Annotated in this window: 48 protein-coding genes (2 of these 48 cut by a window edge); 23 read left to right on the top strand and 25 right to left on the bottom strand. The window is 60.5% G+C overall.

The features are described from left to right. From MRY17_RS12335 to MRY17_RS12310, 6 genes are all read left to right on the top strand, one after another. A protein-coding gene (locus tag MRY17_RS12335; RefSeq protein ID WP_181284283.1) for a UDP-glucose dehydrogenase family protein crosses the window boundary here: on the top strand, window positions 1-988 show its 3' portion. Its footprint begins 392 nt before the window's first position; only the last 988 of its 1,380 coding nucleotides appear in the window; its start codon lies beyond the left edge, outside the window; the stop codon is at window positions 986-988. 3 nt (window positions 989-991) lie between these two features. After that, on the top strand, window positions 992-2,614 hold the full coding sequence (locus MRY17_RS12330) for an ArnT family glycosyltransferase (protein ID WP_191952788.1): 1,623 nt from the start codon (window positions 992-994) through the stop codon (window positions 2,612-2,614). Between the two features lie 291 nt (window positions 2,615-2,905). Continuing rightward, window positions 2,906-3,082 (top strand): hypothetical protein, encoded by a 177-nt coding sequence (locus MRY17_RS12325; RefSeq protein WP_243353854.1) that lies wholly within the window; start codon window positions 2,906-2,908, stop codon window positions 3,080-3,082. 168 nt (window positions 3,083-3,250) lie between these two features. Then, window positions 3,251-3,958 carry an HPP family protein gene (locus tag MRY17_RS12320; protein WP_243353853.1) on the top strand — a complete coding sequence of 236 codons (708 nt, stop codon included), beginning with the start codon at window positions 3,251-3,253 and terminating at the stop codon, window positions 3,956-3,958. Between the two features lie 131 nt (window positions 3,959-4,089). Then, window positions 4,090-5,193, top strand: coding sequence for an enoyl-CoA hydratase/isomerase family protein (locus MRY17_RS12315; RefSeq protein ID WP_181284279.1), 1,104 nt, complete (start codon window positions 4,090-4,092; stop codon window positions 5,191-5,193). A gap of 3 nt (window positions 5,194-5,196) precedes the next feature. Beyond that, window positions 5,197-6,348, top strand: coding sequence for an acyl-CoA dehydrogenase family protein (locus tag MRY17_RS12310; protein ID WP_243353852.1), 1,152 nt, complete (start codon window positions 5,197-5,199; stop codon window positions 6,346-6,348). A gap of 332 nt (window positions 6,349-6,680) precedes the next feature. On the opposite strand, the gene MRY17_RS12305 is transcribed toward MRY17_RS12310, so the two are convergent. The 5 genes from MRY17_RS12305 to MRY17_RS12285 are packed head-to-tail and all read right to left on the bottom strand — an operon-like array spanning window position 6,681 to window position 12,238. Further along, window positions 6,681-7,454 carry an enoyl-CoA hydratase gene (locus MRY17_RS12305; protein WP_181284277.1) on the bottom strand — a complete coding sequence of 258 codons (774 nt, stop codon included), beginning with the start codon at window positions 7,452-7,454 and terminating at the stop codon, window positions 6,681-6,683. 11 nt (window positions 7,455-7,465) lie between these two features. Then, window positions 7,466-8,593, bottom strand: coding sequence for an acyl-CoA dehydrogenase (locus tag MRY17_RS12300; protein ID WP_243353851.1), 1,128 nt, complete (start codon window positions 8,591-8,593; stop codon window positions 7,466-7,468). A gap of 9 nt (window positions 8,594-8,602) precedes the next feature. Then, a complete protein-coding gene (locus MRY17_RS12295) occupies window positions 8,603-9,787 on the bottom strand; it encodes an acetyl-CoA C-acyltransferase (RefSeq protein WP_243353850.1) in 1,185 nt (394 codons plus the stop codon). A gap of 12 nt (window positions 9,788-9,799) precedes the next feature. After that, window positions 9,800-10,567, bottom strand: coding sequence for an SDR family NAD(P)-dependent oxidoreductase (locus MRY17_RS12290; RefSeq protein WP_243353849.1), 768 nt, complete (start codon window positions 10,565-10,567; stop codon window positions 9,800-9,802). A gap of 21 nt (window positions 10,568-10,588) precedes the next feature. After that, window positions 10,589-12,238, bottom strand: coding sequence for an AMP-binding protein (locus tag MRY17_RS12285; protein ID WP_191955419.1), 1,650 nt, complete (start codon window positions 12,236-12,238; stop codon window positions 10,589-10,591). Between the two features lie 204 nt (window positions 12,239-12,442). Between MRY17_RS12285 and MRY17_RS12280 the strand changes: the two genes are divergently transcribed. The 4 genes from MRY17_RS12280 to MRY17_RS12265 all read left to right on the top strand — a co-directional run bounded on the left by MRY17_RS12280 (window position 12,443) and on the right by MRY17_RS12265 (window position 20,761). Beyond that, window positions 12,443-13,501, top strand: a complete 1,059-nt coding sequence (locus tag MRY17_RS12280; RefSeq protein ID WP_243353848.1) for a HEAT repeat domain-containing protein — start codon at window positions 12,443-12,445, stop codon at window positions 13,499-13,501. Window positions 13,502-13,643: 142 nt separating this feature from the next. Continuing rightward, a complete protein-coding gene (locus MRY17_RS12275; RefSeq protein WP_181284271.1) occupies window positions 13,644-15,146 on the top strand; it encodes an ATPase domain-containing protein in 1,503 nt (500 codons plus the stop codon). After that, complete coding sequence (locus MRY17_RS12270) at window positions 15,143-16,813, top strand: ATP-binding protein (protein ID WP_181284270.1); 1,671 nt, start codon at window positions 15,143-15,145, stop codon at window positions 16,811-16,813. Before MRY17_RS12275 ends, MRY17_RS12270 begins: the two co-directional genes overlap by 4 nt. Before the next feature lie 54 nt (window positions 16,814-16,867). After that, the gene (locus MRY17_RS12265; protein ID WP_243353847.1) at window positions 16,868-20,761 is read left to right on the top strand and encodes a hypothetical protein; all 3,894 of its coding nucleotides are present in this window, start codon (window positions 16,868-16,870) and stop codon (window positions 20,759-20,761) included. Between the two features lie 49 nt (window positions 20,762-20,810). Here the strand turns inward: MRY17_RS12265 and MRY17_RS12260 are convergent, their stop codons facing one another. From MRY17_RS12260 to MRY17_RS12240, 5 genes are all read right to left on the bottom strand, one after another. Continuing rightward, window positions 20,811-21,188, bottom strand: a complete 378-nt coding sequence (locus MRY17_RS12260) for a response regulator (RefSeq protein WP_017528049.1) — start codon at window positions 21,186-21,188, stop codon at window positions 20,811-20,813. Between the two features lie 78 nt (window positions 21,189-21,266). Further along, complete coding sequence (locus tag MRY17_RS12255) at window positions 21,267-22,460, bottom strand: hybrid sensor histidine kinase/response regulator (protein ID WP_181284268.1); 1,194 nt, start codon at window positions 22,458-22,460, stop codon at window positions 21,267-21,269. Further along, on the bottom strand, window positions 22,454-23,053 hold the full coding sequence (locus tag MRY17_RS12250) for a chemotaxis protein CheB (RefSeq protein WP_181284267.1): 600 nt from the start codon (window positions 23,051-23,053) through the stop codon (window positions 22,454-22,456). The genes MRY17_RS12255 and MRY17_RS12250 overlap by 7 nt, the downstream gene beginning before the upstream one ends. Next, complete coding sequence (locus tag MRY17_RS12245) at window positions 23,050-23,880, bottom strand: CheR family methyltransferase (RefSeq protein ID WP_175413325.1); 831 nt, start codon at window positions 23,878-23,880, stop codon at window positions 23,050-23,052. The genes MRY17_RS12250 and MRY17_RS12245 overlap by 4 nt, the downstream gene beginning before the upstream one ends. Beyond that, entirely contained in the window at window positions 23,881-27,384 is a 3,504-nt protein-coding gene (locus MRY17_RS12240; RefSeq protein ID WP_243353846.1) for a response regulator, read from the bottom strand. It lies immediately after the preceding gene. A 235-nt stretch (window positions 27,385-27,619) separates the two neighbouring features. Between MRY17_RS12240 and MRY17_RS12235 the strand changes: the two genes are divergently transcribed. Both MRY17_RS12235 and MRY17_RS12230 read left to right on the top strand, forming a co-directional pair. Beyond that, window positions 27,620-27,979, top strand: a complete 360-nt coding sequence (locus MRY17_RS12235) for a response regulator (RefSeq protein ID WP_181284265.1) — start codon at window positions 27,620-27,622, stop codon at window positions 27,977-27,979. Between the two features lie 110 nt (window positions 27,980-28,089). Then, a complete protein-coding gene (locus MRY17_RS12230) occupies window positions 28,090-29,490 on the top strand; it encodes a DUF1254 domain-containing protein (protein WP_243353845.1) in 1,401 nt (466 codons plus the stop codon). A gap of 71 nt (window positions 29,491-29,561) precedes the next feature. Here the strand turns inward: MRY17_RS12230 and MRY17_RS12225 are convergent, their stop codons facing one another. From MRY17_RS12225 to MRY17_RS12205, 5 genes are all read right to left on the bottom strand, one after another. Then, on the bottom strand, window positions 29,562-30,227 hold the full coding sequence (locus MRY17_RS12225; protein WP_181284263.1) for a DUF3313 domain-containing protein: 666 nt from the start codon (window positions 30,225-30,227) through the stop codon (window positions 29,562-29,564). Between the two features lie 82 nt (window positions 30,228-30,309). Then, entirely contained in the window at window positions 30,310-30,804 is a 495-nt protein-coding gene (locus MRY17_RS12220) for a hypothetical protein (protein ID WP_181284262.1), read from the bottom strand. A gap of 69 nt (window positions 30,805-30,873) precedes the next feature. Further along, window positions 30,874-31,452, bottom strand: coding sequence for an isopentenyl-diphosphate Delta-isomerase (gene idi, locus MRY17_RS12215; RefSeq protein WP_243353844.1), 579 nt, complete (start codon window positions 31,450-31,452; stop codon window positions 30,874-30,876). Between the two features lie 43 nt (window positions 31,453-31,495). Then, the gene (locus MRY17_RS12210; protein ID WP_181284260.1) at window positions 31,496-32,293 is read right to left on the bottom strand and encodes a class I SAM-dependent methyltransferase; all 798 of its coding nucleotides are present in this window, start codon (window positions 32,291-32,293) and stop codon (window positions 31,496-31,498) included. Beyond that, a complete protein-coding gene (locus MRY17_RS12205) occupies window positions 32,290-34,509 on the bottom strand; it encodes a cytochrome P450 (protein WP_243353843.1) in 2,220 nt (739 codons plus the stop codon). Before MRY17_RS12205 ends, MRY17_RS12210 begins: the two co-directional genes overlap by 4 nt. A gap of 276 nt (window positions 34,510-34,785) precedes the next feature. On the opposite strand from MRY17_RS12205, the gene MRY17_RS12200 reads away from it, so the two are divergent. Both MRY17_RS12200 and MRY17_RS12195 read left to right on the top strand, forming a co-directional pair. Beyond that, a complete protein-coding gene (locus MRY17_RS12200) occupies window positions 34,786-35,478 on the top strand; it encodes an aspartate/glutamate racemase family protein (protein ID WP_181284258.1) in 693 nt (230 codons plus the stop codon). Window positions 35,479-35,751: 273 nt separating this feature from the next. Then, window positions 35,752-37,197, top strand: a complete 1,446-nt coding sequence (locus tag MRY17_RS12195; protein ID WP_243353842.1) for an alpha/beta fold hydrolase — start codon at window positions 35,752-35,754, stop codon at window positions 37,195-37,197. Here the strand turns inward: MRY17_RS12195 and MRY17_RS12190 are convergent. After that, window positions 37,182-38,345 (bottom strand): glycerate kinase, encoded by a 1,164-nt coding sequence (locus MRY17_RS12190; protein WP_181284255.1) that lies wholly within the window; start codon window positions 38,343-38,345, stop codon window positions 37,182-37,184. The two genes, MRY17_RS12195 and MRY17_RS12190, sit on opposite strands and share 16 nt — an antisense overlap. Window positions 38,346-38,442: 97 nt before the next feature. Then, window positions 38,443-39,543, bottom strand: coding sequence for a sugar diacid recognition domain-containing protein (locus MRY17_RS12185; protein WP_243353841.1), 1,101 nt, complete (start codon window positions 39,541-39,543; stop codon window positions 38,443-38,445). Window positions 39,544-39,703: 160 nt separating this feature from the next. Here MRY17_RS12185 and MRY17_RS12180 point away from each other — a divergent pair, with 160 nt between their 5' ends. Continuing rightward, entirely contained in the window at window positions 39,704-41,014 is a 1,311-nt protein-coding gene (locus tag MRY17_RS12180) for an MFS transporter (RefSeq protein WP_243353840.1), read from the top strand. A 549-nt stretch (window positions 41,015-41,563) separates the two neighbouring features. Here the strand turns inward: MRY17_RS12180 and MRY17_RS12175 are convergent. Then, complete coding sequence (locus tag MRY17_RS12175; protein ID WP_191952772.1) at window positions 41,564-42,268, bottom strand: SDR family oxidoreductase; 705 nt, start codon at window positions 42,266-42,268, stop codon at window positions 41,564-41,566. A gap of 99 nt (window positions 42,269-42,367) precedes the next feature. Here MRY17_RS12175 and MRY17_RS12170 point away from each other — a divergent pair, with 99 nt between their 5' ends. The 3 genes from MRY17_RS12170 to rarD all read left to right on the top strand — a co-directional run bounded on the left by MRY17_RS12170 (window position 42,368) and on the right by rarD (window position 45,427). After that, window positions 42,368-43,270 (top strand): LysR family transcriptional regulator, encoded by a 903-nt coding sequence (locus MRY17_RS12170; RefSeq protein WP_191952771.1) that lies wholly within the window; start codon window positions 42,368-42,370, stop codon window positions 43,268-43,270. A gap of 81 nt (window positions 43,271-43,351) precedes the next feature. Further along, window positions 43,352-44,362, top strand: a complete 1,011-nt coding sequence (locus MRY17_RS12165; protein ID WP_243353839.1) for an aldo/keto reductase — start codon at window positions 43,352-43,354, stop codon at window positions 44,360-44,362. 183 nt (window positions 44,363-44,545) lie between these two features. Then, the gene (gene rarD / locus MRY17_RS12160) at window positions 44,546-45,427 is read left to right on the top strand and encodes an EamA family transporter RarD (RefSeq protein WP_181283686.1); all 882 of its coding nucleotides are present in this window, start codon (window positions 44,546-44,548) and stop codon (window positions 45,425-45,427) included. A gap of 46 nt (window positions 45,428-45,473) precedes the next feature. Here the strand turns inward: rarD and hppD are convergent, their stop codons facing one another. Next, window positions 45,474-46,550, bottom strand: coding sequence for a 4-hydroxyphenylpyruvate dioxygenase (gene hppD, locus MRY17_RS12155; RefSeq protein ID WP_181283685.1), 1,077 nt, complete (start codon window positions 46,548-46,550; stop codon window positions 45,474-45,476). Between the two features lie 277 nt (window positions 46,551-46,827). After that, complete coding sequence (locus tag MRY17_RS12150) at window positions 46,828-47,748, bottom strand: DMT family transporter (protein ID WP_181283684.1); 921 nt, start codon at window positions 47,746-47,748, stop codon at window positions 46,828-46,830. Window positions 47,749-47,821: 73 nt separating this feature from the next. Here MRY17_RS12150 and MRY17_RS12145 point away from each other — a divergent pair, with 73 nt between their 5' ends. From MRY17_RS12145 to MRY17_RS12135, 3 genes are all read left to right on the top strand, one after another. After that, complete coding sequence (locus tag MRY17_RS12145) at window positions 47,822-48,700, top strand: LysR family transcriptional regulator (RefSeq protein WP_181283683.1); 879 nt, start codon at window positions 47,822-47,824, stop codon at window positions 48,698-48,700. Between the two features lie 104 nt (window positions 48,701-48,804). Further along, complete coding sequence (locus tag MRY17_RS12140) at window positions 48,805-50,346, top strand: EAL domain-containing protein (protein ID WP_243353838.1); 1,542 nt, start codon at window positions 48,805-48,807, stop codon at window positions 50,344-50,346. Between the two features lie 199 nt (window positions 50,347-50,545). Further along, entirely contained in the window at window positions 50,546-50,911 is a 366-nt protein-coding gene (locus tag MRY17_RS12135; protein ID WP_181283681.1) for a histone-like nucleoid-structuring protein, MvaT/MvaU family, read from the top strand. A 102-nt stretch (window positions 50,912-51,013) separates the two neighbouring features. On the opposite strand, the gene MRY17_RS12130 is transcribed toward MRY17_RS12135, so the two are convergent. Further along, entirely contained in the window at window positions 51,014-51,550 is a 537-nt protein-coding gene (locus MRY17_RS12130; RefSeq protein WP_181283691.1) for a DUF4946 domain-containing protein, read from the bottom strand. A gap of 179 nt (window positions 51,551-51,729) precedes the next feature. On the opposite strand from MRY17_RS12130, the gene gloA reads away from it, so the two are divergent. Continuing rightward, window positions 51,730-52,251 (top strand): lactoylglutathione lyase, encoded by a 522-nt coding sequence (gloA, locus tag MRY17_RS12125; protein WP_181283680.1) that lies wholly within the window; start codon window positions 51,730-51,732, stop codon window positions 52,249-52,251. Between the two features lie 105 nt (window positions 52,252-52,356). Here the strand turns inward: gloA and ahpF are convergent, their stop codons facing one another. The 3 genes from ahpF to MRY17_RS12110 form a co-directional block, all read right to left on the bottom strand. After that, window positions 52,357-53,922, bottom strand: coding sequence for an alkyl hydroperoxide reductase subunit F (gene ahpF / locus MRY17_RS12120; RefSeq protein ID WP_181283679.1), 1,566 nt, complete (start codon window positions 53,920-53,922; stop codon window positions 52,357-52,359). A gap of 122 nt (window positions 53,923-54,044) precedes the next feature. After that, window positions 54,045-54,608, bottom strand: coding sequence for an alkyl hydroperoxide reductase subunit C (ahpC, locus tag MRY17_RS12115; RefSeq protein ID WP_003191303.1), 564 nt, complete (start codon window positions 54,606-54,608; stop codon window positions 54,045-54,047). 145 nt (window positions 54,609-54,753) lie between these two features. Continuing rightward, window positions 54,754-55,686: a site-specific integrase gene (locus MRY17_RS12110; protein ID WP_191955406.1), complete on the bottom strand. Its 933-nt coding sequence runs from the start codon at window positions 55,684-55,686 to the stop codon at window positions 54,754-54,756. Between the two features lie 171 nt (window positions 55,687-55,857). On the opposite strand from MRY17_RS12110, the gene MRY17_RS12105 reads away from it, so the two are divergent. Then, window positions 55,858-56,865, top strand: a complete 1,008-nt coding sequence (locus MRY17_RS12105) for a DNA-binding protein (RefSeq protein ID WP_243353837.1) — start codon at window positions 55,858-55,860, stop codon at window positions 56,863-56,865. On the opposite strand, the gene gorA is transcribed toward MRY17_RS12105, so the two are convergent. Next, a protein-coding gene (gene gorA, locus MRY17_RS12100) for a glutathione-disulfide reductase (RefSeq protein ID WP_181283676.1) crosses the window boundary here: on the bottom strand, window positions 56,866-57,671 show its 3' portion. Its footprint extends 553 nt past the window's final position; 806 of the gene's 1,359 nt are visible here — the last part of the coding sequence; its start codon lies off the right edge, out of view; the stop codon is at window positions 56,866-56,868.

Raw genomic sequence — 57,671 nt, 5'->3', positions numbered from 1 at the left:
CGATCACATGCGCAAGAACCTGCGCGCCGCCGGCCGTGAGCTGCAATTCGATATCGTCTCCAACCCGGAATTTCTGAAGGAAGGCTCGGCCGTGGCAGACTGCCGCCGCCCGGACCGCATCATCATCGGCTGCGAGCGCGAAGAGGTGCGCGAGGTGATGCGCGACCTGTACGCGCCGTTCAACCGCAACCATGACCGCATCATTTTCATGGACCTGCGCAGCGCCGAGCTGACCAAGTACGCCGCCAACTGCATGCTCGCCACCAAGATCAGCTTCATCAACCAGATCGCCGAGCTGGCCGAACACCTGGGCGCGGACATCGAAGCCGTGCGCCTGGGGATCGGTGCCGACTCGCGCATCGGCTACCACTTCATTTACCCAGGTTGCGGCTATGGCGGCTCCTGCTTTCCCAAAGACATGCGCGCTCTGATCCACAGCGCCAAGCAGGCCAACTGCTCCAGCGACCTGCTCGAAGCCGTGGAAGCGATCAACCAGCGCCAGAAAGGCAAGCTGTTCGAGCGCATCAACGCGTTCTTCAAGGGTGACCTGCGCGGCAAGACCTTCGCCTTGTGGGGCCTGGCCTTCAAGCCCAATACCGACGACATGCGCGACGCGCCGAGCCGCGTGCTGATGGAAGCGCTCTGGGAGGCCGGCGCCAATGTACGTGCATTCGACCCTGAAGCCATGCAGGAAACCCAGCGCATCTACGGCGACGACCCCAGGTTGATGCTGATGGGCACGCCGGAGTCCACCCTGGGCGGCGCCGATGCGCTGATTGTCTGCACCGAGTGGCAGCAATTCAAGGCGCCGGACTTCGACCTGATCCACCAGCGTCTCAAAACCCCGGTGATCTTTGACGGGCGCAACCTGTACGACGGCGAGCGCCTGACGCGCAAAGGCTTCAAGTACTTCCCGATCGGCCGTGGCGACTCGTGCGACTTGCCGATCCCCCAGCAGAACTGGGTACAACAGGCCAAGGCAGGCTGATACGTGAACAAGGCTCACCCGCCCCTGCTCAACGCCACGATCCGTCTACAGTCACTCGGCTTGGGGCTCCTGGCACTGCTGTTATTCATCGCCGGCAACTGGCACCAGGCAATTATCGGCTTCGACTCGCGCTTTGTGGTGTTTGCCCAGGAGATGCTGCGCCACGGGCCGAGCTTCTTTCCTACCACCTACGGGCAGCCATATGCGGACTACCTGGCCACCTCCACCCTGCTGACCTGGCTGTTGTCCCTGCCATTGGGCCAGGTCACCAGCCTCACCGCCTGGCTGCCCAGCGCCGTCGCTTCGGCTTCAATCGTGGTGCTGGTGTATCGCCTCACCGCGCCCTATTCCCTGCGCTGGGGCCTGCTGAGCATTGCCATGTTGCTGCTCAGCAGCACCTTTATCAGCGAAACCCGCGCCGTCTCTCTGGACCAGATGCTGGCGGCCGTGACCCTGGCGGTGTTTTACCTGGGTTATGCCCGTGATCATTTCTCTGCGGCCAAGCGCCTGCACTGGGTGTTTGCGCTGTTGATGCTCGGCTTTGCGATTCGCGGGCCGATTGGCCTGGTAATCCCTACCGGGGTGCTGTGCAGCTACTACCTGATCAACCGTCAATGGCGCCAGTTGTTCAGCTTCGGGCTGCTCGCACTGGCGCTGCTCGCGGCATGTATCGGCCTGCTGTTGCTGCTGGCCAAGCTCAGCGGTGGCGAAGACTTCATGCATGACGTGATTCGCATGCAGTTCCTGGGACGCATGGATGGCAGTGAAGGCTCCGGCGGCGTGCTGTATTACTTCACCAGCTCCCTGGGCAACTACGCGCTGGCCTACCCGGTAGCGCTTCTGGTGTTGCTGGCCGTTGTGAGCCGCGGCCGCCAAGCGCCGGACCCGGCGTTGAAACTGGTGCTGTACTGCGCGGCGGCGGGCGCGTTGGTCATGCTGGGCTTGTCGGTGCCCCAGGCAAAAAAGGCGCGTTATATCCTGCCGATGCTGCCGATGGCCGCGATCATTGCTGCTTATCCGTTCCAGGTCGCCCAGGGTCGCCTGTTCAGCGGGTTGCGCGGCTTGATGCTGGTGCTGTGGACGCTGTTGCCCGCGCTGTTGATGATCGGCCTGATCGCGGCGCGACGCCGTTACCCGCAGCTGCTGGCCGATCTGGGGCTGATCTTCGGCCTGCTCGCGGTGCTTCAGGGGTTGGCGTTGCTGGCGCTGTTCAAGGCGCGACTGCGTGCGCTCGGCCCGGCATTCGCCGCAGTGGCGGCGGTCTGGATGACTTACATAGCGGTGGTCGAACCGTTGGCGCGCAGCCTTTACGACACCCGCACGTTCACCCTGGCGGCCAGGGAGCAGATCCTGCAACAACCGGCGCCGTTGGTATTGCATGCGTTAGGCAAAGACGCAAAGGCCATCAAGTTCATGGTCAACTTCAATTGCGACAAGGTCCCACTGTTTACCCAGTTGCCCGCCGAGCTCCAGCCTGTCCAGGCGCCGGCCTGGCTGGTGATGAGCCAGGCTGACTTCGAAAGCCTGACTGACCCGCGCTTGCGTTCGCTTACGCCGACGCTTACCGGGGCGTTCGATAAGACCCCGTATGTGTTGCTGCACCTGGAAAAAAACACCTCTCTTTGATCGTGTTCTCAACGAACTCGTAAGAAATAACGCCCACTTATAAAACCGTGGGCGTTTTTCATCAAAATTACCGAGAAAACACCTACAGAGCTTTGCGTAAGGACCGCTGCACTTTGCCTTCCGGCGCCTGGAACCCGACTGTAGACTCGCTTGCCAAGTGTATTAATTATTTACCACCTGCATCGGTGCTGTCTTGAACCGCTGCGGTCAGCGAACCTGCATAACAACAAGGAGGGCAATGTCATGGGAGAGGATGGCTTAGCTGTAGCGGCGCCGAGACTGGATCGTCTGATGGGGCTACGCAATGCTCTGGTGGCGTTGAAGGGACCGCTGGCCGACGAGCCGGGCATGCAGGAGAACCTGCAAAAACGCCTGTTCAACGAAGAGGTCGACAGCCGTGTGCTGGGCAAGATCAGCCTGCCAAGCCATCAGGGCAACGGTCGGATCCCGTTCGGCGACGCGCCTTGAATACATAATTTTTGCATTCAAGCCTCATTAATATGCATTGGCGCCGCTGCGACGTAGTCGGCACACTGCATCTGTTCCTTCCCCCAATCAACGTTGGAACCTTCAAAGGGCTTACCCGGGAAACCAGGCAAGCCTTTTTTTCGCCCCCCGTTTCAGGACCCTTTTTCAATGCTTGCTCGCTGGTTACCTGCCGCCATCAATACCCGTCCCTTTGAATGGAGTCGCGCCGCAATCGGCATGGCCTTGGGCACAATGCTCAGTGTCTGGGTGTGCGCCCAGGTATTTGGCATGGACGTGGCCCTGCACCTGCTGGGCCCGCTGGGCGCGTCGGCGGTGCTGCTGTTCGCCGTGTCGTCGGGAGCACTGGCGCAGCCCTGGTCGATCATGGGCAGTTATCTGTGCGCGGGCATCGTGGCCTTGCTGGTGGCGCGAGTATTGGGACGAACCCTGGGCAGTGCTTGCCTGGCGGCGGGCATGACCGTCGTGCTGATCTGCTGGCTGCGCTGCCTGCATCCACCCGCCGGTGGCCTGGCCATGACGCTGGTATTGGCCGACCCTGCCTCCATCGCCCTCGGCTGGCACGAACTGGCACCGGTCATGCTCGGCGCCGGTGCCCTGCTGACGTGCGCATTGGCTTATAACAACGCCACCCGCACGCGCTATCCCAAGGCGCCTGCCGAACCGGCGCCGGTCGTGATCGGCAGTGCGCCCGTAACCGACCCGGCCATCACGGCAGCAGACCTCAAGCTGGCATTGGCCGATATGGAACAGTTCTTCGACGTCGAGCCCACGGCGCTGGAAGCATTGATTCATACCGCCGAAGGCCATGCGCGACGCCGCAGCATCGGCGAAGTCCTGGCCAGCCGGGTGGTGTAATGCGCGCTGCATAAATGCAACAACGACCTGCATGATTCCGGGTTGTACGCGGCAAATTTGCGCTGGTACGATCACGCGATAGTTCGCCCCCGAACATTTTGATAAAGAACAATAAAAGCAGGGAGTTAGTGATGACTGCTCAGGTGACCTCCGAAGCAAGCCACACCGATATACAGCAGGAAGCTGTACTGAGCGAGGTGCGTAACCATCTGGGTTACCTCACCCTCAACCGTCCCGCCGGTTTGAACGCCATCACCTTGGACATGGTGCGGCGGATGACCACGCAGTTGCAGGCCTGGGTCGATGACCCGATGGTCTATGCCGTGGTGCTGCGCGGTGCCGGCGACAAGGCCTTTTGTGCCGGCGGCGATATCCGTTCCCTGTACGACAGTTTCAAGAGTGGCGACACCCTGCATGAAGACTTCTTCGTAGAGGAATACGCACTCGACCTGGCTCTGCACCGTTACCCCAAACCCGTCCTGGCATTGATGGACGGCTTTGTGCTCGGCGGTGGCATGGGCCTGGTGCAGGGCGCCGACCTGCGCGTGGTGACCGAGCGCAGCCGCCTGGCGATGCCGGAAGTGGCCATCGGGTATTTTCCGGATGTGGGCGGCAGCTACTTTCTGCCGCGCATCCCCGGTGAGCTGGGGATCTATCTTGGCGTCACCGGCGTGCAGATCCGCGCGGCGGACGCCCTGTACTGCGGCCTGGCGGATTGGTACTTGGACAGCACCAAACTGACCGAGCTTGCGCAAAAGCTTGATAGCCTGCAATGGCGCGACTCGCCCCTCAAGGACCTGCAAGGCGTGCTCGCCCGGCTGGCCGTGCAGCAATTGCCCGATCCGCCGCTGGCAGCCTTGCGTCCGGCGATCGACCATTTCTTCGCCTTGCCGGACGTGCCGAGCATCGTCGAGCAACTGCAGCAAGTCACCGTCGCCGACAGCCATGATTGGGGCATGACCACCGCTGACTTGATGCAAACCCGCTCGCCTCTCGCCATGGCGGTGACCCTGCAGATGCTGCGCCGTGGGCGCCATCTGCGCCTGGAGCAGTGCTTCGCCCTGGAACTGCACCTGGACCGCCAGTGGTTTGCACGTGGCGACCTGATCGAAGGGGTTCGCGCCCTGATTATCGATAAGGACAAAAAACCGCAGTGGAACCCGCCATCGGTTCATGCGCTGGACGCCAGCCACGTCGACAGCTTCTTTCGTGACTTCGCGCAGATTGGGAAATAAGCCATGCAAGATCTTGAATATACAGAAGAACAAGTGATGATTCGCGACATGGCACGTGACTTTGCCCGTGGCGAAATAGCCCCCCACGCCCAGGCCTGGGAAAAGGCTGGCTGGATCGACGACGCGCTGGTGACCAAGATGGGCGAGCTGGGCCTGCTCGGTATGGTGGTCCCGGAAGAATGGGGCGGTACCTACGTGGATTACGTGGCGTATGCCCTGGCCGTGGAGGAAATTTCCGCGGGTGACGGTGCCACTGGCGCTTTGATGAGTATCCATAATTCAGTGGGTTGCGGCCCGGTCCTCAACTACGGCACAGAGGCACAGAAGCATGCCTGGCTGGCCGCACTCGCCAGCGGCAAGGCCATCGGCTGCTTCTGTCTGACCGAACCCCAGGCCGGCTCCGAAGCCCACAACTTGCGCACCCGTGCCGAACTGCGCGACGGCCAGTGGGTGATCAACGGTGCCAAGCAGTTTGTCAGCAACGGCAAGCGCGCCCAGTTAGCCATTGTGTTTGCCGTGACCGACCCGGAACTGGGCAAGAAAGGCATATCTGCGTTTCTGGTGCCTACTGACACCCCGGGCTTTGTGGTCGACCGCACTGAACACAAGATGGGCATTCGGGCATCGGACACCTGCGCGGTGACCTTCAACCAATGCGCGGTGCCCGAAGCGAACCTGCTGGGCGAGCGTGGCAAAGGCCTGGCCATCGCCCTGTCCAACCTGGAGGGAGGGCGTATTGGCATCGCCGCCCAGGCCCTGGGCATCGCGCGTGCTGCCTTTGAAGCGGCATTGGCCTATGCCCGTGACCGGGTGCAGTTCGACAAAGCGATCATCGAACACCAGAGCGTGGCCAACCTGCTGGCCGACATGCAAACCCAGTTGAATGCGGCACGCCTGCTGATCCTGCATGCCGCGCGCCTGCGCAGCGCCGGCAAGCCGTGCCTGTCGGAAGCGTCCCAGGCCAAGCTGTTCGCCTCGGAAATCGCCGAAAAAGTCTGCTCCAAGGCGATGCAGATTCATGGCGGGTATGGGTATCTGGAGGACTATCCGGTGGAGCGTTACTACCGGGATGCACGGATCACCCAGATTTACGAAGGCACCAGCGAGATTCAGCGAATGGTGATTGCCAGGGAACTGAAGAACTACCAACTCTGACTGGCACCCAGGGGCAAAACTGTGGGAGGGGGCTTGCTCCCGATGACGGTAGATCAGTCAATATCCTGGTTGACTGTCACACCGCCATCGGGGGCAAGCCCCCTCCCACATTGGATCTTCAGTGTTGTCATAGCCTGGATTACCTGCGTTGAATATCGGCGCCTGGCGAATCACGCAGAACTACCAGCTCTGACTGACACACAGGAGAAAACTGTGGGAGGGGGCTTGCCCCCGATTGACGGCAGATCAGTCAATGTCTTGGTCGACTGTCACACCGCAATCGGGAGCAAGCCCCCTCCCACATTGGATCTCCATCGAATGTGAGAATTTCGTTATTTGTCCTCGAACGTCGGCGCTCGCTTGGCCACGAACGCTGCCATCCCTTCCTTCTGATCCTGGGTCGCAAACGCGGCATGGAACACCCGGCGCTCGAAACGCACGCCTTCGGACAGGCTCACTTCAAACGCGCGATTTACGCTTTCCTTGACCATCATGCTGATCGGCACCGATTTACCGGCGATCAGGGTGGCGACTTTCAAGGCTTCGTCCAGCAGTTCGTCAGCAGGCACGATGCGTGCGACGATGCCGCAGCGTTCTGCTTCCACCGCGTCGATAAAACGCCCGGTCAGGCACATTTCCATGGCCTTGGCCTTACCCACCGCCCGCGTAAGGCGCTGAGTGCCGCCCATGCCGGGCAGTACGCCAAGGTTGATTTCCGGTTGACCAAACTTGGCGCCGTCACCGGCCAGGATAAAGTCGCACATCAGGGCCAGTTCGCAGCCGCCGCCAAGGGCAAAACCGTTCACTGCGGCGATGATCGGCTTGCGGCGGTTGGCCACGCGGTCGCTGTCGCTGAACAGGTCGTCCAGGTAGATTTGCGGGTAGGTCAGCTCAGCCATTTCCTTGATATCGGCGCCGGCGGCAAAGGCTTTCTTCGAGCCGGTCAGCACGATGCAGCCGATCTGCGGGTCGGCTTCCAGGCCATCCAGCGCCTGGTTCAACTCACTGACCAGTTGGGCGTTCAAGGCGTTCAGCGCCTGCGGGCGGTTGAGGGTGATCAGCCCGACGCGGCCCTGGACTTCGAGCAAAATGGTTTCGTAACTCATGTATCGGCTCCTTAAAGATTGCGTGAGATGACCATGCGCTGGATATCGCTGGTGCCTTCGTAAATCTGGCAGACCCGCACATCGCGGTAGATCCGCTCCAGGGGGAAGTCGCTCAGGTAACCGTAACCGCCCAGGGTTTGCAAGGCGGCCGAGCAGACTTTCTCGGCCATTTCTGACGCGAACAGCTTGGCCATGGACGCCTCGACCAGCGCTGGCTTGCCGCTGTCGCGCAGAGCTGCCGCGTAGTGCACCATCTGCCGGGCCACGGCGATTTGCGTGGCCATGTCCGCCAGGCGAAAGGCCACGGCCTGATGTTCAACCAGGGCCTTGCCGAAGCTTTCACGCTCACGGGCGTAGTCCCGGGCCGCTTCAAACGCCGCGCGGGCCATGCCCACCGCTTGCGCGGCAATGCCCACACGGCCGCCTTCCAGGTTGGCCAGGGCGATCCGGTAGCCCTCGCCCTCCTCGCCCAGGCGGTTGGCGAGCGGTACCTTCAAGTCTTCAAACAGGATCTGGCACGTATCCGACGCGTGCTGCCCCAGCTTGTCCTCGACCCGCGCCACGCTGTAGCCCGGCGAGTCGGTGGGCACGATAAACGCACTGATGCCGCGCTTGCCCGCCGCCGGGTCGGTGACCGCAAACACAATCACCACCCCGGCGTTCTGCCCCGAGGTGATGAATTGTTTGCAGCCGTTGAGCACGTAATGATCGCCTTCAAGGCGCGCGCGGGTTTTAAGACTGCTGGCGTCGGAGCCGGCCTGGGGTTCGGTCAACGCAAAAGCGCCAAGCATCGCTCCGCTGGCCAGGGGCTTGAGGAACTGCTCTTTCTGCTGGTCATTGCCGAACTTGAGGATCGGCACGCAGCCCACCGAGTTGTGCACGCTCATGATGGTCGAGCAGGCGCCATCGCCGGCGGCGATTTCTTCCAGGGCCATGGCGTAGGCCAGGTAACCGGTGTCGCAGCCACCCCATTGTTCCGGCACCAGCATGCCGAAAAAGCCCAGTTCGGCCATCTCACCCATGGCCTCCCGGGGAAAGCGATGGTCGCGGTCCCATTCGGCGGCGAACGGTTTCAAGCGTTCCTGGGCAAATTGCCGGGCCGCGTCGCTGATTTGCAGTTGTTCGTCATCAGGCAGCATGGTCAGTCCTTAATACAGGCATTCAACGGCCATGGCCGTGGCTTCACCGCCGCCGATGCAGATCGCCGCAACGCCGCGCTTGAGGCCTTTCTGGCGCAGGGCCGAGAGCAGCGTCACCAGGATGCGTGCGCCCGAGGCACCGATCGGATGGCCCAGGGCACAGGCGCCGCCATGCACGTTGACCTTGCTGTGGGGAATCTCCAGTTTGCTCATGGTGACAAGGCTGACCACCGCGAACGCTTCGTTGATCTCGAACAGGTCGACATCTTCCAGGCTCCAGCCGGTTTTGCTCATCAACTTACGGATCGCCCCCACAGGCGCCACCGGAAAAAGCCCCGGCTCATCGGCAAACGCCGCGTGTCCATGAATCACTGCCACAGGTTTGAGGCCGCGCTTTTGCGCCTCGGACTCGCGCATCAGCAACAGCGCGGCTGCACCATCGGAGATCGAACTGGAGTTGGCTGCGGTGACCGTGCCGCCTTCGCGGAAAGCCGGTTTCAGCCCGGCGATCTTGTCCAGCCTGGCCTTGGGTGGCTGTTCGTCATGCAGGATGGTTTTCTGCTCTTTGCCGACGGTGACCTGCACCGGGACGATTTCGGCGGCGAAACTGCCATGGGTAATGGCCTCCTGCGCGCGCGTCAGGGAGGCAATCGCAAAGGCGTCCTGGGCTTGGCGGGTAAACCCGTTGTGCTCGGCGCAGTCTTCGGCAAAGGTCCCCATCAGGCGGCCCTTGTCGTAGGCGTCTTCCAGGCCGTCGAGGAACATGTGGTCGAGAACCTTGCCGTGCCCCATGCGATAGCCGCTGCGCGCGCGGTCGAGCAGGTACGGCGCGTTGGACATGCTTTCCATGCCGCCGGCGATCACCACGTCGACACTGCCGGCGCGCAACGCGTCGTGAGCCAGAATCGCCGCTTGCATGCCGGAGCCGCACATCTTGTTGAGCGTGGTGCAACGGGTGGATTTGTCCAGCCCGGCGCCCAACGCGGCCTGGCGCGCCGGTGCCTGGCCGAGGCCTGCGGGCAGTACACAGCCAAACAGCACTTCGTCGACGGCGTCGGTGGCGATACCTGCGCGCTCGACCGCCGCACGAATCGCAGCGGCGCCCAGTTGCGGTGCGGTCAGCCCCTTGAGGTCACCCTGGAACGCGCCCATGGGCGTGCGCACGGCGCTGACGATAACGATAGGATCGTTCATGAAGATACCTCCTTACTTGGCAGCCATGCGCAAGGCGCCGTCGAGACGGATCACCTCGCCGTTGAGCATGCTGTTTTCAATGATATGCCGCACGAGCGCCGCATATTCGGCGGGTTTGCCCAGGCGTGGCGGGAACGGCACGCCGGCGGCCAGGGACTCGCGTACTTGCGGGGTCATGCCGGCCATCATCGGGGTTTCGAAAATGCCGGGGGCGATGGTCATCACCCGGATACCGAAACGTGCCAGTTCGCGCGCGGCCGGCAAGGTGAGGCTGGCAATCGCACCCTTGGAGGCGGCATACGCGGCCTGGCCGATCTGCCCGTCGAACGCGGCCACCGAGGCGGTATTGATGATCACACCGCGCTCGCCATCGGCATTCGCGTCGGTTTCAGCGATCGCCGCAGCGGCCAGGCGCAACAGGTTGAAGCTGCCGATCAGGTTGACGTTGATCACCTGGGCAAAGCTGGCCAGGGCGTGCGGGCCGTCCTTGCCGAGAATCTTCTCGCCACGTACCACACCGGCGCAGTTGACCAACCCGTGCAAACCATCAAAGGCGGCAACGGTTGCCTGTACGGCGGCTTCGGCAGCCGCTTCCTGGCTGATATCCGCCACGCTGCTGCGGGCGTTGTCGCCAAGCTGGCTGGCCTTGGCGGCAACGGCGTCGGCGTTGAGGTCCACCAGCATGACCCTGGCGCCCGCCGCGATCAGCATGTCAGCGGTGGCCGCGCCGAGACCGGAAGCGCCGCCGCTGACCAGGAATACCTTGTTTTCAATGTGCATCATTGTTTCCTTTTGAACGGATCACGCCACGGCCGCCTGGGCCTTGGCGATTTCCTGATTACGCAAGATAAAGCGTTGCAGCTTGCCGCTGGGGGTCTTGGGCAAGTCGCTGACGAATTCGATTTCCCGCGGATACGCATGGGCCGCCAGGCGTTGACGCACGTGCAGGCGCAATTCTTCGGCGAGCTCCGGGGTGGCGCGGTATTGCTCGTTGATCACCACAAAGGCCTTCACCAGTTCGGTGCGCTCCGGGCACGGCTTGCCGACCACGGCGGCCTCGATCACGGCCGGGTGTTCGACCAGCGCGCTTTCCACGTCGAACGGCCCCACGCGGTAGCCGGAGGTGGTGATCACATCATCACTGCGCCCGACAAAACTGATGCTGCCGTCCGGGTTCAGCTCCACGGTGTCGCCACTGAGATAGTACTTGCCGACAAAGGCTTTGGTTTTCACGCCCTCATAGCCCGCGAACCAGCACATCGGCGATTGCTCGCGGTCGATGGCCAGAATGCCGGGCTGACCGGCGGGCAATTCCTGGTGGTTGTCATCCAGCACCACGATGCGATGCCCGGGCGAAGCGAACCCCGCCGAGCCGACATGTACCGGATGCGCCAGGCCATGGTGATTGCACAGCACCATGCCCAGTTCGGTCTGCCCGTAGTGGTCGTGGATGGTCACACCGAGGTTGTCGGCGAACCAGCGAATCACCTCGGGGTTCAACGGCTCGCCGGCGCTGCTGACGATGCGCAACCGGCCCTTGACCGAACGCGCGAACTGCTCGCCGCCGGCAATCAACAGTCGATACGCGGTGGGCGAGCCGGTCAGGTTGGTGATGCCGTATTTGTTGATGACCCGGCAGGTGCTTTCCAGGGTGAAAGGGCCATCGTAGAAGGTAATCGGATGCCCCATGGACAGCGGCCCGGTCACGCCGAAGTAAATGCCGTAGGCCCAGCCCGGATCGGCCACGTTCCAGAACGCGTCTTCGGGGCGCAGGTCCACCGCGTCGCGGGTATAGGCCTGGAATGCAACCATCGCCTTGAGCGGCACGGACAGGGCTTTGGACGGCCCGGTGGTGCCCGAAGTGAACATCAGCAGGAACGGTTCGTCCCCGCTCAGCAGCACGGGCTCGCAGAGAGCGGAATAAAGAGGCAGTTCGGCCCAGAAGCTGAAATCGCCGCGCACCAGGCCTTCGCCTTTGGCCCCGGTGACCGTGACGATGGTCGGGCAGCCTTGCACTTCGGCGAGCTTGGGCCGATTCACCGCATCGGTGACCACCAGGGCGGCACCGGAACTGTTCAGGCGATGCTCAATGGCCTTGGGCCCGAACGCGGTGAACAAGGGTTGATAGACCGCGCCGATACGCCAGGTGGCAAACACCACCACCAGCAGCTCGGCCGTGCGTGGCAGCAGGCCGGCGACTTTGTCGCCGCGCTTGATGCCCTGGCCCAGCAGGAAATTGGCGAAGCGTGCGGCCTGCTCCTGCAAGTCGGTAAAGGTGACCGTGGCGCTGCGCCCGTCCTTGCCTTCCCAGAACAGCGCAATGCGCCCAGGCAGCGCGTGCCGGTCACAGCATTCCACACAGGCGTTGAGCGCCTGCAGGTTGCCGGCCAGCGTAATGTCGACGGTGTGCTGGTAATCGAATTCGGTGGTGGCGGCCAGGTAATCACGCATCGCTTCGGTTCCTTGTGTGTTTTTGTTTTAAGGACACTTTTCAACCAGGTCAATCGCTCGCAAATAGTCGCTCCGCGGCGCTGCCAGCAGCAATGGTCAAAGCCGCCAAGATGGCTGACTGGTTTGGCCAATCAGGTTTGACACTCGCCTTGCACTGGCCGAAGCTTGAGACTTTGTACCCGTACCCTGCCTTCGGACGCCTGCATGTCAAAGTCACGCCGTTACTCCATCATCGGCCTGTGCGCCCTGTTGTCGATCGTGTTGATCACCTGGTTTTTTTCCCGCGCAACGCCCGTGGCCGTGCCTCCCGCGATCGCTCACGGTTATTCCAAAGCCTTGAAGCAGGCACGCAACGGGGAGCCGGGGGCGGCGCGGGTGTTGTATCAACAGCTGGGACGACCGGACCTGTCACCGGAACGGCGCGCCGCGCTGCATGCCGAGCTGCCTAACTACCCCAGCCCCCAGGCATTGAAGCTGGCGGATAAAGACTTGGCCGATGACTCGCCCGTGGTGCGTGAAGCGGCGATCCACAGCATTGTCGGCCTGGTACCGACCGGCCAGCGCACCTTGCTGCTGGGCCCGGTGCTGGAGGATCCCGAACAGGAAGTACGCTTTGCCGCCGCCAACGCCCTGCTCGGCCTGTCGCCGGACACTCTGGGCCTGTACTTCGGCCCGCTGCAGCAAGTGCTCGACGAATTCGCCAAAACCCTCAAGGCCCAGCCCGAGACCGCCGAAAGCTGGATTCAATTGGCGCGCCTCTATATCCACAGCGCCCGGCTGCCAGATGCGCAAAACGCGCTGCAGCAGGCCATGCGCCTGCAACCGGACAATCTGCAAGCGGTGGTGGCGCAGATCGAGCTGCTGGATAAACAGGGCAAGACCGAAGAATCGCGCCAGTTGCTGGCGCAGCAACTGGCGGCGCACCCGGGATCTGCCTACCTGCAACACGCTCTGGGCATGTGGCTGCTGCACCATGGCGAGCGTCCCTATGCCCTGCTCGGGCTGTCCAAGGCGGTAGAGCTTGAGCCGGACAACCAGGATTACCGCTACGACCTGGCTACCACGCTGCACGATCAAGAGGAACTCGAGGCGGCCCAGCGGCAGTTGGAAGAGATCGTGCAGCGTCACCCGGCCAATCGGAAAGCGCGTGTGCTGCTGGTCAATTACTGGAAAGAAAGCGGCCAATTGCAGAACGTCCAGGTGCTGCTGGCACAGCTGGAACAACAGAATCCGGACGATCCGGCGCTGCAGCAAGGTTTGTGACCCCCCTCAAAAAATGTGTAAAAAGTCGTCAGGCGCCTTACAAATAATCCAAAACGTTGAACCGCCACAGGCCGATAGGGTCAAGTGAATATGACGCGCCCAACGGCGCGCACCGAACTCGTACGTGACCTGAGGGCACTTCTTGTCTACATCAACTTCGCTTTTAAGTGAAAAGGCAGCCACCGGCATCGATGGTCTTGATGACATTCTTTCCGGGGGGCTATCGCGCAGCCATCTGTTCCTCCTGGAAGGCGAGCCTGGCACGGGCAAAACCACCGTCGCCCTGCACTTCTTGCAGGCAGGCGCAAAAAACGGTGAAAAATCGCTGTATATCACCTTGTCCGAAACCGAACATGAGCTGCGCCAAGGGGCCAAGTCCCATGGCTGGGATCTGGACGACAACATTCATATCTTCGAATTGACCCCGCCGGAAAGCCTGCTCAACGCCGAGCATCAGCAGAGCTTGCTGTATTCCTCGGACCTTGAATTGGGCGAGGCCACGCGGCAGATTTTCGAGGTGGTGGAACGGGTCAAGCCCACACGCGTGGTGGTCGACAGCCTCTCGGAAATCCGCCTGCTGGCGCAAAGCTCCCTGCGCTATCGTCGGCAGATCCTGGCGATCAAGCATTATTTCGTGCGCTATGACGCCACGGTACTGCTGCTTGACGACCTGACCACCGAATCCCTCGATAAGACCGTGCACAGCGTGGCCCATGGCGTGATTCGCCTGGAAGAACTGACGCCCAACTACGGTGCCGAGCGTCGCCGGGTGCGGGTGGTCAAGTACCGCGGCCAGAAGTACCGGGGTGGTTTTCATGACTTCACTATCATGGGCGACGGCATCCACGTGTTCCCACGCCTGGTGGCGGCCGAACATCGAGGGGGCTACACGCGCCAGACCATGAGCAGTGGCATTGCCGAACTCGATGCCCTGATGGGCGGCGGCGTCGAGACCGGCTCGAGCAGCCTGATCCTCGGCCCGGCCGGTACCGGCAAATCGCTGATTTCCATGGTGTTCGCCGCCGCTGCGGTAGAGCGTGGCGAAAAAGCTGCGCTGTTCATCTTTGACGAAGAGATGGGCTTGCTGTTCGAACGCATGAAGAACATGGGCATCGACCTGGCTGCGCTGCAAGCGACCGGCAACCTGTTGATCGAACAGGTCGACGCTGCCGAGTTGTCCCCCGGCGAGTTCTCGCATCGGGTACGCCGCTGCGTGGACGAAGGCGGCATCAAAACCGTGGTGATCGACAGTATCAACGGCTACCAGGCGGCCATGCCGGAAGAGAACGCATTGATCCTGCATATGCACGAACTGCTGCTGTACCTGAACCGCCGAGGCGCCGCGACGTTCATGACCGTTGCCCAGCATGGCCTGGTCGGCGATATGCAGACACCGGTTGATATCACCTACCTGGCCGATACCGTGATCCTGCTGCGTTACTTCGAGGCGCTGGGCAAGGTCCGCCGGGCCATTTCCATCATCAAGAAGCGCACCGGTACCCACGAATCGACCATTCGCGAATACCGCATCAGCAGTAATGGCATGACCGTCGGCCAACCCCTGGATAATTTCCAGGGCGTGCTGCGCGGCATCCCGATCTATATGGGCGCCGGCTCGCCTCTGCTCAAGGAAGAGGAAGTGTGACGTCTCTTTCCCCTGTCTCTGAACGCGCCATTATTCTCGCGCCTTTGGGCCGCGACAGTTCATTGGCGCTGATGATGCTCAATGAGGCCGGCTATCAGGGTGTGGTCGCCGGCACTCTCACCGACTTGTGCGAAGTGCTGAATGAGGGGGCCGGCCTGCTCATTATTGCGGCTGAAGCCTTGCGCGGCGCGGACATGGAACCCCTGCTGGAGTACCTGCATCAGCAACCGGCCTGGTCGGACCTGCCCATTGTGCTGATGACCCATCACGGCGGCAGCGAGCAGAACGGTTCCTCGCACTTGAGCGGGCTATTGGGCAACGTCACGTTTCTCGAGCGCCCTTTCCACCCAATCACCTTGATCAGCCTGGTCAGTACCGCGCTGCGCGGGCGGCGGCGGCAATACGAAGCGCGCGACCGATTGGTCGATCTGAGCGCCAGTGAGTTGCGCCTGCAACGCACCCTGGAAACCCTCGAGCAGCAGGTGGAAGAACGTACCGCGCAATTGCGCAGCAATGAAGAAGCCCTGCGCCAGTCACAGAAAATGGAAGCTGTCGGCCAATTGACCGGCGGCATCGCCCACGACTTCAACAACATGCTGACCGGGATCATCGGCAGCCTGGAACTGCTGCGACGGCGTGTAGCGCGGGGCAAGCTGGACGATCTGGACAGCTTGATCGACCTGGGTGTCACCTCGGCCAACCGTGCCGCCGGCCTTACCCACCGCCTGCTGGCGTTTTCGCGCAGGCAGTCGTTGGACCCGAAACCCGTGCAGATCAATCAACTGGTCACTTCCATGGGCGAATTGCTGCAGCGCAGTATCAATGAAAGCATCTGCCTGCAAATGCGCCTCAGCGACAGCCTCTGGACGGCAGAGGCCGACCCGAATCAACTGGAAAGCGCCCTGCTCAACCTGGTGATCAACGCCCGTGATGCGATGCCCAGCGGCGGCAGCCTTACGGTGGAAACCACCAACCGCCACCTCGACAGTGTGTTCACCGCCGCCTATGGCACCTTGAGCCCTGGCGACTACGTTGAGCTGAGTGTCAGTGACACCGGTTGCGGCATTCCAGAAAGCGTCATGGGCCGGGTGTTCGACCCGTTCTTCACCACCAAACCGATCGGCCAGGGCACCGGGCTGGGCTTGTCGATGATCTATGGATTTGCCCGTCAATCCCGTGGGCACGTCACCCTGCACAGCGAAGTCGGTATAGGCACCACCGTCAGCTTGTTCCTACCCCGCTTTGTGGGTGAGTTCGTCGCTGACGCAGTGGTAAACCCGGCCATGCTTCCATTCGCCAATGACGGTGAAACGGTATTGATCGTTGAAGATGACCCGGCTGTGCGGGTGCTTGTCAGCGCCGTCCTGAAAGAGTTGGGCTATGCCTTTGTCGAAGCCGGTGACGCGACCACTGCGGTGCCGATCATCGAATCTGATCAGCGCATTGACCTGTTGATCAGTGATGTGGGCTTGCCCGGCATGAACGGTCGGCAACTGGCGGAAATCGGGCGGCAATTGCGCCCGGAACTGAAGGTATTATTTATCACCGGCTACGCCGAGCATGCGGCGGTGCGCGGTGGCTTTCTTGATCCGGGGATGCAGTTGATCACCAAGCCGTTTACGTTCGATTTGTTGACGGCGAAGGTGCGGGAGATGATTCGGGCGTGATGGCGTGGGCGAAATGTTGCGAAATATAGGGTGGTTAACGGTCCGGAACCGTTAATGAACAATTGGACACGTAAAAGTCAGAACGCAGTGCATGAAAAGTCGCTGCGGTTATCCTCCACTGACGTTTCGAGTACGCCCCCGATGATTTCTTCACGCCCAGTTATTCCCCTGCAACAACGCCCTTCGCATACGCCAGAAAAAACATTGACGCGCCACTTACGGTCCGCAGAGCATGAAAGCGCCACGGTAGCAGTGCCCGAAAACAGGCTGGCCACTGCGCAGACCACAGGTGACAGTGAGTTGGCAGTGCTTTTGGCACAAGCAATGCGCGCAGGAGCGAATACCGGGGAACTCCATGACATAGAAAACATCCCCCCCGCGTCCACCTTCGGCCAATGGTGGTCACATTTGCACAATGTGATGCAGAGCCGCCACTTCCTCCTTTGGGCTCAAAAACAGCCCATTGATCTTTCAAAGCCTATTTATATCAACCATAAAGCCAACTCCATCGAGGCCATGGTTGGTGGGCAGCGAAAGTCATTTTCCGGATTCGAACACGGTCATCTATGGACCTCGATGATGGCGCCGATCATGCGTGCGGCAAGCGCGCTGACGTCTAGCTCCGGCTATATTTGCAGCCCCGCAAGCAGTACTTGGGCGCCTTACCGTGCAGTCGCCGACTTTTACGGTGAAGCCCTCTCAGGGCAAACCCGAGCGTCCATGGCGGCACGTGCGACGGAACTCGAACACTCCAAAGCCTTTGCCTCTACCCCGGCCGACTCCGAGCGTTGCGCAGAGATACTGCAAGACGAAAAGGCCAAGTTGGCCAATGTCCACGACCAGAAAAATGTCGCCTCAAAACTGATTGATATTTTACTAAAGATCAACGACTTGCCATTGAACACCACCAGGAGTCCCCTTGAACCCAAGTATGTGAGCCCCTCGGCTGCCGAGGACAGAATTGAGCAACTCATCCGCGACCAAATGCGCAGCATTCATCTTTCACTGCACGCCGATTCGCCCTTCAAGGTGTTGCAGGAGGGCCACACTGTCAGCCTGGAAAAGTACTGTAGCGATAACGGCTGGAATATGCCCAAGAACCGCGACGAACTTTTCAATCTCGGCCGGACATTCGATCGTCCACCCCTCGCCCAACTCTCTCATGGGAATTTCGGCGGAGCATTGTCCTGGCCAACGCCATTGAGTGATGAGGATCAGAACGAGATTAAAAATACCCTGCGCCAAAACTCACTCGGGATAAGTGGCCTGCAAAATTATGACGAGAACACAGGTGTACTTGGGTATCTGACGCACAATCAGCATTTCGCGACTTACGAACTTCACAATCCGGCGCAGTTTATTCAAAATCTTCTCACTACGCCCAAGGCCCAGGCGTTGGGGCTCGCATTGCAGGACAAATTCGGAGGGGTGTCCACCCCACAGAGCGTCAATGATTGGACGCTGGCGGCCCTTGGCATTACCCTCGGCCAAGACTGCGAAGCAACGAACACCTCGGCTGCGGTCAGAACGAGTATTGCCGGTTTCGATATGGCCCGCAGTGAACACTGGGACAAGCATCCTTCAGCTCTGGTATCGGGGTTGGTTAACCATTTGGTTGCCACAGGCCGTGCCAGTGCCGAGTTGGCGCCTATCGCAGCTCACCTGCTGCTGTCACCCCGAGCACCGGCTTTTTTGGTCAAGGATATACCCGACAAGGTGAGCTATGGCTCGCACACCTGGGTCAGTTTCAGCACCGCAGTTGCGCGCCTTGAGCACGAGGCACCCGGCTCAACCGCCAACATGACCTACGCGCAAGTGATGCAACGAGCCGATCTGGCCCCTATCACCGACCAGGAGCTCCAGGTTGAATATAGGGCCCAGCGGGACGCCCTGAAAGATTGGGGCGTGGCCCACGGCGTCATACCGCGCAGCGCCGTGGACGCCTACACCGACGAGCAGATGAGCCGCGTCTACAGTGAATACAACACACACGTCGCCGCATTGCGCGAAGCCTCACAGACTTATTCAACGCCGTTCCCCGAGCGTCGCGTTATGGCGCTCGAAGCACTCAAGGCGGTGTATGGCGACCTGGAGTTTGAGAAAAAATGCATCACGCCACTCATAGATGACCGTGATCGCCCTGGTCCTTATTCGGTACTGGATCTTTTCCTCAAGGGTCACCTCAATTCCTTAGGGTGGGTGTCATCGTCCGACGACATTGATATAGACCGTATTGTGAAAGATGCTGACAAGCTCCCCAACATAAACGGGGCGTTTAATGCCGAGATAGCCAACTACTTCCCCGCCATGGAAAAGGCAATGGCCACTCAAGTCAAACACCTCATCACCACGCTACCCCTTGAAGATAGAAAAGCTATTGAGTATGGAAAAATCACCCCGCTCGCGGAGTACGACGTTAGTTACACCTATTATAGTCAAGTGCGTGTTGAAACCAAAGTACCCCATCGCCTGCTGCTGAAAACAGAGCTCGACGGCATCACCCATGTTCACGAAGTCGATCTGAAACAGAACAGCATTCGAAAACGTGACGAGCTGAAAAACCATCCGACGGGACGCCGGACCAGTACTGAAGAAAAGCACCGCTATAAGACAATGCTGTTGGAAGTAAGACCATCCGGCGGTTATCCAGCGAACATCACTGATGAAAAACCTGCAGGAGGTACACCGAACAGCTTTTCCAGTGAGCGCAGTCGGTACATAGCCGACACGTTGGTGGAAGATACCGACATCAGGGCGCTGGAAAGTCAAGCCAGGGGGCTGACGACGTTCGACACTGAGGTTCCTTTCTACCAAAACGCCCGAGAATTCCTTCTTAACCTGATCCCCCTGCGCTCGGCCATTCTCAACTTTCAAGCAGGAAATGTGCGTGAAGGCGCCCTTGATTTGCTGTTCGACGCCTTTGGTTTTGCCGTGGCTATCGGCGCAGCGGCGAAAGGCGCCAAACTCCTCCAGGCAGGGCTTAGCGCCGCGAATAGAATTACCCAGGGAGTAAAGATTCTCGGGCGTGCGGCGCTGGGGAGCCTGAACCCGCTGAGCGGAATCGACGACCTGGCTCGGGGCCTCGTCAATGGAGGGCGCAAGGCATTTAGCAAGGTCAATAATCTGCAGCTCACAGCGGCCAGTAGAAAAAACGGTATCGTTGCAACAGGTACCTTCAAGTATGCAGAGCAAACCATTGACGGTTGTGCAGTACTGCACAACAAAAAATGGTACGCCTACAACCCGGTGAACGGTCGACCGTATGGCAAGCCGCTTGCGATGTTTACTCCCGATAATGTGGCCATGGGCGGCAAGATTGAAACGTTCAAAATGTTGGCTAACGACGCAGGCATTTCCACTGATACAACAAAACGGGGGCTTCGTCTGACGGTGGATGCCCACGGTGTCATTCCACCGGGGCACAGTTCAGCGCTTATGCAGGTAGGCGGTGCGCCTATAACCCCTAATGAATTATTAGACCTGCTGAAGGCAAAGAATATCGACCTGAGCAAATACGTCGAGGTTCGTTTAACCATGTGTGATTCCGCAACAGGTGGAGCGCAATCATTTGCAGCGCAATTTTCCAAACTTTCCAAAAAGCCGACCGAGGGCTTCAAGGGAATCATGTACACCAGCCGCGAGGTAGAAAATATTGCAGTTGCCCGCTTAAAAAATGGTGGCGCCAAACAACAGGAGTTAATCAACGATACCGTTATCGACACCAAGAAAACCATCACCAAGTACCAGCCGACAGGCATGACGGATGACGGCCGATTTATTTACACACAACATCCAGATTACAACCCCGTCCACTTCGATGCTCAGGGCCAACCCATGCCCAACAAGCCCCCTCGAAAACCGTATTCACCGGAGCCTGTAAAACCTAACGAAAGTAGTGGCGGTCAAACCGCTGATATTGATTTTTCCGAGTACGACGATCTGACTTGATCGTCTGGTTCGAGACGGGCGCCCAGCAATCTGCAACAGCTGGGCGTGCTTAAGCCAATAAGCGCTGTATGTGCTCCTGCAGCGTATCCAGGTCAAACGGCTTGGCCAGAATCGGCGCATTGCGCGTAATCGGGCTGTTGCAGTCGAGGATCTCCTGCGGGTAGCCACTGATAAAGATCACCTTCAATTCCGGCCTCACCTTGAGCGCGGGCTCGGCGATCTGCACACCGGAAATGCCGCCGGGCAGACGGTAATCGGTGACCATCAGGTCCAGGTGCGGTTTGGTCGCGAGGATTTCAAAGGCCTCTTTGCCATTGACGGCCTTCAATACCCGATAACCCAGGCCGGCCAGGTATTCACCCAACACAAACATAATGGATTCGTCGTCTTCGACGATCAGTACGACATCTTGTGCATCTTCACTCATGGGAAGCCTTTGTCCAGTCGGTAGCTGGTGTTACGACCATGGGGTCACGTAGAGGTTGCGTCCAGCTGACGATTGATTTCATGCCGTCGCCTGGAGCGGCAGACAGACCCGAAACAAGGCGCCCTCGCCTATCCGGCTCTCCACCTCAATGGTGCCGCCATGGGCCGCGACGATCTGTTCGGAGATGAACAATCCCAGGCCCAGGCCAGCGGCCGCATGGCTGACGGACACCCGCTCGAACTGCTGGAAGATACGTTTCTGGTTCTCCTCGCTGATACCGATGCCATGATCCCGGACTTCCACGCACGCCTCGCCATGTTCTGCATACACCCGTACTTCGACCGGGCTCTTGGCGCCGTAGCGCAAGGCATTGGTCAACAGGTTGGTGACGACCTGCTCGATACGGAACTCATCCCAATGGCCTTCGACTGGCTCATCAGCCACCAGGTGCATCGACGACTCGGCGGCGGCGACCTGCGGCTCGAAGTTATGCACCAGATTGCGCACCAGTTGCGCCAGGTCGAAGCGCGCCGGGCGTATCGACAGTTTGCCGGTGCGGATACGCGACACATCGAGCATGTCTTCGATCAGACGGATCAGGCTCTTGATCTGGCGTTCATCGCGGTCGACCATCGCGTGCATCTTGTCCAGGGTGAACGCCGCCGCGTTGTCCCGCGCCAGATGCATCTTGCGCAATTGGGTTTCCAGGATCAGCCCGTTCAGAGGCGTGCGCACTTCGTGAGCAACGATCGACATGAAATCATCGCGCATGCGCACCGCCTGTTCCAGCTCGGCCTGGGTGGCCTGCAGGCGCGTGAGCAGCAGCTCTTGTTCGCGGCGGCTGCGCTCCAGGGCTTCGACCTGCAGCTTCATCGCCTTGCTCTGGCGGTACAGGTCAACGAACACATTGACCTTGCTCTTGACCGCATGGATATCCAGCGGCTTGTGCAGGAAGTCCACCGCGCCGCTTTCATAGCCCTTGAAGGCGTAATTGAGCTCGCGGCCGGCGGCGCTGACGAACACAATCGGGATGTTCTTGGTCTTTTCGGTGCCGCGCATCAGTTCGGCCAGCTCGAAACCGTTCATGCCGGGCATCTGCACGTCGAGGATCGCCATGGCGAATTCATGTTCCAGCAACAGGGACAACGCCTCGTCGGCACTCAATGCCTTGAATACCTGGCGGTCTTCGCGCTTGATCAGCGCTTCGAGGGCCAGCAGGTTTTCCGGCAGATCGTCGACGATCAGCAGTTTGGCCTGGACAGTACTTAACATGGGGAAGGTTCCAGGGAAGCCAGCAATGAGCCGATCCGGCTCAAGGAAAGAATATGGTCAGGTGTGTGCAGCGCCAGGGCCGCCAGGGGCATCACGGCAATCCGGGCCTCGGCGGGGTCCTGTACAACGGTGGTGCCGCCCGACTGCTTGACATAAGCCAGCCCGCGCGCGCCGTCCTGGTTGGCGCCGGTCAGCAGGATCGCCAGCAGGCCTGGTCCGTAGGCATCGGCGGCAGAGGTGAAGAGAAAATCGATGGCTGGCCGGGAATGGTGCACGCGGTCTTCCTGGCTCAAAGACAGGCTGCGATCCAGCTCCACCGAGAGGTGGTAGCCGGGCCCGGCGAAATACAGGGTGCCCGCCTCGATCGCTTCCTTGTCGCGGGCTTCCTTGACGGGGACGCGCAGGCGTCGCGCAAAGACTTCCGCCAACTGGCTGCGACGTTCATCAGGCAGGTGCAGCACGGCAATGACCGGCAGGCCGAAGCCTTCCGGCAGTTCGCCAAAAATACTCAGCAACGCCTCCACACCGCCGGCGGAGGCGCCGACGACGATGGCTTCAATCCCGAGAATCGGGGTGATGGCGGCGTCGCTCATGATTTGCGGTAGATCCTTTCCTGTTTGACCAAGGGTTCGAACTGCTTGCTGTAGGCGGAGAAATCCAGGGTTTCCTTGCTGCCCAGCACCAGGAAGCCGCGGTGACACAGCGACTCATGAAACAACCCAAACGCCCTGTCTTGCAACTTTTTATTGAAATAAATCAGAACGTTACGACATGAAATTAATTGAGTTTCTGAAAATACGCTGTCGGTGGCCAGGCTATGGTCCGCGAACGTCACGTTTTCGCGCAGCGTCTTGTCGAAGATCGCATTATCGTAAGCTGCGGTGTAGTAGTCGGCAAATGAACGTTGGCCACCGGCCTGCTGGTAGTTGGCGGTGTAGGCGCGCACGTTCTCCAGGGAGAAGATGCCCTGCTTGGCCTTGTCCAGCGAGGCCGGGTTGATGTCGGTGGCGTAGATGATGGTGCGTTCGAGTAAGCCTTCTTCGCGCAGCAGGATCGCCATGGAGTAGACCTCCTCGCCGGTGCTGCAGCCGGCGATCCAGATCTTGATCGACGGGTATGTCTTGAGCAACGGCACCACTTCCCGGCGAATCGCGAGAAAGTGCGACGGGTCGCGAAACATCTCGCTCACCGGGATGGTCAGGAACTGCAGCAACTGCATGAATGCCGCCGGGTCGTGCAGCACGCGCTCCTGCAGCGCGGAAATGGTCGCGCAGTCGAATTGGCGCAAGGCATGGGCCACGCGCCGCTTGACCGACGCACCGGAGTAGTCGCGAAAGTCGTAGCTGTACTTGAGGTAAATCGCCTCGATCAACAGGCGCAGCTCAATGTCGCTGCTTTTGTCCAAGAAACTTCGCTCCACTTAAATGCGTTCCATCTTCGGTAGCCACACGCGGATCAACGAGAACAGACGGTCCAGATCAATCGGTTTGGCCAGGTAATCGTTGGAACCTGCCGCCAGGCAACGCTCCTGGTCATCTTTCATGGCCTTGGCGGTGACGGCAATGATCGGCAGCTTTTTCCAGCGCGGGTCCTGGCGGATCAGCGCCGTCGCTTCGTAGCCATCCATCTCCGGCATCATCACGTCCATCAATACCAGGTCGATATCCTCGACCTCATTGAGCTTGTAGATGGCTTCACGGCCATTGCGCCCGATCACTACCACGGCGCCTTTATGCTCCAGGGCACTGGTCAGGGCGAAGATGTTGCGCACGTCGTCGTCCACCAGCAGGATCTTGCGCCCTTCGAACACCTTGTCACGGCTGCGTGCGGTCTTGAGCATCTTTTGACGGTCATGGGACAGCTGGGATTCGACTTTGTGCAGAAAGAGTGTGACTTCATCGAGCAGGCGCTCCGGGGAGCGCGCACCCTTGATGATGATCGAGCGCGAGTACTTGCGCAGCTCGGCCTCCTCATCGCGTGTCAGGTTGCGCCCGGTGTAGACGATCACCGGTGGGAACGAGCAGATATCTTCGGTGGCCATGCGCTTGAGCAGTTCGTTGCCGAGCATGTCCGGCAGCTTCAAGTCGATGATCATGCAGTCGTAGACGTTGGTGCGCAGCAGGTCCAGCGCAGCCTGGGCGTAGCCGACATCGGTGATTTCAATGTCATCGTCGCCGATCAGGCGGGCAATGCTGTCACGTTGCAGGTCGTCATCCTCGACCAGCAGCACCCGTTTGACCTTTTGCGTCAGTTTGGCTTCCAGGCGCGCGAACACATCCTTGAGTTCTTCTCGGGTGGTGGGTTTCACCGCGTAACCGATGGCACCCATGTGCATGGCGGCTTCGACGCGGTCTTCCACGGAAATCACATGCACCGGAATGTGCCGGGTATTGGCGTGTTCCTTGAGACGTTGCAGCACCGTCAGCCCGGAATGGTCCGGCAGGCGCATGTCCAGCAGGATCGCGTCGGGGATGAACTCTTCGGCCAGGCTGTAGCCTTCGTCGGCACCGTGGGCGACCAGGCAGTTGTAGCCCAGTTCGTGAGCCAGGTCGAAGAGGATGCGCGCGAAATTCGGCTCATCTTCCACCACCAGGATGCAGCGGGTGGTGAAGGGCGCTTTGTCACGGTCATCGGCAAAGCGTGGGATCGGTTCGGCATCGGCCACCTGCGGCATTGCTACCTTGACCGGCAAAGGCGCAGGTACCGGCGCTGCCACCGCTTGGTGTGGGACTTCAATCGGTGCGGCATCTTCGCCGCGTTCGACATACTGTTCCGGTAATACCAGCGTGAAAATGCTGCCCTTGCCCGGCTCGCTGGTCACGCTGATGTAGCCGCCCAGCAAGGTCGCCAGGTCGCGGGAAATGGACAGGCCCAGGCCGGTGCCGCCGTAACGGCGATTGGTGGTGCCGTCAGCCTGGCGGAAGGCTTCGAAGATGCTTTCCTGTTGATCCTGGGCGATCCCTATCCCGGAATCGCGCACGGTAAAGGCAATGCCCTCCCCCGGCGCCCGGGACACCGACAGGCTGACCTGGCCCTGTTCGGTGAACTTGATGGCGTTGGACAGCAGGTTCTTGAGGATCTGCTCCAGACGCTGGCGGTCGGTGAACAACAGGGTGGGTGAACCTTGCTGCACGTCGATCTGGAAGCCCAGGTTGCGATCCTTGGCCAGCGGCTCGAACATGCCGCGCAGGCCGTCCACCAGACGCTCGACGCTGGAGTTTTCCGGACGCACTTCCAACTTGCCGGCTTCCACCTTGGAGATATCCAGGATGTCGTTGATCAGGTTGAGCAGGTCATTGCCGGCCGAATAGATCGACTCGGCAAACTTGACCTGTTCGGCACTGAGATTGTCCTGGGGGTTCTCGGCCAGCAGCTTGGCCAGGATCAGCGAGCTGTTGAGCGGCGTGCGCAGTTCGTGGGACATGTTGGCGAGGAATTCGGATTTGTACTTGCTTGAGCGTTGCAGCTCATCGGCGCGATCTTCCAGTTCCAGCTGGACCCGGTTGAGCTCGATGTTCTTGCGGTCCATGGCATCGCGCTGCTCGGCCAGGGTCTGGGTCTGTTCGGCCAGTTGTTCGTTGGTCTGCTCAAGCTCTGCTTGCTGGGTTTCCAAGTGCGCCTGGGACTCCTTGAGGATGCGTGATTGTTCCTCCAGCTCTTCGTTGGCGGTCTTGAGCTCTTCCTGCTGCACTTGCAGCTCTTCGTTGAGCTGCTGGGTTTCGGCGAGGACTTCCTGCAACCGCTGGCGATAACGCGCGGCTTCGATGGAGGTGCCGATATTGCCGGCGATCAGTTCCAGCAGTTCCACATCGCGCTCTTCCAGCGGGCGCAGGAAGCCCAGTTCGATCACACCGTTGACACGGTCGTCATCGCTGGTCGGCACCACCAGTACGCTGCGGGTGGTGCCCTCACCCAGCCCCGAACTGACCTTGAAATAGTCAACCGGAACGTCGTCCAGGCGGATCAGGCGATCGAGCTGGGCGGCCTGCCCCACGATGCCTTCGTCGCTGTAGATCGCCTGTTCCAACTGCGACTGTTCGCGGGAGAAGCCGTACGTGGCCACCCGACGCAGGCCGCCGTGCTCTTCACGCACGTACAACGCGGCAACCGCTGAGCCCATGTACTGGGCAAAGAACTGCAGGATGTTGCGGCCCAGCAGGTTCAAGGTCAGTTGGCCAAGCACCTGTTCGGCCAGTTCGGTTTGGCCGTTGCGCAGCCAGGCCTGCTGCTCCAGGCGCTTGGCAATCTTCTTTTGTGACGCGAGGTTTGCACTGTAACTGTTTGAAAGTTCGAGTAAATTCTTTCGACCGATATACGCAAGCACACCGCTTAGCCCGAGTACAAACACCAGATACAGCGTCACGCTGACCACCGTGGTACGCGTGACCTCTTCATTGCGGGCGATACGGAACTGCTGTTCCATCGCCACCGCGTCGTCATATTCCTTGCGGATCTCGTCGGTCAGGCGCTTGCCCCGGCCCGCCTTGACCGCACCACGGTAATCGCCGCTGCTGCGCTGCAATTCAATCATCGACTGCGCGTACTTGTTCCATTCCACTTGCAGCGCTTCCAGGCGCTTGAGACGGTCGACCTGCTGCGGATTGTCGGCAACCAGTTCCTGCAAATTGCGCAGGTCGGCAATGATCCTTGGCTTGGCCACTTCATAGGGGTCGAGGAAATGCTCGTCACCGGTGATCAGGAAACCGCGCATGCCGGTTTCCAGGTCGACCGTCAGTTTGGACGATTCATTGAGGTTGTTGAGCACCCGGTCGGTGTGCTCCACCCACCGAATCACCGACAGCAGGTAGGTGATCAGCACCACGAAAAACACCGCGCTGAGCACACCCACACCCAATGGCAGGGCCACGTTACGGCTCAGGAGTTTGCGGAAGCTCTTTTCATCAACTGACGACGCGGGATTCATGGGCATGCCTTGGCCAAGTGCGGAAAAACCGGGAGTTTGCCCCAAAGTGACGTTCAAGACCATTTTTCTGGGACGCTTTTGTACAGATTCCTACAAGAGAACAGGCTATTCTGCCTGGTCTTTTGTACCGCATTGTTTTAACGCCCTGGGAACTTGTGGATAGCCCGCGCTTACTCAAGTACAGGCCCGTCAGATGGCCAGCTTTAAAACCTCGTCTTTTTTGGGAAAGTCCTCTATGTCCGCAATTACCTCCACCATCCTTGTTGTCGAAGACGACGCTATCGTGCGCATGCTGATCGTCGATGTGCTTGAGGAGTTGGAGTTCACGGTGCTTGAGGCTGCCGATGCTGCAGAGGCCCTGGCACAGGTGGAAAAAACTGACCAGGTGATCGACCTGATGATGACCGACGTCGGCTTGCCGGATATGGATGGCAAGCAACTGGCAACCAAGGTCCGCGAACTGCGACCTGCCCTGCCTATCCTGTTCGCCAGCGGCTACGCCGAGAACATCGATGTGCCCGCCGGCATGCAGGTGATTGGCAAGCCGTTCTCGATCGACCAATTGCGCGATAAAGTCAAATCAATGTTGCCCTGACCATCCCGCGTTCTTTTGCAGGTTTTAACGTGACGTGCGGGAAAGAAAACAGGAAACTCAGCGCCTGCATCTCCCCGTCAGTCAAAAGAACCCTGGAAGGACGCAACAACATGATTGGACAACCTGCGCGCCTGGTGTTGGCGAGCCTCTCGATACTCCTGAGCACCGGCGCCTGGGCCGACTTCACGGCAAACCCTGCCCAAGCGCGGGCCATAGCCAAGGAAGCCTATTTGTACGGCTACCCCGTGGTAGAGATGTACAAGACGCTGTACACCCAGGCCGTGGACAAAGGCGGGGCCAATTTCAAGGCGCCGTTCAATCGCATCGGCAACACCGCACAGGTCTTCACCCCCAAGGACACCGCGTTCACCACCCCGAACTCGGACACGCCCTACTCCTTCGTCTGGATGGACCTGCGCAGGGAACCCCTGGTGCTGACCCTGCCCAGGGTCGAAGACAACCGCTACTACTCGGTGCAGTTGCTCGACCTCTATACCCAGAACATCGCCTACCTGGGCACACGCAGCACCGGCAACAACGGCGGTCACTACATGATTGCGGGCCCTGACTGGAAGGGTCAGCAGCCGGTCGACATCGACCGCGTGGTCTACAGCGAGAGCACTATCGCCTACGCCCTGTATCGCACACAGCTGTTCGATGAAAAGGACCTGGGCAAGGTCAAGCAAATCCAGAACGGCTATAAGGTGCAATCGCTGAGCAGCTACGTGAAACAAGCGGCCCCGGCCAAGGTGCCGAAGATCGACTGGCCCAAGCCGATGGCGAACATGAGCGACAGCCCGCAATTGTTCCGCTACCTGAACTTCATGCTGGCCTTTGCCGCGCCCCAGGACAGTGAAAAAGACCTGCTGGCACGCTTCGCCACCATCGGCATCGCCCCCGGCGCGCCTTTCAAGCTGAACCAGCTGACCGCCGAACAGCGCAAAGCATTGGAAGACGGGATAGCCGATGCCAAGGCTGAGTTCGCCACCTTCAAGAAAGACAAGATCGACACTCAGCAAGTCCCCAGCGGCGAGCTGTACGGCAGCCGTGACCGCCTGAAAAACAATTACCTCTACCGTTATGCCGGCGCAAACCTGGGGATGTTCGGCAACTCCACCGACGAAGCCGCTTACTTCACCTGGTTCGACGACAGCGAAGGCAAACCGGCCAACGGCGCACGCCGCAGCTACACGGTCCATTTCGCCAAGGACCAACTGCCGCCGGCCGATGCGTTCTGGTCGCTGACCATGTACGACGCCAAGACCAAATTGCTGGTGCCGAACCACAAGAAACGTTACCTGATCAACTCGCGCATGCTGCCCGGCCTCAAACTGGACGCCGACGGTGGCCTGACCCTGGCCCTGCAGCATCATGAGCCACCGAAAGCCGAACAGAGCAACTGGCTGCCCGCCCCGACCGGGCCGTTCTTCGCGGTGCTGCGTATTTACCTGCCCAAGCCCGAAGTTACCAGCGGCCAATGGAAGTTGCCGCCGTTGACACCGCTCAAGTAACCCCGCCGGGAATGAGGGCACGGCGGGTGGCGATACACCTACGCTTCCCGCCGCTCAAGCATGCATCAATGCTATTTGAGCTTCAGATAAGACTGATGCAGGTCCGACGCCCATCCATCGATAACGCTTTTTACATCATCCGCCTTCATCACCTGAGTGTCGTTCGCCAGCGGCTTTCCGGTGCCCCTGCGCACCACTTGGGCAAGCACGTTGCCGCTGGCGCCATCGAGGAACTGTGCCTCAGTGCCCAAGGTGGTTTCCTGGTCGCGAATCCCGGTGCCGGTACTCACCGCCGCAGCAACCAACGCCACAGGAATGAACTCATACGGCTTTAGACCTTCGGTTTTGCTGCTGACGGCCGTGATCGCCGCGCGCACCACAATCACACCAGGACCCGGGCCATTGGCCAGCGGCAATGAACCGGCCAGTTCACGCTTGAGCGCCTGGTGGTAATAGTCACTGATGCCACGCAGGGTGCTGTCCGGAATCCGAGAGGTGGCTTGAGGCTTGGGATAGAACTGCGTGGGTTCGATGTACACCGCCTTATAGCGGCTCAGGTCCAGTTCGGGATCGACCCAGCGCATCACCGAGGCACCGGAGGGCGACCTGGCTTCCTTGAGTCGGCTGTAGTCCGACAGGAAGCCCGAATACTCGTCCGGTTGGGTGACCTTGCTGGCGCAGCCCGCCATGCCGATCAAGGCGATGCACAGCGCGCTGACCATTAGCCTTAGGTTCATCATTGGAACTCCCCGTCGATAGATTGAGCTGTAGGTATAGCCAACTGCGGAACGACGGGGTGCTTATTTTAGCCAAGAGTGCTCAGCCGCGTTCGCGGGGGATCAGGCTCTGCAATTGCGCCGCCAGGAAATTGGCGTCGAAGCCGAAGGTATCCGGATCCTTGAGGCCATTGGTTTTCTTCCAGAGCCAATCATTTTTATCCGCAGGCAGTACCAGCGAAACGCTGCCGTGCCGGGCGGCGGTCAGGCCCATTACCGCCACACGAATAGACCCGTCCGTCCCCATCACCTCCGGCACGAACTCCACGCTTTTACCCGTGATCAGCACATTCAACTTCTCGGTCTTGAACGTCGACGTTTCCACTGGCACGCCCGGCCCGCTGGCGGCGTAGGCTTCCCGGCGCACCTCGAGCAGGCCGGCGCTCTTGACCGGCTCCAGCCACTGCTCGATGTGCTCGAAGAGCTCGCCAAGTTTCTGTGCCCAACGCGCTGACCGCACATCGAATTGCTGTTTCTTATGCGCTTCGCTCTCGGCGTAATGACGAAGCATCTCGCCCAGTTGCTGTACATCGTCCATTGCGGATTTCCTTGGGTGGGCCAGGTTGCGAAGCCCGATCATGGCAGATACGGCTGCGTGACGTACGGGTTAAAGCTGATTGCAGTCGGTTTGGCAGCAGGCGGCTCGTAGATCACATGACGCTGTATCGAACCAGGGATGTTCCAACAGAAGGCGACGCCACTGCATTCGAAACCAAGGGGTAAACTGCACGTGCGGCTCAGCAAGCCGGGCTGAAATTTCGGCACGGGTCAGCCACATGATTTCGCTGACCTCCTCAGGCACAGGTGAAACCACAGCGTCAGACTGAGCAACCAGCACATGACATAATTCGTGCTCGGCACCGATCGAACCAAAGCTGGCGTGGTACTCGAAACTGTAAAGCGCGCGACAGCTCGCCCTGACGCCCAACTCTTCGTGCAAACGGCGAGACGCCGCATCCGGGATCGACTCTCCCGGCGCCGGATGACTGCAGCAGGCATTCGACCAGAACCCGGGCCACAGCATTTTGCCTGCCGCACGACGCTGAAGCAGATGACGCCCTCGACTGTCGATCAAATGCACCGAAAAGGCACGATGAAGCTGGCCCATTCCCAGGTGGGCATCGCGTTTTTCGCACACCCCGATTTGAATATCTTGCGCATCGACTAACACGACATCAGTGACCATTCTGTATTCCTTGGCGGTAGGCGAAGGCAGCGCCCTATTGCGGTTAGAGAACTTGTCCCCACGCACTGACGAAGGTCAGGGCCGCCTCGGTGAATGCGGGATCGGCACGTAGACCGGCCATGCCATCCAGGTCGCTCTGTTCGAGCAACCCCAGCTTGAGCAACGCGGGCCCGGCTTGTGCCGTGGTTGCGGCCCAAAAAGCATCGGCGGGGCTGTTATCGCCGATACAGCCTTCGAGCGTGCGATGCCTCACGTTGGCAAGGCCCCGATCACGTAGTCGGCCCGGCAGTTGGGTGGCCCACAGCATGTCGGACCCTATTGACTGCTCCAGGAGGCTGATCCCGGCCTGGGCCACTTTGCGCAACGTTGGGTTGGCGGTTCTCAGGCCAGGTTCCAGACTCACGTCCTCGATCACCAGCCACCCACCCGGGCGCAGCCAGGTGATGGCCCGCGTCAGCAGGTCCTCGCGCTCGGTGAGGTGGCACAGAAGCGCCCGGGCATGCACCACGTCAAAGGAGGCCGCCGGGAAGTCATCGGTCGCGGCGTTATGGGCAAGCACCCGGATACCGGGAATATCGGCAAGGAATCGGGTGTCGATATCCGTGGCGGTGACGCTCGCTTCGGGATATCGCCGGCTCAGCCAGGCGGCGAGCGATCCGGCTCCGGCGCCGAGATCGAGGATGACCGGTTTGCGCGGCAGATCCAATTGATCGAAAACCGCCTGGCTCAACGGGTCAAACGCACGTTCCAGGGTGCGCAGCCGTGCCAACTGGCCAGCGTGCTGGTCCGCGAGGTAGCTGCCGGTGTAGCCGGGCTTATCGGAATCGACGGTAGTGGTCACAGTATGACCTCCAGTCGATCCGGGCAGCGATTGAGAAAACCGCGTTCTACAGGCGTGAACCCCGGCGCCCAGCGCACGTTGGGGAAAGCTTGCAGCAGCATGCGGGCGCCGGTGGTGATCTCCATCCGTGCCAGCAGGGAGCCCAGGCAGAAGTGCCGCCCGGCGCCAAAGGCGAAATGACTGGTCGCCTGCTCGGTGCGCGACATATCAAAGGTATCCGGGCTGTTGAATTGGACCGGATCACGGTTGGCCGAGCCGATCAGGCAGGCCAGCGTCGCGCCGGCCGGGATCGTTCCCGAGGGCAACTGCAGCGACTCTCGTGCCTCGCGCAATACCAGCTGCAACGGCGGATTGCGGCGCAGGGTTTCGGCCAGGGCATTATCCATCAGCTCCGGATTGGCGATCACCGCCGCTTTGACGCCAGGCTCGCTCAGCAGGTTGACAATCAGGTTCGCCAGGGCGCCGTGACTGGTTTCGCTGCCCGCCGTCATCAGGATCGCGCAGTAAGCTCGCACGAATGTCTCGGACAGCGGCTGACCATCGATGCGTGCCGCCAGCAGTTGGGAGATCAGGTCGTCTGCGGGTGCGGCACGGCGCGCGTCGATGTGGGGCTGAATGAAGTCATAGAAGCTGTCCCGGTTGGACAACCCACCGGTCAGCAATGCCGGGTCCTGTCGATAGTTGCCCATGTAGGCGAAGCCGATGGCACACCAGCGCTTGAGCCGCTCCACCTCTTCGCGGGTCTGCGCCGGGAGCCCCAGCGCATGCGCCATCACCCGCACCGGCAGCGCTGCGGTGAAATCGGCAATCAGGTCAACCTGAGATCGGCCATGCATGCGTGCCAGCAGGTCTGTGGTCACCGAAATGACGGATGCTTCCAGCGCAGCGAGGGCCTTGCCGCGAAACGAAGGGCTGAGCAACGCGCGATGCTGGGCGTGTTCGCAGCCGTCCATGGTGACAATGGTGTGGCCCAACAGCGGCCCGATCTGCCAGTTGTAGTTATTGTTGCTGACGCCCGGATGGGTCAGGACCGCCTTGACATCCACATGTCGGCTGACCAGCCACACATCGGTGGGTTCGTCGTAAGCAATCGGCAGCCTGGTACGCAATTGCTCATACAACGGGTAGGGGTCGATTTCGAACTGCCGGGATTTCAGTGTCGGAGGGGTGAGTTTCAGGTCCACCTGCCGATTGCTCGTTGTCTCGGAATCGGCGGCGTGCAGATGATAGCGAGAGACGCTTCGGTGCCAGTCTCCGGCCGCCCGCACGACCTGGCGCAGGCGGTCCGGGTCGGTCGCCGCGCCTGGCGGGTGGCTTGCACACTGAGCGGCGGCCGCAGTGAACTGCGCAACGGCCGTGTTCACCATCCGGTGGGCGGATTCGAGCGCGGCGGGCCAATCCACGCCGGCGGTGTCCGCGAGTATAGAGACCAGGTTGAAGCGCTCCCCACACACCACATCTTTGGCGATCGAATGGATATCGTTTGTCCAGGCAATCAGATCGGCAGCGTGCTCGCGCAAGGTGTCCCACGCGTGAGCGTGCGCGGCGAGCGCGTACGGGTCGAGGGTTTCGGCCCCGTCGATAAGGTCAAAGAAGAACAGTGCGCCGAACGAGTCCCGGCGCAGCGGCAGATATTCGCTCAATGTGAGCGCCGTGTCGTTCTCACGCACGCGCACCAGGGTGGCCTGCGCGCGCAAATGCCCGATCAGATGCAGCGCAAGCCTGTCACGCCAACGGTCGTTCCCCCAACACCGGGTCCGAGGCCAGAGATCATCCACCAGAACCGCGAGCATCGGGTCTTCGAACCGGCTGCTCTCGACTGATTGACCGTCGCTCTCGGTCAAGGCCTGCACCGAGGTGATGAAACGCTCCAACGCTGCGTTTTCCGCCCAGGGTCCGTCATCGATACGGTCATCCAGCGTAAGCGCCCACAGGTACCAGCACACCAGAACCTCGGCTCGGTGCGTGGGCGCCCTGCCGCACAGCGCCACTCCCAGGTCGAGCAGCGCCGTGGTGCTCAACCGATGCGCACCACGGCGGCCGATCAAGCCATATCGCTGCGCCCAGGCGAGGGCATGGGCGCGCAACCGTTCGCTGTCGCAACGCGGTGACGGTGCGGCAAAAGGAAACTGAATCTCGGGGATGGTGAAGAGCTGCGACGGTAGATGTTCTCTCGGGTTGGGACCGGGGTCCCCCTCGCGGTGTGGCGGTGACATGCGGCGCTCCTCTTGGATGAACGTTCAATAAGGTCGGACCTTATCGAAAACCAACCACGCAGGATGCGGTGATTGTCTGATCATCCCCCAGGCAACAGTAGCCTTGGGCAGTAGGAAAAGCCTATGGCCCTCGTGAGCATTGACGCTTGCAACAGGCGAGAGCGAGCCTGCTTGAACCCATGCTGAACTGCTCCGGTGAATTGGGCGGCAACTGCCTATGACTAATCCGCTTTCGGTGGGTATGGTGAACTCACATTTACCTGTCCGGAGCATCGCATGCGCACCATCGGCCTTATTGGCGGCATGAGCTGGGAGTCCAGTGCCGAGTATTACCGCATCATCAACCGGCAGGTACGCGATCGGCTCGGCCCGCTGCGTTCGGCGCAACTGTTGATGTACAGCGTGGACTTCGGCCCGGTGGAACAGGCCCAGCATGCCGGGCGCTGGGACGATACCGCGCTGATCCTGGAAGACGCCGCGCGCCGGCTCCAGGCCGGCGGCGCCGAGTGTGTGGTGCTGTGTACCAACACCATGCACCGCGTGGCGCAACGTATCGAGGCGGCGGTGACGATTCCCTTCCTGCATATCGCCGATGCGGCCGGGGCTGCGGCCGTGCAAGCCGGCACCTTGACCGTGGGCCTGCTTGGCACTGCATTCACCATGGAGCAGGACTTCCTCAAGTCCCGCCTGATCGCACAGGGCCTGACCGTGCTGGTGCCGGACGCGGAGGAACGCAAGGCCGTGCACCGGATCATTTATGAGGAGTTGTGTGTGGGCGTGATCAGCGCCAGATCGCGCTTAATCTACCAGCGGGTCATCGAGTCCCTGGCCGCGCGCGGCGCCCAGGCGGTGATCCTCGGCTGTACGGAAATCAGCCTGCTGATCAAACCCGAGCACAGCGACCTGCCACTGCTGGACACCACCGAGTTGCATGCGCAGGCTGCGGTGGCGTTTGCGCTGGAGGATTAAACCGGCTCAGGCCAGGTCAGTACCGTCAGAAATTGCTGACCGAACAACCGATAGGATCCTACATTCACCGCAAGCTTTACTTGCCAGACTCGGGCGTGTCCAACCACGCACCCGAGTGTCTGCCAATTGATAAAGCAACGAACGCTGTCAGCTTGCCTTTGTGTCGCTGTGCTAGTGGGAGGGAGCGCTTGCGCGACGAAACAACCGCCTGAGTGGGGTATTCGCTGGCTGCCGGATTGCGACGGCCGGCCCTTCACCGCGCTGGATCCGGAGGTGGTCGCCAGGACGCAATGCGGCATCGCCACCGTGCCGCTGGACCATATGAACCCCGCACTCGGCGTTCTCGAGTTGGATATCACCCGGGTTTCAGCGGCACTGCCCGCTGGGCGCGAAGGCGCCTTGTTTACCAATCCGGGCGGGCCTGGCGCCGAGGCCGACGCATTCGCCGTGCTCTTGGCATCAATATGGAAAGGATACGCCGAGCAGCCACAGGGTGAGGCCTATCGGCATTTGGTCAACGCCTATGATGTGATTGGAATGACACCGCGAGGAATGGGAAGCTCGCTGCAATCGCAACTGGTATGCCAATCCGACGAGGAGATTGTTGCACAACACGACATGACCGAAGACCGCAGCCCCGCCAATATCGAGGCCATCCAGCATAACGCCGGCGTACTGGCCCGGGGCTGCGCCAGCCAACGCCTGGCGCCTTATATCAATACCGAACAAACGGCGCGGGACATGGAGCTGGTGCGGGTGCTGCTCAACGAACGCCAGCTCAATTACTTCGGCAACTCTTACGGCACATGGCTGGGCGCCTGGTACGCCAGCGTATTTCCAAAGCAGGTCGGGCGCATGGTACTCGACTCGAGTACAGACTGGACCGCCTCGTTCCAGGACGCCTCTTTGGCTCAGGCGCCGGAAAAAGAACGCGTGTTCGCGCGATTTGTCGCGCAACGCGCCGCCGAGCGTCCAAAGATCTACCAGATGGGCAGCGATCCCCAGGCAATAGGCGCGATTTTTCTAAACCTGCTGCCTCAGGTCCGGGTGGCGCTGCGCTCGGACAACGAGTATTACAGCACGCCTGAATACCTGATGGCTGCCCGCGCCCTCAGCCAGTGGTTGCGTGAATCGCCAGACCTGCAAGATGCCAAGCTGTTGGCCAGAGCCCGAGCCCACCGATTCAGCCCCGACCCGGGCATAAACACACTGGCCAAGCAAGCGTTTACGCGCCTGCTTGATGCCACTCGCCGACCGTCACCGTGGAATGGTCTGGCGCTCGGGCCATTGAAACTCACGCCCCAGGAATCAGTACGCAGCACCGTGCTATGCAACGACTCAGTCTCTGCAGGTGAAGCATTCTGGACCGAAAAGGAAGACCAGTACGCCATCCGGTACCCGGTGGGCGGCAGTTTCTTCGCCGCCAGGCATTGCGCCGACTGGCCCGGCAAACGGCTTGAGGGGGTACCGCTGCGCAAGCTGGCGCTGGTCGATAGCCTCCTTATGGTTCAGGCCGAGTATGACGATCAGACGCCCGCGGCGGGTACCCTCAAGGCTTTCAAAAGCGTGCCTGCCGCGCACATGACGCTGCTGAAGGGCGCCTACCGACACGGCGTGTCGTTCTCCGGGACCAATGCCTGCGTGAACAAGAATGTCGGGGATTTCCTGGCCTATGGACGTAAACCTGACCGCTTTTCGATCTGCTACGAATCACCCTGAGCTTGCCTTCCTGCGTGACGCGCGGTTTGCCACAGTCGGGCGATATCCGCCGCGCGCTCACGCAACAACCGCGGCGCCTCGCTGCACGCCTGCGCAAGGCTCATCGGCCCCGGTGGCAACGCAAACGCGGCATCCACGCCATGGGCGTACATCTGCTCGTAGCCGTCGCCCAGAGTACCGGCGAGCACGATTACCGGCACCCCGTGGTGGCGAGCGATACGCGCCACCCCAAACGGGGTTTTACCGCGCAGGGTCTGGGCGTCGAAGCGTCCCTCGCCGGTGATGAGCAGGTCGGCACCGCGCACGGCGGCGTCCAATCCGACCAACTCGGCCACTACCTCTACGCCGGCGCGGAACCGCGCATCCAGAAACGCTTTGGCGGCAAAACCCAGGCCACCGGCGGCGCCGCTGCCGGGTTCGTCACGCACATCCCTGGGCAGCACTTTTGCACAGTGGTCGGCAAAATGACCAAGAGCGGCGTCAAGCTGTTGAACCTGCTCGGGCGTGGCGCCTTTTTGCGGGCCGAAAATCGCCGAGGCGCCATGGGGTCCGCAAAGCGGGTTGTTTACATCCGCCGCGATTTCAAAGCAAACCTGCGCCAGACGTGGATCCAGGTTTTCCAGGCTGATGCGGGCCAGACTACCCAGCGCCAGGCCCCCCGGTACCAGTGGCTGATCCTGGGCATCGAACAACTGCACGCCGAGCGCTTGCATCGCGCCCGCACCGCCATCATTGGTGGCACTGCCGCCGATCGCCAGAATGATGCGTCGAGCCCCCAGATCGAGTGCCGCCCGGATCAGCTCGCCGGTGCCATAGGTGCTGCTGGAGCAGGCATCGCGCTGCCCCGGCGCAACCAGCTGCAGGCCACTGGCTTCAGCCATTTCGATGATCGCGGTGTGGCTGTCGGCCAACCATCCCCAGTGCGCCTGTACCGTAGCGCCCATAGGCCCCCGCACGCTCTGGCTGCGCAACTGGCCATTGCACGCGGCGAGCACCGCCTCGACCGTACCCTCACCGCCGTCCGCCATCGGGCAGTGCACCAACTGTGCATCAGGCCAGACCTGGGCCAGGCCCTCGGCAATGGCCTGGGCAACCCGTTCGGCACTGAGGCTGTCCTTGAACGAGTCAGGGGCGATGATGATTTTCATGGGCGTTCTCCGGTTTTTATAACGCCCATGCTGACAGTTGGCAGCGCCGCTGACGCCGGTCCGATGCACAAGTGCGGGTGAGGTTTGTTGTTCATTTTTACAAAGTCTGGGGCAACAGCTGCACCCCCAGGTACAGCGCAAGCATGCCGTCCAGGGTCAGCGGGTCGACGCCGCTGAGTTCGGCGATCCTTTCCATGCGGTAGCGCAGGCTGTTGCGGTGAATCCCCAGGGCATCGGCGCAGGCCTGGCTTTGCCCGTCGTGCTCGCACCAGCTGCGCAGCGTGGCCAGCAGTTGGCCGTTGCTGTCCTTGGCGAGGACGTTGCGCAGTGGGTTGAGCAGTTCTTCCAGGGCGTCGTCGCTGCGGTGACGCCAGAGCATCACCGGCAGGCGATAGCGGTTGAGCCTCAACAGGCGCGTGTGCGGCAGGATATCGCGACCGTAGGCCAGCAAGTCACCGACGCGACGATAGCAGCGGCGCAAGCCGGCCAGCCCTTGCGCCTGTCCGCCTACGGCAACCCGTAGAATGTTCCAGCCCAGGCCATCGAGCTTATCCAGCAGGCGCGGGTCGTCGACGTGCAGTGCGGCCGGACGGCACCATAACAGGGAAAACTGCGCGGAACTCACGCACCAGCTGTCCGGATAACGCGACGTCAGCCACGCGCTCAAGGCCTCGGCTGACTGCCCCGCGCCCAGTTCGAACAGGTAGGGCGTGCGCGCCAGTTGCGGCTTGAGGCCCAGCTGTTGCGCTTCATCGACCAGGCGCGGCGAGTCGCCCGTGTCGGCCAGCAGCAAGGCCAGCAAGTCGTCACAGCGCTGGCGCCGCCATTGCTGCTCGGCCTGCTGGTGCCGCTGGCTGACCAGCATTTCGGCGGTCATGCGCACCAGTTCGGCGTAGGTGCGCAACCCCTCCGGTTCGCCAGTGATACCCAGTACGCCGATCAGGCGCTGGTCATGCATCAGCGGCAGGTTGATGCCCGGCAACACGCCCTTGAGGTGCTTGGCGGTCTGCCCGTCGATTTCCACCACGCGCCCGTTGGCCAGCACCAGTTGCGCGCCTTCGTGACGGGTGTTGATGCGCTCCGGCTCGCCGCTGCCGAGAATCAGGCCCTGGTTGTCCATCACGTTGACGTTGTAGGGCAGGATTGCCATGGTGCGATCGACAATATCCTGTGCCAGCTCATGATCCAGCTCGAACATGGGGGCTATTTTCCTCGAAACGGGTTGGTCAGCGGCACAGCGCAAAGCGGGCTTGACTGTGCGCGAGCACAAAGACAGTTGCCCATCGCCTCACCGAGACTGTTCAAGCGATCAACGTTACCCTCGCATCGCCAAAAATCATAATAAAGAGAGACTCGCCATGTCACAGAGCGCCGCTGCAGCACTGGCCACCGATGACGCTAAAAACGCCATCTACAAGCGCGTAACCCTGCGCCTGATCCCCTTCATTTTTATCTGCTACCTGTTCAACTATCTCGACCGGGTCAACGTCGGCTTTGCCAAGTTGCAGATGCTCGACGCGTTGAAATTCAGTGAAACCGTGTACGGCCTGGGTGCCGGGATCTTTTTCATCGGCTACGTACTGTGCGGTGTGCCAAGCAACCTGGCGCTGACCCGGTTCGGGCCAAGGCGCTGGATTGCGCTGATGATGATCGTGTGGGGCACCTTGTCCACGTGCCTGCTGTTCGTGACCACGCCGACGCACTTCTACACACTGCGCCTGTTTACCGGCGCCGCCGAGGCGGGCTTCTTTCCCGGCGTGGTGCTGTACCTCTCGCAGTGGTTTCCGACCTTTCGCCGTGGTCGGATCATGGCGCTGTTCATGTCGGCTATTCCGGTCTCCGGCCTGCTCGGCAGCCCGTTCTCCGGCTGGATTCTGAACCACTTCGCGGCCGGCCAGGGTGGCCTTGCCGGGTGGCAGTGGATGTTCCTGTTGCAAGGCATCCCCACCGTGACCCTCGGCGCCCTCGCCTACTTCCTGCTCAGCGACAGCTTCGCCAACGCCAAGTGGCTCAAGCCCCACGAGCGCGCGCTGCTGGAAGCCGACCAGGCCATTGATCTGGCGAACAAACCCAAAACCACCACCGACTCCCTGGCCGAGGTGTTCAAGAACCCGGCGATCTGGGCGTTCGGCCTGATCTACTTCTGCATCCAGAGCGGCGTCTATGCGATCAACTTCTGGCTGCCGTCGATCATCAAGAACCTGGGTTTCAGCGATAACCTGGTGATTGGCTGGCTCAGTGCGATCCCGTACCTGCTGGCCGCCGTGTTCATGTTATTGGTGGGCCGCTCGGCCGACCTGCGCAAGGAACGCCGCTGGCACCTGGTGGTGCCGATGCTGATGGGCGCGATCGGCCTGGTCATTGCGGTGAATTTCGCCACTACCCCGGCGATCGCCATCCTCGGCCTGACCATCGCCACCATGGGCGCCCTCACCGGCCTGCCGATGTTCTGGCCGGTGCCCACCGCCATGCTCAGCGCGGGCGCCGCGGCCGGCGGGCTGGCGTTGATCAACTCCATGGGCCAGATGGCCGGGTTTCTCAGCCCGTACATCGTAGGCTTCGTGAAAGATGCTACCGGGTCCACGGACGTAGCCCTGTATCTGCTGGCCGCAGTGATCGTTGCTGGCAGTGTGTTGGCGCTGCGGATGACGCGCACCTTGAAGGTCTAAAGCGCGCCCATGTGAGCATAGGTATCCATACAACTCTGTAGCGCTCAACCGTAACCACGATGCGAAGCGAGCCGCTCTTGCTTTTGATCTGCTTTTGATCTTAGGCGCCCCGTTAAACCACGCTGGCCGAACGCAGGTTTGAATTCGTGGGTAACCCGGCAGGACGCCGGGTTAGCCGCACTGGGCCATGGATGGCCCATTGCGGCGGCCCACGGATTCAAGCCGGAGTGAGGGCACACCGAGCCTGAGCGAGGTGCCGAGTGGTGGGGCAAGAGCCCTTTGCTTACTTTGGGGCTTTTCCAAAGTGAGCCGCCGTCAGGGCGGAACCCTAAGTGGCCGTTACCGCAGAAACGGATATGTACTCGGTCTGATCCAACATCCTGGTCGGCCCGGAGGCCGCCATCGGGGGCAAGCCACCTCCCACATTTGGACCGAGGTGTATCAGATTGGTAACCGTGGGTTACAGGCCGCCACGGGAGCCAGCTCCCTCGCCACATGTCGGCGTCATACCCATGTTGTGTAGATACCTATGCCCCTGTGGGAGCGCAATTACAACTGTCCGCCGCCGTCGATATCGATCACGGCGCCGGTCATAAAGCCGTTCTCCATCGCCAACACATACCCTGCCGCTACTTCCTGCGCCTGCCCCACGCGCCCCACCGGCAAGGCCCCGCCCACCCTGGCGAACATCGCCAGGCGCTGCTCGTCGCCAAGTCCGGCATAGGCCGGTGTATCGATCACGCCGGGGCTGATCACATTGACGCGGCGCGGCGCCAGCTCCTTGGCCAACTGCTTGCCCAGCGCTTCGGTGGCGGCATTGATACCGATCTTGATGAACTGTCCCGGCACCAACTTGCGCCCCAACTGGCCGGAGGTCAGGCTGATGCTGCCATGTTCATGCAGAAACGGCAGTGCCTGTTGAATCGTGCGCAATGCGCCCCAGAGCTTCACATTGAAATTGCCTTGCGCTTCGTCCAGGTCGGTGTCGACGAGCGTCTTGGCATTGACCGAGGGGCCGCAGGTATAGACCAGATGATCGAAGCGCCCCACGCTTTCGAACAGGCGTTGCAACGAGGCGCTGTCGCTGACATCCACCGGCTCGCTGCGCATGCCGTCGTGAACCGCCGAGGTCAGGCGTCGCCCCGCCACCACCACGTTTGCACCGCGTTCGGCAGCCGCTTTGGCGACGGCTGCACCGATACCGCTGCTGCCGCCGATCACAATAATGGTTGAACCGCAGAGGGACGTTGTCATGGAATATGTCCTGATTGATAAGTGAGGCTTCATCCTCCACGCTTGGTAATCGGAGAAAAATCCCGGTAAAACGACAAGATCCTTAAAGGAATTTTACAAATGAGCTCTATCCAGGATCTTGAAGTGTTTGTACGCACCGCCGATTCAGGCAGCCTCTCTGCTGCGGCACGCGGGCTGAGCCTGACCCCGGCAGCGGCAAGTATCGCCCTCAAGCGCCTGGAAACCCGCCTGGGCCTGCGCCTGTTCGCCCGGTCCACGCGCAGCATGCGACTGACCGAGGAAGGCCGGCGTTATCTGGACAGCGTGCGCGTTGCGCTGGCCGCATTGACCGAGGGTGAACAGGCGCTCAAGCAGCACAGCCAGGGGCTGACCGGTTTGCTGCAGGTGGCGGCACCGTCGGATTTCGGGCGCAACGTGGTGCTGGGCTGGCTGGACGCGTTCAAGGCCGAGCACCCGCACATCCGCTTGCAATTGATGCTCAACGACAGTAACGCTGACCTGTTTCGGGATACGGTCGACATTGCCCTGCGCTTCGGCGTGCCCCAGGACTCCAGCCTCGTCGCCCTGCCCATCGCGCCCGACCACCATCGCATAGCCTGCGCGAGCCCCGCTTACCTGGCGCGGCACGGCACACCGCTGCATCCGACACAGTTGTCACGGCACAGCGCGCTGCGTTACATGCGCCAGGGCCAGGTCAGCAAGACCTGGCGCTTTCGCCAGGGCGCGCAGGTTGAAGAGGTTGAGGTCAGCGGCGACTATCTCAGCGACGACGGCGAAATCGTGCGCCGTTGGGCCCTGGCCGGGCACGGCATCGCCTACAAAGCTCGACTCGATGTGGTGGGCGACCTTGCCGCCGGCCGGCTGGTGGCCTTGTTCGATGGGTGGCAAGGCGAACCGGCGCCGTTCAACCTGATGTGTCCCCATCGCCTGCAGGTTTCGGAACGGGTGAAAGTGCTGCAGCGTTTTTTACAGGCGCGCTGCCGGACGTTGCTGAGTGCATGAAGAAACACGCGCAGAGCTTGTTCCAGAGGACTCGTGTCTGGTATTGCATGACACACGTTTGCCTGCTTTGAGGAGCTTTGCATGATTTACCGCACGTTGGGCCAGTCCGGATTGAAGGTCAGCGCACTGACGCTGGGCACCATGATGTTTGGCGAACAGACCAGCACTGAAGACTCGCTGCGCATCATCGATAAGGCCTGGGATCAAGGCATCAACTTTATCGATAGCGCCGACGTCTACACCGGCGGACGCTCCGAGGAGATCGTCGGCGAGGCCATCGCGCGCAACCGTCAGGATTGGGTGGTGGCGTCCAAGGTAGGGTTTGGCCCGGCAGATGGCATGCCCAACCGCAACGGGCTGAGCCGCAAGCGTATGTTCAACGCGCTGGAGGCCAGCCTGGGCCGCCTGGACACCGACTATCTGGACATTTACTACCTGCACCGCGAGGACCACGACACACCGTTGGAAGTCACGGTGTCAGCGATCGGCGATTTAATTCGCCAGGGCAAGGTTCGCTATTGGGGGCTGTCCAACTATCGCGGCTGGCGTATTGCCGAAGTCATACGCGTGGCCGAGCGCCTGGGCGTAGACCGGCCGATCATCAGTCAGCCGTTGTACAACATCGTCAATCGCCAGGCCGAAGTCGAGCAAATCACCGCCGCTGCCGCTTATGGCCTGGGGGTGGTGCCGTACAGCCCGCTGGCGCGTGGCGTGCTCAGCGGCAAGTACGCGCCCGACCTGACGCCCGAGCCTGGCAGCCGCGCTGCACGCCAGGACAAACGCATTCTGGAAACCGAATGGCGCGTGGAGTCGCTGCGCATCGCCCAGCAGATCCAGCAATACACCCAGGGCCGTGGCGTGGGCATGGTCGAGTTTGCGATTGCCTGGGTGCTCAATAGCGCGGCAGTGAGCTCGGCGATTGTCGGCCCGCGCACCGAGGCGCAGTGGGATGCCTATACCGGCGCACTCGAGGTGAAGATCAGCGCTGAAGATGAGGCGTTCATCGATTCGCTGGTGACGCCCGGGCACTCGTCCACGCCGGGGTTCAATGATGTGAGTCACTTTGTCCCGGGCCGTAGGGTACGCTCGTAGGTAGTTCCGGAGGCTCGCGGGCCCGGCGCCCCCTGTGGGAGCGCTCGAGCCAAGCATGTAAAACGACCATTTCCAGCCTTTTTCCGTCTTGCGCCCCAAAACAGCGCACCTGAACCGCCAAAAGCACCATAATCTCCCTCTTGATTCTTCCTGTTTATTTCAATCGGCTTTCGCGAGGACAGCGTGTCTAAAGGTGTTGTGTTATCGGTATCGGCCTCGGTGTTGTTTGCCGTGATGTATTACTTCACATCGTTGCTCACTCCCTTGAGTGGCCTGGAAATTTTCGGCTGGCGCATGTTGCTGACCGTGCCCTGCATGACCGTTTTCATGTTGGTCAGCGGCGAATGGCGACGGGTGTGGGAGCTGCTGCGCATGCTCGCGGCCCGGCCGCGCCTGATCGGCGGCGTGCTGGTCTCGTCCGCACTGCTCGGTGTGCAGTTATGGCTGTTCATGTGGGCACCGCTTAATGGGCGCAGTCTGGACGTGTCGGTGGGGTATTTCCTGTTGCCGCTGACCATGGTGCTGACCGGGCGCCTGGTCTACGGCGAGCAGTTGTCGCGCTTGCAGCAGATCGCCGTGGCGTTTGCCACGCTGGGTGTGCTCAACGAGTTGTACCAGGCCGGCGGTTTTTCCTGGGCGACGCTGGTGGTAATCATCGGTTATCCGGTGTATTTCGTGGTGCGCAAATACCTGGGCACCGACCATCTGGGCGGCCTGTGGCTGGACATGGCGCTGATGCTGCCGGTGGCCTGGTGGTTTGTGCAAAGCGGCGAACAAGGCTTCGCGGTACTGGATGCGCAGCCCAAGCTGTACGCGCTCATTCCCATGCTGGGCTTGATCAGTGCTTCGGCGTTGGTGAGCTATATCATCGCCAGCCGGTTGTTGGCCTTCAGCCTGTTCGGCCTGCTCAGCTATGTGGAGCCGGTGTTGTTGCTTGCGGTGGCGCTACTGCTGGGTGAAGGTATCAAGGGCGGGCAATGGCTGACCTATATCCCGATCTGGCTGGCCGTGATGGTGCTGGTGTTTGAGGGGTTCAAGCATCTGGTGCGTCAGCGCAAGGCCTGAATCCCAGGCAAAAGAAAGCCCGGCCGAAGCCGGGCTTCTTTTCGGCTTAGTCGGCGGTCAATACACCGCGACGTACCTGATCGCGCTCGATCGACTCGAACAACGCCTTGAAGTTGCCTTCGCCGAACCCATCGTCGCCTTTGCGCTGAATGAACTCGAAGAACACCGGGCCCATCAGGGTTTCCGAGAAGATCTGCAACAACAGACGCTTGTCGCCTTCGATCGACGAGCCGTCCAGCAAAATGCCGCGCGCCTGCAACTGGTCCACCGGTTCACCGTGGTTGGGCAGGCGCCCTTCGAGCATTTCGTAGTAAGTGTCCGGCGGCGCGGTCATGAAGCGCATGCCGATTTTCTTCAGCGAGTCCCAGGTCTTGACCAGGTCGTCGGTGAGGAACGCCACGTGCTGGATGCCCTCGCCGTTGAACTGCATCAGGAACTCTTCGATCTGGCCTGCGCCCTTGGACGATTCTTCGTTCAACGGGATGCGGATCATGCCATCCGGCGCACTCATGGCCTTGGAAGTCAGGCCGGTGTACTCGCCCTTGATGTCGAAATAGCGCGCTTCACGGAAGTTGAACAGTTTTTCGTAGAAGTTGGCCCAGTAGACCATGCGGCCGCGATAGACGTTGTGGGTCAGGTGGTCGATAACCTTGAGGCCGGCGCCTTGCGGGTTACGGTCTACGCCTTCGAGGTAGACGAAGTCGATGTCATAGATCGAGCTGCCTTCGCCAAAACGGTCGATCAGGTACAACGGCGCGCCGCCGATGCCTTTGATCGCCGGCAGGTTCAGCTCCATCGGGCCGGTTTCGATATGAATCGGCTGCGCGCCCAGTTCCAGGGCGCGCTTGTAGGCCTGCTGCGAGTTCTTCACCCGAAACGCCATGCCGCACACCGACGGGCCGTGTTCGGCGGCGAAGTAGGAGGCCAGGCTGTTGGGCTCATTGTTGAGGATCAGGTTGATCTCGCCCTGGCGATACAGGTGCACGTTCTTGGAACGGTGAGTCGCCACCTTGGTGAAGCCCATGATCTCGAAGATCGGCTCCAGGAGGCCCGGGGTCGGCGATGCGAACTCAATGAATTCAAAGCCCATCAGGCCCATCGGGTTTTCGTATTGGTCGGTCATGTGGGGTGCCTCATCATGCTTGGGTAACAACTGGTTATTTACCAGCCATGTGGTTCTTTGCGAGCAAGGATGAGGTCAGCGGGTGGCGCACAGGAGAGGCCTCGCACACTGCGGGCGAGGAAGTCACCAAAGATGAGGGGGGAACCGAGTTGCTTCATGGTGTCATCAGTCTCTGACGGCGAGGCTTGCGTGAGCGCAAGTCCATATTCTTGTATGCGTAAATCGATTCTACACAGCGTAACACTATTTGTCCGTGCTCTATTTGCACGCACTCTTATCAAATCCCCATTGCCTTGCCGCGCGCAAGGGGTTTGTTGCTCAGGTAGATGCCCGTGACAATCACACCCCCGCCCAGCAGCATGGGGAGGGTCAGGTGTTCGCCGAGCAGCAACGCCGCGCAAATGACTGCCGTGAGCGGGTTGAGCGCAATGAACACCCCGGAACGCGTCGCGCCTATGCGCCGGATGCCATCGTAGTAGCCGATATAGGCCAGGGCCGATCCCATTACACCCAGGTAACCCAGGCTGGCCCAGTGCGAGACATGCAGCGCGCTCAGGCCTGACAGGGTCATGCGCCCGGTGACGAGGGTCGTGACGAGGAGCATCAACGTGCCCAGCAAAATCGACCACGTAACCGTTTGCAACGGTCCCAGGGTTTGATTCAACTGGCGCGAGCCCAGCGAATAGACGCCCCACCCCAGCACACAGCCGAGTATCAACAGATCGCCGCGCCAGCCTTCGGCGCTGTCCTGCAGTAGCTGCGGGTTGCGACTGACAATGACAACCGCCGCCCCGCCCAGACACAGCGCGATACCCACGCATTTGCTGCGCTCCAGACGCTCGTTGGACAACCACCAGCCCGCCAGGCCGATCACGGCCGGGTTCAAGGCCACAATCAATGAAGCGCGCGACGCATTGATGTAGTGCAACCCATAGAAAAAACACAGGTTGTAGAAAAAAATCCCGAAGAACCCCAGGGCTGTCAGTTGCGCCAATTGTCGCGGGCTCGGGCACCTCAAGCGGATCCGAGCGAGCAGCATGTACAACGCCAGCGCCATACTGGCCAACACAAAGCGCAGGCTCGCCGCGAGCAACGGGTCGACCTCGGCCAGGTAACGCCCGGCAACGAAGGTTGCGCCCCAGATCATGCTGACAGCGCCAAGCTTGAGGTAAGTGAAGCCATCATCGATGGAGCGCATAAATTTGCACGGAGAATGAGTGAGGGCCTATTCTTCAAGTAATGATCCGTCATCGTAAAATGAGTCTTTCCTCATGACCCTGACCCAACTGGAAATCTTTTCCCTGGTCGCCGAGCTGCAGGGCTTCACCAGCGCCGCTCACCGCCTGGGCATCAGCCAGTCGGCGGTGTCCCATGCGATCAAGGCACTGGAGCAGGAACTGGGCGTGGAGTTGTTCCGACGTAACCAGACCCTGGTGGAACCGAGTGATATCGGCGTGCAATTGCTCGGCCGCGCCCGTGCCATGCTGGGACTGGCCAGCACGCTGCAGCAGGAAGCCGCCGACGCCCGCGGCATGAAGCGTGGCACGCTGCGAATCGGGTCGTTTGGGCCGACGGCCTCCATCCGCTTGCTGCCCAACATTCTCAAGCACTTTCGTCTGGCCTACCCAGGCATCGAAGTTCACATCGACGAAGGTCCCGACCGGCAGGTGATGCAGTGGCTGGATGAACGGAGGGTGGATGTGGGGTTTGTCGTCCTGGGGCAGGACCGCTTCGACACGGTGGCGCTGCTGCAAGACCAATTGGTCGCACTGTTACCGGCCGGCCATGCGCTAGCCATCCATGCCGCGCTGCCCCTGCAAGCGCTGTGTGATGAGCCGTTTATTCTGACTGACGCAGGGTCTTCGGAACTGGTCATGCGCCTGTTCAGCCAGGCTCGATTACAACCGAAAGTGCGTTACCGCTGCGCGCAGTTGCTCAGCACACTCGAAGCGGTCAGCCGTGGCGACGGGTTGAGTATCGTTGCGCAGGCTTCGCTGCCGGCAGCCGCCGACTCGCGTTACGTAGTGCGGCCGCTGACGCCCGAAGTACCGCGCCGGATTGGCCTGGCGGTGCTCGACCGCCGCCAGTCGTCACCCGCGACACTGGCGTTCATTGCACTGGCACAAAAGCTGTATCCCGCTCCGGCTTGAACTCATCGTCCACAGGCAAGCATTGTTACGTTTTGCTGAGCGCCTTGTGGCAATGCCATCTATCATCGGGACATTCCCCTTCTTTTCTGCCTGGCCGCTCTTCTATGCCCCTGACCTCCAAAGGCCCACGAAGCCGAGTTGCCCGTTATTTCTTCAGCACAGTCTGCGGCCTGCTCCCGGTTTTGCTGGGGGTCATGATTCTTTATTGGCAAGCCGAGCGCACGCTTGAGCAAAGCACCGCGCAAACGGCCCGGGAAGCGGTACGTCAGTTCGACTTGATGCTCGACAATACCGCCCTCGCGGCCCAGGAGCTGTTGCCGCTGGCCGGCTCGCCGTGTGACAACGCGGCGAAGCTGGCACTGCGTGAGCAGGTCACGCGCCGACCATTCGTGCGCGCCACCACCTTGTCCTGGCAGAAAAACATCTATTGCAGTTCATTGTTCGGCAGCAGGTATGAGTCGCCGGTCAATCCTGAAGACTACGTCGGCGGACGCCTGTGGTTGATGAACGGCAACCCCGTCACGCCGGATACCGCACTGCTGGTGTACCGGTTGGTTGACGGTGATCGAGGCGCGTTCGCCTCAATTGACGGCTACCACCTCACCAATGCCCTACGCCTGATCAGCCGCTACGCCTCCCTGGTGTTAAAGGTGGGTTCCAATTGGCTGGACGCCGACGGCAAGGTCCATGCTGACGCGCCGCCGGAATTCGCCACAGCCCCTCACATCCTGGCTTCCAGCCGCTATCAATACAGCGTCGACGTCGGCATGCCCGAGGGCGAAGTCTGGCGTTACATGCAGGCGCGTTATCCGGCCGTGTTCAGTCTGGTGGTGTTTTTTGGTGTGCTGGCCGGCACCCTCGCCCACTGGCTGCAGAAGCGCTCTTCAGCGCCCACCCACGAGTTGCGACGTGCCCTGGACGCCAACGAATTCATTCCATATTTCCAACCGGTGGTGCGCGGCGATACGCGCCAATGGGCCGGCTGCGAAGTGCTGATGCGCTGGAAACACCCGAAAGAGGGTCTGGTGCGACCGGATTTGTTTATTCCCCTGGCCGAGCACTCCGGGCTGATCGTGCCCATGACGCGCGCCCTGCTGCGCCAGACCGCCGCGCAATTGGCGCCGCATGCCGAGCGCTTCAGCCCGGGCTTTCATATCGGCGTGAACATCACCGCACGCCATTGCCAGGACCTGGAGCTGGTGGACGACTGCCGGGAGTTCCTTGCGGCCTTTGCGCCAGGCCAGGTCACCCTGGTACTGGAACTGACCGAGCGTGAGTTGATCGAGCCCACCGACATCACGCGGCGCCTGTTCGACGCGCTGCACCAGCTGGGCGTGATGATCGCCATCGACGACTTCGGCACCGGGCATTCGAGCCTGGGTTACCTGCGCAACTTCAATGTGGATTACTTGAAGATCGATCAAAGCTTCGTCGCCATGATCGGTGCGGATGCACTCTCACGGCATATTCTCGACAGCATCATCGAGCTGTCCGCCAAGCTCGATCTGGGTATCGTGGCCGAGGGCGTGGAAACCGCGCAACAGTGTGATTACCTTGTCGCAAAAGGTGTGGACTTCCTGCAAGGCTATCTGTTCGGCCGTCCATTACCGGGTGATGAATTCATTAAGTCGGTGACGCGTCAGTGAACAGTCAGCGACTGCCTTCACGGCAAACATTGTTATTCAGACAAAAGACATGATTTACTCGAAGTGGATTAACTACTACAATTTTTCGTGCCGGCGATACACGCATAGCCAGGTGTTTTCGTTGAGTTAGCTTAATCCTCTTGGCTTAAGGCTTTCTTCGCAGTAGATATCAGCTAACTACACTATTGGAGTACAGATTTTGTCCAGACTCGCCGAATTTCGCGCAGCAGAAAAAGCCCTTCAAGAGCAGCTTGCCCAGTTGGAGTCCCTGAAGAACGACGCCGGGCTGAAGAAAGAAATCGAATTTGAAGAAAAGCTTAAAAAACTGATGGGCAGCTATGACAAGAGCTTGCGCGATGTGATTTCCATCCTTGATCCAAACCCGGCCAAACGCGGCGCTACACCTGCCGCCGCGCCGAAACAGCGCCGCGCACGCGTGGTCAAGGTCTACCAGAACCCGCACACCGGCGAACTGATCGAGACCAAAGGCGGCAACCATCGTGGCCTGAAAGCCTGGAAAGAAGAGTACGGCGCAGACACAGTGGATTCCTGGCTTCGCGGTTGATTAACATGCACTAACAAAAAGCCCCGCCTGAGCGGGGCTTTTTTCGTATTGGGTTCGTAAACGAACTTAAATTAAAGTTCATGTGGGTTCACATCAGCGCTTTTAAAGTTTGAGGCTATCACGCACTGAACCGACTGCGTCCTGGCTGGCCTCGTATGCCTGGGCCTGGCCCGCATATGAAAAAACGTAGGCTTTATCTGCATCCACCGCGCCCACTAGTGTCTGCGACAGCACGTGCCGGCCGTTCTCGGTAATCACACAAGTAGTTTCAAGCGCGTCAAGGCGGCTCAATGTAGTGGCATGCATTTTGGTGCACACGCTTTGATAGCCGCCCTGAGCAAAGTCTTTTTGGATGGACTTACGCATTTCCAGCAAGACACCGTGAAGATTGACCTTGTGTCCGGCCTCAATTGGCGTACCCGTCAACTCCATCACCATCAAGGTCTTGCCATTTTCGTCATTCTTGATCGCACGCTGTCGGGTCACGGCCTGACGCTTCCCGGCGGCGTTGGCGTCGGGTTCAACCTCCTCCACCTGCCAGCCACTGGGCCAATGGATCTCCGGGTCGGCCGCCAATACGAACGGGCTCGCCAGCAGTAGACACAATGTACTCAACAGCGGTTTACGAAACTCGATCATTGCAAAAAGCATCCAAGGTTCCAGCGCCAAAGTTTGCGGCCCCAGACCCGCAGCTCGCAAGGGCCGCGTCAGCTTTTTCATTTGGCGCGATTGGCAGGCCTTGCGTATCATGGCTCGGCAGCACGGATGCTTGCCGCAAGCCAAGGGACCGCTTTGCCCCATTTTTTTCTGGAGGGCCCATGAGCCTGCACGAACTGAACACCTTTCCCGGCGTCACTGCACAACCTGACACCGCCACCGCGAACTTCGTGTTCAACCACACCATGCTGCGCGTCAAGGACATCACCAAGTCGCTGGATTTCTACACCCGCGTACTGGGTTTTTCCCTGGTTGAAAAACGCGATTTCCCGGAAGCCGAATTCAGCCTGTATTTCCTCGCCCTCGTGGACAAGGCACAGATACCGGCTGACGCCGCCGAGCGCAACCAGTGGATGAAGTCGATTCCTGGCATCCTGGAACTGACCCACAACCACGGCACCGAAAACGATGCTGACTTCGCCTACCATAACGGCAACACCGATCCGCGTGGCTTTGGCCATATCTGCATCTCGGTGCCGGATATCGTTGCGGCATGCGAACGCTTCGAGGCACTGGGTTGTGATTTCCAAAAGCGCCTGAGCGACGGCCGCATGAAAAGCCTGGCCTTTATCAAGGACCCGGATGCGTACTGGGTTGAAATCATTCAGCCAGCGCCGATGTAACGCTGTGTGACGCCGAGCGTCACCGCATGCATTCCCACGCGGAGCGTGGGAATGAGAAAACCCCCATGATCACTCAGGGGGGTTTTTTATTTGCGCGGTGGACTTTCAAGCAGGCGCGGAGGTGCGGATCAAGTGGTCGAACGCACTCAGGGAAGCCTTGGCGCCCTCGCCCACGGCGATGACGATCTGCTTGTAAGGTACGGTCGTCACGTCACCGGCGGCGAATACACCCGGCAATGAAGTCTCACCTCGTGCATCGACGATGATCTCGCCGCGAGGTGTGAGTTCCACGGTGCCTTTGAGCCAGTCGGTGTTAGGCAGCAAACCGATTTGTACAAAGATGCCTTCCAGGTCGATGGTCTTGAACTCGCCACTGTCGCGATCCTTATACGCAAGGCCGGTGACTTTCTGACCATCGCCTTTGACTTCACTGGTCAAGGCGCTGGTGATCACATCAACGTTCGGCAGGCTGTACAGTTTGCGCTGCAACACAGCGTCGGCGCGCAGCTTGCTGTCGAACTCCAGCAAGGTGACGTGACTGACGATACCGGCCAGGTCGATGGCAGCTTCGACGCCGGAATTGCCGCCACCAATCACGGCCACGCGCTTGCCCTTGAACAACGGACCATCGCAGTGCGGGCAGAAGCACACGCCCTTGGCCTTGTATTCCTGCTCGCCCGGCACACCCATTTCGCGCCAGCGTGCACCGGTGGCCAGGATCACGGTCCTGGACTTGAGCGTCGCACCGCTTTCGAAGCGGATTTCGTGCAGCTCACCGGCATTTTTCGCCGGCACCAGGCTGCTGGCACGCTGCAGGTTCATGATGTCCACGTCGTACTGGCGCACATGGGCTTCCAGCGCGCTGGCCAGTTTAGGGCCTTCGGTTTCCTGTACCGAGATAAAGTTCTCGATGGACATGGTGTCCAGTACCTGACCACCAAAACGCTCGGCGGCTACACCGGTACGAATGCCTTTGCGCGCCGCGTAGATCGCAGCCGATGATCCCGCCGGACCACCGCCGACAACCAGTACATCAAAGGCATCCTTGGCGCTGATTTTCTCGGCGGCTTTTTCGATACCGCTGGTGTCGAGCTTGGCGAGGATTTCTTCCAGGCCCATGCGGCCCTGGCCGAAGTTCACACCGTTAAGATAGACACTGGGCACCGCCATGATCTGGCGTTCATCCACTTCGGCCTGGAACAGCGCGCCATCGATGGCCACGTGACGGATATTGGGGTTGAGCACGGCCATCAGGTTCAGTGCCTGGACAACGTCCGGGCAGTTCTGGCACGACAGCGAAAAGTAAGTCTCAAAGCTGAACTCGCCTTTCAAGGCACGGATCTGTTCAATCACTTCGACACTGGCCTTCGACGGGTGGCCACCGACTTGCAGCAGGGCCAGCACCAGCGAAGTAAATTCATGCCCCATGGGGATGCCGGCGAAACGCAGGCTGATCTCGGCACCGGGGCGATTGATCGAGAACGATGGCTTGCGCGCATCATTGCCATCGGTGTTCAGAGTAATCAGCGCAGTGAGGCTGGCTACGTCCTGCAAAAGAGCGAGCATTTCCTGGGATTTCGCCCCGTCATCGAGGGAGGCGACGATCTCGATTGGCTGGGTAACCCGCTCCAGGTATGACTTCAACTGAGCTTTAAGATTGGCGTCCAACATACGGGCGATTTCCTTTAATTCCGGGTAAAAAAAACGCCCGAGCGAATCTCGCCCGGGCGTTTTTGAGGGCGGTTGCAGCTTACTGAGTAGGTGCGGATACCCGCCCTTGAGACTTCACAGACTTAGATCTTGCCGACCAGGTCCAGGGACGGAGCCAAGGTGGCCTCGCCTTCTTTCCACTTGGCTGGGCACACTTCGCCCGGGTGGGCAGCAACGTACTGGGCAGCCTTGATCTTGCGCAGCAGCTCGGAAGCGTCACGACCAACGCCGCCGTCGTTCAGTTCAACGATCTTGATCTGGCCTTCCGGGTTGATCACGAAAGTACCGCGGTCCGCCAGGCCGGCTTCTTCGATCAGCACGTCGAAGTTGCGGGAGATGGTCAGGGTCGGGTCGCCGATCATGGTGTACTGGATCTTGCCGATGGCTGGCGAAGTGTTGTGCCAGGCAGCGTGGGCGAAGTGGGTGTCGGTGGACACGCTGTAGATTTCCACGCCCAGTTTCTGGAATTCGGCGTAGTTGTCAGCCAGGTCTTCCAGTTCGGTCGGGCAAACGAAGGTGAAGTCGGCTGGGTAGAAGAACACGACAGACCACTTGCCTTTCAGGTCAGCGTCGGTCACATCGACGAAGCTGCCGTTTTTGAAAGCGGTGGCTTTAAACGGTTTTACTTGGCTGTTGATGATAGGCATCGTTGACTCTCCGTCAGGTTGTGTAAAAGGGCTTAATAAGTTGATGGGATGAATCCTACCCACTCTTGGCGACGATGGCTCATTGGCAAACCTGATGCTGACGATTGGGTTTCTCTATCAGACAGCTGTATTAATAGAAGAAATCTCAAAGTAACGGTTGGGTCGCCAGGGTCATGCCGAGAAAGGGCGTTGCTTCAACATAGCGCATGGCCGATTTCATATCGCTCCAACCGACGTAACTCATCAACGACTTCAAATCCCAGCCGCTGCGATGAGCCCAGGTAGCGAAACCACGTCGCAGCGAATGGCTGGTGTACTGCTCGGCAGGGATGCCCGCCCGTTCCAGCGCCTGGCGCAATAACGGAATCACGCTGTTGGGGTGCAACCCCTCCTCGCCCAGGTTGCCCCAGCGATCGATCCCGCGAAACACCGGTCCGCGCACCAGTGCCGAAGCGCTGAGCCATTCGCTGTAGGCCTGCACCGGGCACAGGCGCAGCAGTGCGGGGGTGTGGTAGGTCTTGCCGAGGTTGTCGCGATCGCTCTTGCTGCGTGGCAAATACACACTGATGCCGGCTCCGGGCTCCGCCTGCACATGCTCGATGCTCAAGCGACACAGCTCATCGCTACGAAAACCACGCCAGAACCCCAGCAGGATCAGCGCAGTGTCGCGTTTGGCACGTAGCAATCGGGGCCGGTCCCCATGGGCGCCGGCCTCCCTGGCCTCAAGCTCGAGCGACGCCACCACCTGCTCCAGATGCTTGAGCTGCAGCGGCTCGGCCTGCCGCTCCCGCGCAGGGTGCACGGCACGAATACCCTTGAGCACCTTGCGCACCACCGGTGCCTTGGTTGGGTCGGCAAACCCCTGACTGGTATGCCACTGCGCCAATGCCGAGAGGCGCAACTTCAGGGTGTTGACGGCCAGCACGCCCGCATGCGCGACCAGATAGCGCGCCACGCTGTCGCTGGTGGCGGGCAGGAATCCACCCCAACTCACTTCGAAATGCTCGATGGCTGCGCGGTAGCTACGGCGCGTGTTGTCGCGGGTCGCGGCGTTCAGGTAACGATCAAGATCACTCATGGCGGGGGCCTATTCGTACTACGGACGTTGGATCGACGTTAAAAAAGTGTCTAACACGGGATAATACGCCAATATCCCATCTGTTAAATCATGAATTCAAAGTGTTTTTTTGTTATGCTACAGTATGTATATACATACCCTGTACCACAGTACGAAATCGACGGAGACCCCATGGCTCGCGGTGGCATAAACAAAGCAGTAGTCCAGACGGCACGCCTGGCAATCCTCGCCCGTGGTGAAAACCCCAGCATCGACGCCGTGCGCATCGAGATGGGCAATACCGGCTCAAAAACCACGATTCATCGCTATCTGAAGGAGCTGGACGAAAGCGAGACCCGCCAAACCATCACCGAAGCACCCATCGACGATGAACTGGGCGAATTGGTGGCACGGCTCGCCCAGCGCCTGAAAGAAAAGGCCCAAGAGCCTATCGATCTCGCCCTGGCGCAGTTTGAACAGCACAAAAGCGCCCTGCTCACTCAGCTTGAAACGCTGCAGCAAGCCCATGATCAGCTGCAACATCAGTTCGATATCCAGGCCGCAGCCCTCGCTGAGGAAAGCGCCGCCCTGCAGACCGCCAGCACCAGTCTGCAGACCGAGCAAACGCGCAACGCAGGGCTTAGCCAGGCGTGCGGCGATTACGAACTGAGGATCAAGGACAAGGACGAGCAGATTCGCTCCCTGGAAGACAAGCACCTGCACGCCCGCGATGCGCTTGAGCACTACCGCAATGCGGTCAAGGAACAGCGTGAGCAGGAGCAGCGTCGTCATGAAGGCCAGTTGCAACAGGTCCAGGCGGAACTGCGTCAGGCCCAGCAGAGCGCACTGGTGCGTCAGGATGAAATCACCCAGCTGCATCGGGACAACGAACGCCTGTTGATCGAGCACCGAGTAACCGCGAAGGATCTGAGCGCACTGCAGGAGCAACTGCGCAAAGACCAGGCCTTGCAGCTCAAATTGAATGAGAAAATCAGCCAGGTCGACAGCGAGCGCACGCTGCTTCAGGAGCGCTTGCGGGTGGCGCTGCTGGAAAGCCAGTCACGCCAGGCGGCGCTTACTGAACATCAGCAGGCCAACAAGGCGCTGGAACTGGACCTGATCAAGGCCCAGGCCAGTATTGAAGCGTTGCGCCTGGCCGCCGTCGCTGCAACGGCGCCAGAGGCCACGAGCGAAACCTGATCAGCCCGCCACAGGCGTGCGCATGGTGACGAACTCTTCCGCCGCCGTCGGGTGCACGCCGATGGTTTCGTCGAAATGCTGCTTGGTCGCGCCCGCCTTGAGCGCGATCGCCAGGCCCTGCACGATTTCGCCGGCGTCAGGCCCGACCATGTGGCAGCCCAGCACTTTGTCGGTGTCGGCGTCGACCACCAGCTTCATCAGGGTCTTTTCCTGACAGTCCGTCAGGGTCAGCTTCATGGGCCGGAAGCGGCTTTCGAAGATCTGCACCTTATGACCGTTCTTCTTCGCGTCCTCTTCCGTAAGGCCCACCGTACCGATATTCGGCAGGCTGAACACGGCCGTCGGAATCATCGCGTAATCCACCGGACGGTACTGCTCGGGCTTGAACAGGCGACGGGCCACGGCCATGCCCTCGGCCAGGGCGACAGGGGTCAATTGCACGCGACCGATCACATCGCCAATGGCCAGGATCGACGGCTCGGCGGTTTGATACAACTCGTCCACGCTGACAAAGCCACGCTCGTCGAGGGTGACGCCGGTATTCTCCAACCCCAGGTTGTCCAGCATCGGACGCCGGCCGGTGGCGTAGAACACGCAGTCGGCTTCCAGCACCCGACCGTCTTTCAAGGTGGCCTTGAGACTGCCATCGGCTTGCTTGTCGATGCGCTCGATATCGGCATTGAACTGCAGGTCCAGGCCGCGCTTGGTCAGCTCTTCCTGCAAATGCTTGCGCACCGCGCCATCGAAGCCACGCAGGAACAGGTCGCCGCGATACAGCAGCGAGGTCTGCGCACCCAGGCCATGGA

Source organism: Pseudomonas orientalis (assembly GCF_022807995.1).
Taxonomy (GTDB): domain Bacteria; phylum Pseudomonadota; class Gammaproteobacteria; order Pseudomonadales; family Pseudomonadaceae; genus Aquipseudomonas; species Aquipseudomonas orientalis_B.
The sequence above is the reverse complement of the archived record's forward strand: the minus strand, read 5'-3'. Positions and strand labels throughout refer to the sequence as shown.

Coding starts and splice junctions, on each gene's coding strand:
- MRY17_RS12235 (WP_181284265.1), top strand. CDS start 27,620: ATGTCCGCAATTACCTCCACCATCCTTGTTGTCGAAGACGACGCTATC.
- MRY17_RS12255 (WP_181284268.1), bottom strand. CDS start 22,460: ATGTTAAGTACTGTCCAGGCCAAACTGCTGATCGTCGACGATCTGCCG.
- MRY17_RS12200 (WP_181284258.1), top strand. CDS start 34,786: ATGCGCACCATCGGCCTTATTGGCGGCATGAGCTGGGAGTCCAGTGCC.
- MRY17_RS12325 (WP_243353854.1), top strand. CDS start 2,906: ATGGGGCTACGCAATGCTCTGGTGGCGTTGAAGGGACCGCTGGCCGAC.
- MRY17_RS12180 (WP_243353840.1), top strand. CDS start 39,704: ATGTCACAGAGCGCCGCTGCAGCACTGGCCACCGATGACGCTAAAAAC.
- MRY17_RS12175 (WP_191952772.1), bottom strand. CDS start 42,268: ATGACAACGTCCCTCTGCGGTTCAACCATTATTGTGATCGGCGGCAGC.
- MRY17_RS12285 (WP_191955419.1), bottom strand. CDS start 12,238: ATGCGTGATTACCTGGCCGCCACCACCGAATTCGATTACCAGCACACC.
- MRY17_RS12300 (WP_243353851.1), bottom strand. CDS start 8,593: ATGCTGCCTGATGACGAACAACTGCAAATCAGCGACGCGGCCCGGCAA.
- MRY17_RS12280 (WP_243353848.1), top strand. CDS start 12,443: ATGTCAAAGTCACGCCGTTACTCCATCATCGGCCTGTGCGCCCTGTTG.
- MRY17_RS12150 (WP_181283684.1), bottom strand. CDS start 47,748: ATGCGCTCCATCGATGATGGCTTCACTTACCTCAAGCTTGGCGCTGTC.
- MRY17_RS12190 (WP_181284255.1), bottom strand. CDS start 38,345: ATGAAAATCATCATCGCCCCTGACTCGTTCAAGGACAGCCTCAGTGCC.
- MRY17_RS12310 (WP_243353852.1), top strand. CDS start 5,197: ATGCAAGATCTTGAATATACAGAAGAACAAGTGATGATTCGCGACATG.
- MRY17_RS12290 (WP_243353849.1), bottom strand. CDS start 10,567: ATGCACATTGAAAACAAGGTATTCCTGGTCAGCGGCGGCGCTTCCGGT.
- MRY17_RS12250 (WP_181284267.1), bottom strand. CDS start 23,053: ATGAGCGACGCCGCCATCACCCCGATTCTCGGGATTGAAGCCATCGTC.
- MRY17_RS12185 (WP_243353841.1), bottom strand. CDS start 39,543: ATGTTCGAGCTGGATCATGAGCTGGCACAGGATATTGTCGATCGCACC.
- gloA (WP_181283680.1), top strand. CDS start 51,730: ATGAGCCTGCACGAACTGAACACCTTTCCCGGCGTCACTGCACAACCT.
- ahpF (WP_181283679.1), bottom strand. CDS start 53,922: ATGTTGGACGCCAATCTTAAAGCTCAGTTGAAGTCATACCTGGAGCGG.
- ahpC (WP_003191303.1), bottom strand. CDS start 54,608: ATGCCTATCATCAACAGCCAAGTAAAACCGTTTAAAGCCACCGCTTTC.
- MRY17_RS12140 (WP_243353838.1), top strand. CDS start 48,805: ATGCCCCTGACCTCCAAAGGCCCACGAAGCCGAGTTGCCCGTTATTTC.
- MRY17_RS12110 (WP_191955406.1), bottom strand. CDS start 55,686: ATGAGTGATCTTGATCGTTACCTGAACGCCGCGACCCGCGACAACACG.
- MRY17_RS12240 (WP_243353846.1), bottom strand. CDS start 27,384: ATGAATCCCGCGTCGTCAGTTGATGAAAAGAGCTTCCGCAAACTCCTG.
- MRY17_RS12260 (WP_017528049.1), bottom strand. CDS start 21,188: ATGAGTGAAGATGCACAAGATGTCGTACTGATCGTCGAAGACGACGAA.
- MRY17_RS12230 (WP_243353845.1), top strand. CDS start 28,090: ATGATTGGACAACCTGCGCGCCTGGTGTTGGCGAGCCTCTCGATACTC.
- MRY17_RS12170 (WP_191952771.1), top strand. CDS start 42,368: ATGAGCTCTATCCAGGATCTTGAAGTGTTTGTACGCACCGCCGATTCA.
- MRY17_RS12105 (WP_243353837.1), top strand. CDS start 55,858: ATGGCTCGCGGTGGCATAAACAAAGCAGTAGTCCAGACGGCACGCCTG.
- MRY17_RS12320 (WP_243353853.1), top strand. CDS start 3,251: ATGCTTGCTCGCTGGTTACCTGCCGCCATCAATACCCGTCCCTTTGAA.
- MRY17_RS12265 (WP_243353847.1), top strand. CDS start 16,868: ATGAACAATTGGACACGTAAAAGTCAGAACGCAGTGCATGAAAAGTCG.
- MRY17_RS12305 (WP_181284277.1), bottom strand. CDS start 7,454: ATGAGTTACGAAACCATTTTGCTCGAAGTCCAGGGCCGCGTCGGGCTG.
- hppD (WP_181283685.1), bottom strand. CDS start 46,550: ATGACCGACCAATACGAAAACCCGATGGGCCTGATGGGCTTTGAATTC.
- MRY17_RS12130 (WP_181283691.1), bottom strand. CDS start 51,550: ATGATCGAGTTTCGTAAACCGCTGTTGAGTACATTGTGTCTACTGCTG.
- MRY17_RS12295 (WP_243353850.1), bottom strand. CDS start 9,787: ATGAACGATCCTATCGTTATCGTCAGCGCCGTGCGCACGCCCATGGGC.
- MRY17_RS12220 (WP_181284262.1), bottom strand. CDS start 30,804: ATGGACGATGTACAGCAACTGGGCGAGATGCTTCGTCATTACGCCGAG.
- MRY17_RS12225 (WP_181284263.1), bottom strand. CDS start 30,227: ATGAACCTAAGGCTAATGGTCAGCGCGCTGTGCATCGCCTTGATCGGC.
- MRY17_RS12315 (WP_181284279.1), top strand. CDS start 4,090: ATGACTGCTCAGGTGACCTCCGAAGCAAGCCACACCGATATACAGCAG.
- MRY17_RS12205 (WP_243353843.1), bottom strand. CDS start 34,509: ATGTCACCGCCACACCGCGAGGGGGACCCCGGTCCCAACCCGAGAGAA.
- MRY17_RS12165 (WP_243353839.1), top strand. CDS start 43,352: ATGATTTACCGCACGTTGGGCCAGTCCGGATTGAAGGTCAGCGCACTG.
- MRY17_RS12145 (WP_181283683.1), top strand. CDS start 47,822: ATGACCCTGACCCAACTGGAAATCTTTTCCCTGGTCGCCGAGCTGCAG.
- idi (WP_243353844.1), bottom strand. CDS start 31,452: ATGGTCACTGATGTCGTGTTAGTCGATGCGCAAGATATTCAAATCGGG.